At 70.7% G+C, this 53124-nt stretch carries 37 protein-coding genes, 1 pseudogene and 1 riboswitch; of the genes and pseudogenes, 28 read left to right on the top strand and 10 right to left on the bottom strand.

Translation table 11 applies throughout. The annotated features are described in order from the left end of the window. Positions 1–2094, bottom strand: a pseudogene (locus tag ACFYM0_RS36615) (hypothetical protein); the annotation flags it as partial. A 371-nt stretch (positions 2095–2465) separates the two neighbouring features. On the opposite strand from ACFYM0_RS36615, the gene ACFYM0_RS36610 reads away from it, so the two are divergent. Continuing rightward, positions 2466–9716 (top strand): polymorphic toxin-type HINT domain-containing protein, encoded by a 7251-nt coding sequence (locus ACFYM0_RS36610; protein WP_388509665.1) that lies wholly within the window; start codon positions 2466–2468, stop codon positions 9714–9716. Further along, positions 9707–9985: a hypothetical protein gene (locus ACFYM0_RS36605; RefSeq protein WP_388509662.1), complete on the top strand. Its 279-nt coding sequence runs from the start codon at positions 9707–9709 to the stop codon at positions 9983–9985. The genes ACFYM0_RS36610 and ACFYM0_RS36605 overlap by 10 nt, the downstream gene beginning before the upstream one ends. Before the next feature lie 90 nt (positions 9986–10075). Here the strand turns inward: ACFYM0_RS36605 and ACFYM0_RS36600 are convergent, their stop codons facing one another. The 5 genes from ACFYM0_RS36600 to gcvT form a co-directional block, all read right to left on the bottom strand. Further along, on the bottom strand, positions 10076–11458 hold the full coding sequence (locus ACFYM0_RS36600) for an L-serine ammonia-lyase (protein WP_388509660.1): 1383 nt from the start codon (positions 11456–11458) through the stop codon (positions 10076–10078). 163 nt (positions 11459–11621) lie between these two features. Continuing rightward, entirely contained in the window at positions 11622–13271 is a 1650-nt protein-coding gene (locus ACFYM0_RS36595; protein WP_388509657.1) for an APC family permease, read from the bottom strand. A gap of 168 nt (positions 13272–13439) precedes the next feature. Further along, positions 13440–14696, bottom strand: coding sequence for a serine hydroxymethyltransferase (gene glyA, locus ACFYM0_RS36590; RefSeq protein ID WP_266881241.1), 1257 nt, complete (start codon positions 14694–14696; stop codon positions 13440–13442). A 14-nt stretch (positions 14697–14710) separates the two neighbouring features. After that, positions 14711–15091, bottom strand: coding sequence for a glycine cleavage system protein GcvH (gcvH, locus tag ACFYM0_RS36585; RefSeq protein ID WP_327255054.1), 381 nt, complete (start codon positions 15089–15091; stop codon positions 14711–14713). 103 nt (positions 15092–15194) lie between these two features. After that, positions 15195–16310, bottom strand: coding sequence for a glycine cleavage system aminomethyltransferase GcvT (gene gcvT, locus ACFYM0_RS36580; protein WP_388509650.1), 1116 nt, complete (start codon positions 16308–16310; stop codon positions 15195–15197). A gap of 184 nt (positions 16311–16494) precedes the next feature. Next, a riboswitch (glycine riboswitch) is annotated at positions 16495–16598 on the bottom strand. A 202-nt stretch (positions 16599–16800) separates the two neighbouring features. On the opposite strand from gcvT, the gene ACFYM0_RS36575 reads away from it, so the two are divergent. The 11 genes from ACFYM0_RS36575 (at position 16801) to ACFYM0_RS36525 (ending at position 28803) form a co-directional block, all read left to right on the top strand. Further along, on the top strand, positions 16801–17487 hold the full coding sequence (locus ACFYM0_RS36575) for an AAA family ATPase (RefSeq protein ID WP_388509647.1): 687 nt from the start codon (positions 16801–16803) through the stop codon (positions 17485–17487). Between the two features lie 128 nt (positions 17488–17615). Then, on the top strand, positions 17616–18326 hold the full coding sequence (locus tag ACFYM0_RS36570; RefSeq protein WP_388509644.1) for an enhanced serine sensitivity protein SseB: 711 nt from the start codon (positions 17616–17618) through the stop codon (positions 18324–18326). A gap of 67 nt (positions 18327–18393) precedes the next feature. Next, positions 18394–19134 (top strand): enhanced serine sensitivity protein SseB C-terminal domain-containing protein, encoded by a 741-nt coding sequence (locus tag ACFYM0_RS36565; RefSeq protein WP_388509641.1) that lies wholly within the window; start codon positions 18394–18396, stop codon positions 19132–19134. Positions 19135–19587: 453 nt separating this feature from the next. Further along, complete coding sequence (locus tag ACFYM0_RS36560) at positions 19588–20583, top strand: ABC transporter permease (protein ID WP_388509638.1); 996 nt, start codon at positions 19588–19590, stop codon at positions 20581–20583. A gap of 102 nt (positions 20584–20685) precedes the next feature. Continuing rightward, positions 20686–22467 carry an ABC transporter substrate-binding protein gene (locus ACFYM0_RS36555; protein WP_388509635.1) on the top strand — a complete coding sequence of 594 codons (1782 nt, stop codon included), beginning with the start codon at positions 20686–20688 and terminating at the stop codon, positions 22465–22467. A 126-nt stretch (positions 22468–22593) separates the two neighbouring features. Continuing rightward, complete coding sequence (locus tag ACFYM0_RS36550; RefSeq protein WP_327255059.1) at positions 22594–23592, top strand: ABC transporter permease; 999 nt, start codon at positions 22594–22596, stop codon at positions 23590–23592. Beyond that, entirely contained in the window at positions 23589–24710 is a 1122-nt protein-coding gene (locus ACFYM0_RS36545) for an ABC transporter ATP-binding protein (protein WP_327255060.1), read from the top strand. The genes ACFYM0_RS36550 and ACFYM0_RS36545 overlap by 4 nt, the downstream gene beginning before the upstream one ends. Positions 24711–24715: 5 nt before the next feature. Further along, positions 24716–25825 carry an ABC transporter ATP-binding protein gene (locus ACFYM0_RS36540; RefSeq protein ID WP_388509632.1) on the top strand — a complete coding sequence of 370 codons (1110 nt, stop codon included), beginning with the start codon at positions 24716–24718 and terminating at the stop codon, positions 25823–25825. Between the two features lie 181 nt (positions 25826–26006). Beyond that, complete coding sequence (locus ACFYM0_RS36535) at positions 26007–26615, top strand: trimeric intracellular cation channel family protein (protein WP_388509668.1); 609 nt, start codon at positions 26007–26009, stop codon at positions 26613–26615. A gap of 61 nt (positions 26616–26676) precedes the next feature. Beyond that, positions 26677–27546: a thioesterase family protein gene (locus ACFYM0_RS36530; RefSeq protein ID WP_388509629.1), complete on the top strand. Its 870-nt coding sequence runs from the start codon at positions 26677–26679 to the stop codon at positions 27544–27546. Positions 27547–27639: 93 nt separating this feature from the next. Further along, the gene (locus ACFYM0_RS36525) at positions 27640–28803 is read left to right on the top strand and encodes a cysteine desulfurase family protein (RefSeq protein ID WP_388509627.1); all 1164 of its coding nucleotides are present in this window, start codon (positions 27640–27642) and stop codon (positions 28801–28803) included. A 51-nt stretch (positions 28804–28854) separates the two neighbouring features. On the opposite strand, the gene ACFYM0_RS36520 is transcribed toward ACFYM0_RS36525, so the two are convergent. Next, positions 28855–29538 (bottom strand): N-acetylmuramoyl-L-alanine amidase, encoded by a 684-nt coding sequence (locus tag ACFYM0_RS36520; protein ID WP_388509625.1) that lies wholly within the window; start codon positions 29536–29538, stop codon positions 28855–28857. Between the two features lie 70 nt (positions 29539–29608). On the opposite strand from ACFYM0_RS36520, the gene mnmA reads away from it, so the two are divergent. Both mnmA and ACFYM0_RS36510 read left to right on the top strand, forming a co-directional pair. Next, the gene (gene mnmA, locus ACFYM0_RS36515) at positions 29609–30754 is read left to right on the top strand and encodes a tRNA 2-thiouridine(34) synthase MnmA (RefSeq protein WP_388509622.1); all 1146 of its coding nucleotides are present in this window, start codon (positions 29609–29611) and stop codon (positions 30752–30754) included. A gap of 191 nt (positions 30755–30945) precedes the next feature. Further along, positions 30946–31843 (top strand): IS5 family transposase gene (locus ACFYM0_RS36510; RefSeq protein WP_388509619.1). Its coding sequence is split into 2 segments (ribosomal slippage): positions 30946–31296 and positions 31298–31843, totalling 897 coding nucleotides; the frame shifts between segments, so codons are not numbered across the junction. Between the two features lie 296 nt (positions 31844–32139). Here the strand turns inward: ACFYM0_RS36510 and ACFYM0_RS36505 are convergent. After that, entirely contained in the window at positions 32140–33072 is a 933-nt protein-coding gene (locus ACFYM0_RS36505) for an NADP-dependent oxidoreductase (protein ID WP_388509616.1), read from the bottom strand. Positions 33073–33198: 126 nt separating this feature from the next. On the opposite strand from ACFYM0_RS36505, the gene ACFYM0_RS36500 reads away from it, so the two are divergent. The 12 genes from ACFYM0_RS36500 to gatB all read left to right on the top strand — a co-directional run bounded on the left by ACFYM0_RS36500 (position 33199) and on the right by gatB (position 49179). Beyond that, on the top strand, positions 33199–34179 hold the full coding sequence (locus ACFYM0_RS36500) for a GlxA family transcriptional regulator (RefSeq protein ID WP_388509613.1): 981 nt from the start codon (positions 33199–33201) through the stop codon (positions 34177–34179). 61 nt (positions 34180–34240) lie between these two features. Continuing rightward, the gene (locus tag ACFYM0_RS36495; protein ID WP_388509610.1) at positions 34241–37657 is read left to right on the top strand and encodes a S8 family serine peptidase; all 3417 of its coding nucleotides are present in this window, start codon (positions 34241–34243) and stop codon (positions 37655–37657) included. Between the two features lie 136 nt (positions 37658–37793). After that, positions 37794–38138, top strand: coding sequence for a DUF1330 domain-containing protein (locus ACFYM0_RS36490; protein WP_388509606.1), 345 nt, complete (start codon positions 37794–37796; stop codon positions 38136–38138). Positions 38139–38191: 53 nt separating this feature from the next. Continuing rightward, positions 38192–38881, top strand: a complete 690-nt coding sequence (locus tag ACFYM0_RS36485) for an SDR family oxidoreductase (protein ID WP_388509603.1) — start codon at positions 38192–38194, stop codon at positions 38879–38881. Further along, positions 38878–39873, top strand: coding sequence for a methionine synthase (locus ACFYM0_RS36480; RefSeq protein WP_388509600.1), 996 nt, complete (start codon positions 38878–38880; stop codon positions 39871–39873). Before ACFYM0_RS36485 ends, ACFYM0_RS36480 begins: the two co-directional genes overlap by 4 nt. 31 nt (positions 39874–39904) lie before the next feature. Continuing rightward, the gene (ligA, locus tag ACFYM0_RS36475; protein WP_388509597.1) at positions 39905–42115 is read left to right on the top strand and encodes an NAD-dependent DNA ligase LigA; all 2211 of its coding nucleotides are present in this window, start codon (positions 39905–39907) and stop codon (positions 42113–42115) included. 389 nt (positions 42116–42504) lie between these two features. Then, complete coding sequence (locus tag ACFYM0_RS36470) at positions 42505–44715, top strand: putative bifunctional diguanylate cyclase/phosphodiesterase (protein ID WP_388509595.1); 2211 nt, start codon at positions 42505–42507, stop codon at positions 44713–44715. 5 nt (positions 44716–44720) lie between these two features. Then, a complete protein-coding gene (locus ACFYM0_RS36465; protein ID WP_388509592.1) occupies positions 44721–45182 on the top strand; it encodes a nucleoside 2-deoxyribosyltransferase domain-containing protein in 462 nt (153 codons plus the stop codon). A gap of 411 nt (positions 45183–45593) precedes the next feature. Then, complete coding sequence (gene gatC, locus ACFYM0_RS36460) at positions 45594–45890, top strand: Asp-tRNA(Asn)/Glu-tRNA(Gln) amidotransferase subunit GatC (protein WP_007266718.1); 297 nt, start codon at positions 45594–45596, stop codon at positions 45888–45890. 5 nt (positions 45891–45895) lie between these two features. Further along, on the top strand, positions 45896–47407 hold the full coding sequence (gene gatA, locus ACFYM0_RS36455) for an Asp-tRNA(Asn)/Glu-tRNA(Gln) amidotransferase subunit GatA (RefSeq protein WP_388509589.1): 1512 nt from the start codon (positions 45896–45898) through the stop codon (positions 47405–47407). Next, positions 47404–47655 (top strand): hypothetical protein, encoded by a 252-nt coding sequence (locus ACFYM0_RS36450; protein ID WP_266904189.1) that lies wholly within the window; start codon positions 47404–47406, stop codon positions 47653–47655. The genes gatA and ACFYM0_RS36450 overlap by 4 nt, the downstream gene beginning before the upstream one ends. Positions 47656–47670: 15 nt before the next feature. After that, positions 47671–49179: an Asp-tRNA(Asn)/Glu-tRNA(Gln) amidotransferase subunit GatB gene (gatB, locus tag ACFYM0_RS36445; RefSeq protein ID WP_327255077.1), complete on the top strand. Its 1509-nt coding sequence runs from the start codon at positions 47671–47673 to the stop codon at positions 49177–49179. An 86-nt stretch (positions 49180–49265) separates the two neighbouring features. Here gatB and ACFYM0_RS36440 read toward each other — a convergent pair whose 3' ends face one another. Then, complete coding sequence (locus tag ACFYM0_RS36440; RefSeq protein WP_388509585.1) at positions 49266–51242, bottom strand: protein kinase; 1977 nt, start codon at positions 51240–51242, stop codon at positions 49266–49268. Positions 51243–51401: 159 nt separating this feature from the next. On the opposite strand from ACFYM0_RS36440, the gene ACFYM0_RS36435 reads away from it, so the two are divergent. Further along, entirely contained in the window at positions 51402–52241 is an 840-nt protein-coding gene (locus ACFYM0_RS36435; protein WP_388509582.1) for an alpha/beta fold hydrolase, read from the top strand. A 37-nt stretch (positions 52242–52278) separates the two neighbouring features. Here ACFYM0_RS36435 and ACFYM0_RS36430 read toward each other — a convergent pair whose 3' ends face one another. Beyond that, positions 52279–52800, bottom strand: a complete 522-nt coding sequence (locus ACFYM0_RS36430) for a DinB family protein (RefSeq protein ID WP_266904183.1) — start codon at positions 52798–52800, stop codon at positions 52279–52281. Positions 52801–53124 lie beyond the last annotated feature (324 nt).

Raw genomic sequence — 53124 nt, 5'->3', positions numbered from 1 at the left:
CGGGTCGGTGGTCCAGCGGGCGCAGGCCAGGCCCGAGCTGCGGTTGGTACCGGTGGTCGGGGCGTTGTCCGCACCGGCGAGGGTGAAGGTGCCCGGCTCGTCGACACGCTTGGGGTGACCACCGGTGGTACCGGAGGCCGGGAAGTCGGTCGAGGTCACCGATGCGGAGGGGGCACTCCGGTCGACGAAGAAGTAGCACCGCTCACTGTCGGCGCTCCACAGGGTGTCGTCCTGCGTGTTCGAGAACCAGTAGTACTTGTGCCCGTCCTTCAGGGCCCCGAAGTGGGCGGTGACATCGCCGGAAGAGCTGTTCCAGCCGGTGTTGACGTACTGGGCGCTGCCGTTGTCGTCCTCGTCGACGAGCGCGAAGTTCGTCTGCAGCAGGCGCCCGGTGGGCGACTGGGTGAAGACCTTCACCGAGGTGTCGGAGTTGAGGCCGACCCACCCAGGGTTGTCCCAGGCGTTCACGGCGCCGGCGGTGCGGCAGGCGGCGTAGGTGCCGGTGGCGGCGAAACCGGGGGTGGGTTCGGTGCGCGGGTTGCTGATGGTCGGACGGATGTCGTACGTGACCGTGACGTGCGGGCTGTTGCTGAACCGCTGCCGGTAGTACATGTTGCCTTCGTCGTCCGGCGCGAAGCCGAACGTGAAGTGGGGCCACTTGTCGCGGGCGGCGTTGCGCATCTGGGTGGTGACGTCGTACTGGACGTCACCCGTTCCCGAGATGTTGATGCCGCCGATCTTGACGCAGTTGCCGCCCATGCGCGAGTTCTTGTCGCAGGGCTGGTTGTTCCACGTGGTCGGGTTGTTGATGGGACCGGTCTGGTACAGGCCCATCGGCGTGGCCGTGCTGGGGCTGGAGGAGGAGACGACGGTGGCGTGGAGCCGGGCGTCGATGACCTCGGTGTCGTAGATCGTCGAATTGATTCCGACCTGGAAGTAGGCGCGCTCGCGGCCCTTGCGGGTGCAGGTCGAGTATCCGCAGTAGCCGGCGGCGGGGGTGTTCTGACCGTCGGAGGTGCCGTTGAACTCGTTGGTGTCCGGGTACGCCTCCTGGACCTGCGACCAGGCACGCGTGGTGTTGTTCGCGGAGGGGTTGACGCCCGGGTCGATGTACCAGGGGCCGGTGCCCTGGCCGAGGAGCGAGGTGTCGGGGATCAGGTCGATGCCGGTGGCATCGGCCTTGACGCCGATGGGCTTGACGTTGGCGGTGTCGCCGGGGGCGTCCGCGCTGGAGGCGATGACCCGGTCGGCGGAGGCCGGCGCCGACGACGGGGCGTCCGATCCGCTCGAGCCGCTCGCGGCGGCGGACTTGCCGCTCTTGCTACCGCCCTGGGGGGCGGCCGCCTCGGGGGTGGCCTTCTTCGTGGAGTCCCACATGAAGGAGGTGGGGCTGGTGAAGCGGGCCTTGCCCTGGGCGTCGTTGAAGCTGATGTTGCCGGCTGCGTCGGCGGTGGTCTTCAGCCCGGGGGCGTCGACGCCGAGGCGGATCTTCTTCAGCGCCGGGTTCGCTGCGGCCTGCGCGGTGTGGACGATCAGGACCTGGCTCCAGCCACCGAGCCGGGTGGCGGTCAGACGCAGGTCGACGTCGGGCAGGACGTTCTCGTAGAGCGCGTCATTGCCCTCGAGGGTGGGCTTGGGCAGCTTGAAGGGCGTCTTGAAGGCCAGCTTCTTGCCGTCGGCCGTGCCCATCGTCGCCATCGGGCCGCTACCGCCACCGGAGATGCGGAGCGGAGAGGGAACGACCGCCGGGGATATGGTCCCGTCGGCGTTCACCCGGAGCGTGGTGTCGATCGCCTTCCACGACCCGTTCGCCTGCTTCACCCGCTCCGGAGTGGCCGTGGCATCCGTGGTGAGCGTGCCGCCGGGGTTGGCGAACGTCTGGGAGTCGGCAGTGGTCAGAACCTCGATCGCCACCGCCTTTCCGGTGCGCTTGGCTTGGGCCAACGCGGCTTCCACGGCCTTCTGCTGGGCGGTCGGAGCAGCCTTGGGGGCGGGCTTCGGCGCGGGGCTCGGTGAGCCGGCCGCGAAGGCACTCGGAGCGGTGATCAGTCCGGCCCCGAGGGACAGCACAACGGCGCCGGCGAGGGGAAGCATCGCGGCTGTGGATGCCGGCCGACGTCGGAGGGCCCCGGGCCTGGGGTCCTGGGATGAAGAAGATGGCCTCACGGGCAGAGGTCCTCGCTATGCGCGTCGGTGAACGAAGGTCACGCGCACGTTCCTCGATGGCCGAAAGTCTGTCAAAAAATGCGCCAGCCAATATGTCGGGTTCGCGGGAATAAGGATCGCGTTGGCTGGCAAGTGACATTGATCATGTAAGGGAATGCTAAAGAAAATCTGTACGAAGGAATGCCCCTCTCCTTAGGGTGCCGCTGTCCGAACTGTGCCTGAAGCGGACCTTGTCATTCCTTTTTCATGGGGGGATTTTGTTGTCTCGTCAGGGTGGTTTGCATTCGCGCGTGCGCGCGATGCGACCACGTGTTGCGATGGTCGCCGTGCTTGCGGTGTTCATCTCCGGCCTGGGCTTGCCCGCGGTCGAAGCGGTGGCGAAGCCGCCGAAGGTGTGGGTGCCGCCGAATACGGCGCTCCCGCAGACCAAGCCCGTCAAGGGCTCGAATGCCAAGCCCGTCAACGCCAAGGCGCCGGCCGGCAAGGCGTGGAAGCCGGATGCGAAGGCGAAGGCCCCGTCCGGTTCCGCGACCGTTCCGCTCAATGCGGCGGGGACGTCGGCGACCGCGGGCGGCGGCAAGTCGGTCCAGGCCGGCTCTTTGCCCGTGTGGGTTGCTCCTGCCAAGGGTCCGAACCGTTCCGCGAAACTGTCGGAACTCGCCACCTCCGGTTCCGGTTCTGGTGAGGGTTCGCTTCGGGTGGAGGTGAAGGACGAGGCGAAGACGCGTGCGGCGGGTGTCGGGGGTGTCCTCGTCGCTCTGACCGATGCGGCGGGCAGCGCTGCTTCGGGCAAGGTCCAGGTCGGTTTCGACGTCGCGGCGTTGGCGAAGACGACTGGCGCGAACTGGGCGGACCGTGCGCGTGTGGTGCGTCTTCCCGACTGCGCGCTGACGACTCCGGGCGCGAAGGGCTGCACGGCCCGGACCCCGGTCGCTTCCCGCAAGGACGCCTCGGGCCGTCTGGTCGCGGAGATCGACGCACCCAAGACGAAGACCGGTACGTTCAAGTCGGCGTCGGCGGATGCCCCGCAGATGCTGTCGACGCAGGCGGTCGCGCTTGCGGTGGAGGCGGGTCCGTCGGGTGCGAGCGGTGACTTCACCGCGACCCCGATCGCGCCGTCGATGTCGTGGCAGGCCGGATCGAATGCCGCGAACTTCACCTACGGCTACACCGTCGAGGTCCCCTCATCCATCGCGGGCCCGGGACCGGACATGGGTCTGGCATACGACTCGTCTTCGATCGACGGCCGTACGGCGTCGACGAACGCGCAGACGTCGGGTTTCGGTGAGGGCTGGGACTGGAGTCCGGGCTCGATCTCGCGTTCTTACAAGGGCTGCAAGGACGCGGGGATAGCCGAGTCGGGTGACGAGTGCTGGGCTGGAGACATCCTGTCCCTGAACCTGTCCGGCCACTCGGGCCAGATCGTCCGCGACGACACGTCGTGTGAGTATCACCTCCAGGGTGAGGACGGCACGAAGATCGAGCGTCTGACCGGGCAGCGCAACGCCGCCTGGAAGGGTGAGGGCTTCAAGGTCACCACGACCGACGGAACCCAGTACTACTTCGGCTCCAACCGCCTCCCGGGCGGGGACGGCACCGACCCCGAGGCCAAATCCGTCTCCACGGTCCCCGTCTACTTCAACAGTGGTCAGGACAAGTGCCTGGGCGCGACGACTCCCGCGAACGGTACGTGGCAGCAGCTGGGCTGGCAGTGGAACCTCGACTACGTCGTGGACCCGCACCAGAACCTGGTCTCCTACCGCTACGAGCAGGAGGACAACTACTACGGGCGTGGCGGTGGCCAGAACGGCGGCACCGGCACCAACACGAAGTACCAGCGCGGTAGCTACCCGACCTGGATCGGCTACGGCCAGCGCCTGCCCGAGCAGATCGCGGCGAAGGGCGCCGCGAAGCCGGCTGCCCAGATCACCATCAAGAACGCTGAACGCTGCGTCGTGATCGGGGCCGTCACCTGCACGGACACCGCCCAGCGCGTCAAGGCGAACGCGAAGTCGTGGCCGGACACTCCGATCGACCAGGAGTGCGCGGCCACCGGTCAGTGCCTGAACCTGTCCCCGACGTACTTCACGACGAAGAAGCACCCGCAGATCTACACCGAGGTGTGGACGGGCACGGCGTGGCGCACGGTCGACACCTACGACCTGACGCAGTCCTTCCAGGACCCGGGTGACGGCACGTCGCCGACGCTGTGGATCGACAAGATCGAGCGGACCGGTTCGAACGGCAAGACCGCGATCAAGCTTCCCGCGGTGTCGTTCCAGGCGACGCAGTTCCCCAACCGTGTCGACGGTGTGGTCCGCCGCCCGGACGGTACGGACGCCTCGGCTCCGAGCTACCGTCGCCCGCGGATCCAGACGATCACCACCGAGACCGGTGGCCAGATCAACGTCGCGTACAAGGCCCCGGAGTGCTCGCGCCTCAACGGCACGATGCCGTCCTCCGAGGACGGCAACACGATGGCCTGCATGCCGGTCAAGTGGTACCTGCCCGGCCAGTCCTTCGCGGACCCGGTCAACGACTGGTTCAACAAGGTCATCGTCCAGTCCGTGACCCAGCAGGACAAGGTCGGCGGCCAGGTCTCCACCGTCACCGACTACGAGTACGGCGGCGGCATCGCCTGGCACCGCAACGACTCCGAGTTCACCGACCCCAAGACCCGCACCTGGGACCAGTTCCGCGGCTACGCCACCGTCACCACCCGCACCGGTAACGGCAACGCGAGCGAAGCCCCGCGCACCAAGAGCGTGGCGACGTATCTGCGCGGCATGGACGGCGACGTCCTCGCCAACGGCACCAAGCGCAGCATCAGCATCCCTGACGCGCAGGGCGGGACGATCAAGGACGAAGAAGTCCTGTCCGGCTTCGTCCGCCAGACCCAGACCTACGACCGCGACGGCGGCGTCGTAGTCTCCGACGAGGTCACCACTCCGTGGATCGGCCCGGTCACCGCGACCCGCAACCAGTCCGCCGGCATGCCGCCGATCACCGCTCAGGCAGTGAACACCGCCAAGGTCACCTCGCGTGCAAAGCTCGCCGGTGGTAACTGGCGCACCAGCGAGCGGACGTCGAAGTACGACGGGACGTCGGTGACGCGCCCGACCGAAATCGACGACAACAGCGACACATCGCGCACCGATCAGCGTCTGTGCACCACCTTCGAGTACCCGACCGGCCCGGGCGGTGCGGTCACCGAGGTGGCTTCCCGCACCCTGGTCGTCTCGGGCGTCTGTGGTCAGACGCCGACCGCGGCCAACACGGTCGGTGACACCCGCTCGTACTTCGACGGGCTGCCCTACGGCCAGGTCGGCGCGACCGCGGACGGCACGGGCACGGAGGTCCTGGAGAAGTACGACACGGCCGGCAAGCCGGTCTACCGTCGCAACTCCACCTCCACCTACGACGCCTACGGCCGCGTCACCAGCAACACCAACAAGGTCCGCACCGACGCCACCCACCCCGGCGGCGCGGTCACCACGACCGAGTACTCCCCGGCCACCGGGGTGCTTCCCAACAGCGTCACGCACACCAACCCGCTGGGCTGGAAGTCCACCACCACCCTCGACATCGGCCGCTCGCAGCCGCTGAAGAGCACCGACGAGAACAACCACGTCGCAGAACGCGCATATGACGCGCTCGGGCGGGTCGTCTCGATCTGGCAGCCGGGCCAGGAACGCGCCAACAACGCACTCCCGGTGCGCAAGTACTCGTACACGATGAACGGCACCAACGCGCCGTCGGCCGTTCTGAGCCAGGCGCTCATGAACGACAACAGCTACACCTCCACATACTCGATCTACGACGGCCTCGGCCGGGTCCGCCAGACCCAGGCCACCGCACCTTCCGGTGTCGCCGGCCGGATGATCACGGACGCGCTGTTCGACTCCCACGGCTGGCAGACCAAGACCAGCTCGGCCTACTACACCGACCAGGGCGCGCCGTCCGCAGCCGTGTTCCTGCCCAACGGCGGGGTCCAGCCCGACAGCAAGATCCCGTTCCAGAGTGTCCAGGTCTTCGACGGCCTCGGCCGGGTCACCGCATCCATCTCCCAGTCGTTCGGCGTGGAGCAGTCCCGCACCAAGACCGAGTACCCGGGCGCGGACGAGACCCGTCAGATCCCGCCGGCCGGCGGTTTCGCCACGGCGACGATCACCAACGGCACCACCTCGATCCTGCGCCAGTACAAGGCCAGCACTCCGAGTGGTGCGTACGACGACACGACGTACGTGTCCAACAGCCAGGGCAAGGAGCTGTCGCGGAAGGACTCCGCCGGCAACGAGTGGACCTTCGCCTACGACCTCCTGGGCCGCGTGGTGAAGACCACCGACCCCGACTCGGGCACCAGCACCACCGTCTACGACGACAGCAAGAGCCTCGTCACCACGACCGACGCCCGACTCAAGAGCGCCACCACGGTCAGCGACCTCCTCGGTCGCCCGGTGGCGACGTACGAGGGCACGGCCGTCGACCCGGCCAAGCAGGTCGGCGAATTCACCTACGACGCCAAGAAGCTCGGCAAGCCCCACACCACCACCCGCTACGTGGGCGGCAAGACGGGCAGCGCCTACGTCACCGAGGTCACCGGCTACGACGGCGGCTACCGCACCCTCGGCACCAAGGTCACCATCCCCGTGGCGGAGAAGGAACTCGCCGGCACCTACGAAACGACCAACACCTACGACGCCTACGGGCAGCTGAAGACCACCGCCCTGCCGGGTATCTCCAAGGCCGGCCTCGGCGTCGAGACGCTGACGTACGGTACCGATGTCGCGGGCAACCTGACCTCGCTCGGCGGCAAGATCGGGCTCACCAGGACCCCGTACCTCGTGGACGTGCGCTACGACCCCTACGGGCGGGCCATCCGTTCCACGGTCGGTGACACCGGCATGCAGGTCGTTTCCACGATGGACTACGACGCGGGCAGTGCCCGTCCGGTCCGCTCGACCCTGGACAAGCAGACGGCCGCGACCGCGAGCGTGGACGTCCTGGACTACACCTACAACAAGGTCGGCCAGCTGACCTCGATCGGTGACACCCAGGACGGCACCGGCCGCGACCTCCAGTGCTTCAGCCACGACTACCTGGGACGGCTGACCCAGGCCTGGACCGACACCGGCACCCAGACCACGGCCCCCGCACCCAGCGTCCGCGGTATCGGCGGCTGCACCAACAGCTCCGGCCCGGCGGTCGACGGCACGGGCAAGCCCAGTGTCGGCGGTCCTGCTCCGTACTGGCAGCAGTACGAGTACGACGCGATGGGCAACCGCAAGAAGCTGGTGAAGAAGGACGTCACCGGCAACGCGGCCAAGGACGTCACCACTACCCAGACGTTCGGCACCGGGCCCAACACTCCGTCCTCCGACCCGAAGACGGGCGGAGGCACGGGCGGCCCGCACGCGCTGATGTCCTCGACCGAGACCGGCCCGTCCGGAACCAAGGTCACCTCCTACACCTACGACCAGTCCGGCAACACCGCCGGCATCACCAACACCGCCGGCACCAAGACCCTGACCTGGAACGGCCAGGGCAAGCTCGACAGGATCGTCGGTACCGGTGAGAGCGCCGGCACCAGGTACCTCTACGACACCGCGGGCAATCAGCTCATCCGCCGCGATCCCACCAGCACCACGCTGAACCTCGGCTCCGACCAGATCACCTTGGACACGGCCAGCGGCAAGGTATCCAACGTCCGCTCTTACGGCACGCCCGGCGGCCTGACGGTCACCCGCACCACCAGCACCACCAGCGGCTCCGCACTCACCTACCAGAGCTCGGACCACCACGGCACCGGCGGAGTCCAGCTCAAGGCCTCCGACCTCACCCACGTCCGCCGCGCCTCCGACCCGTTCGGCAACGAACGCGGCACCCAGCCCGCACCCGGCGCCTGGGCCGGAGACAAGGGATTCGTCGGCGGCACCAAGGAGAAGTCCACCGGATTCACCCTCCTCGGCGCCCGCGAATACGACCCCACCACCGGCCGCTTCATCAGTCCCGACCCGATCATCAACGCGGGTAATCCCCAGCAGTGGAACGCGTACGCGTACTCCGAGAACGATCCTGTCAACAAGTCCGACCCGACGGGCCTGGAGAGCTGTTTCGGAGCCGGCTACTGCTCGGGCAGCAACGGATCTGACCTCGGCTCCACATACGACCCGGACTGGTACGAAAAGCACCCTGGACAGGATGAAGAAGGACCCTCCGACACAGAGCTCAAGACGGCCACGAAGAAGGTCAACGAGGCCAAGAAGAAGCGCGACAAGCTGATCGACGAAGTCATCGACGTGGTCGGTGACCTGATCGGATACAACGACGCCCGGGACTGCTTCACCAAGGGCGACGTGATGGCCTGCATCAACACGGCCCTGAACTTCGTCCCCTGGGGCAAGCTCGTCAAGGCCGTCAAGGTCGGCATCAAGGCCTTCAAGATCTACAAGGAGATGAACAAGGCCTACGACGCCATCCACGAGGCCGAACGCGGAGCCTCAAAGGCAGCCGAGGCCTACAGCACCGCGAAGAAGGCATTCAAGGAAGCACGCGACGCCGAGGCCAAGGCAGCCCAAGCCGCATCGGAGAAGGCCGCCAAGGAATCCGCGAGTGACAGCGCGGGAACCCAGGCGAAATCAGTGGCCGACGAAGCCGACGCCGCGAAGAACACCGGCGGAGGCGACGCCCCGACGGCTTCGGGCAAGTGCAACAGTTTCCCCACCGGTGTGCAGGTCCTGATGGCCGACGGTACGGCCAAGTCCATCGAGGACGTCAAGGACGGCGACGTGGTCATGGCCACCGACCCGCAGACCGGCGAAACCCTTCCCAAGACCGTCACCACCACCATCACCACCCCCGACGACAAGGAATTCACCGACCTCACCCTCACCGACGAGGCAAGCCCCCGCGGCCCGCCCGCGAAGATCACCTCCACCTACCACCACCCCTACTGGAGCGAAACCCGCAACCAGTGGGTCGACGCCGGCGAACTCACCACCGGTGAACGGCTCCGTCAGCCGGGCGGCACCACCCTCACCGTCACGGCGACGCGTAACTACCCCCACGCCGTCACCACCCACAACCTCACCGTCAGCGACTTCCACACCTACTATGTGCTCGCAGGCGCCACCCCGGCCCTCGTCCACAACTGCCCGCTTTACGATGCGACGGACGCCGATCTCATAGCGGCGGCGCTCAAGCAGATTCCGCCGAAGAAGGGGAAGCCGTGGCAGAACGAATTCCACATGACCGAGGCCGGAAGGTCTCTGCAGAAGCACACCGACCCGATTAGTCGGACGCCCGACCACATCAAGAAGTATGCACCCTTCCTGCATGGCGCCAACCGGCAAAATGCTTATGCCGCTCTGAATAGAGGGGGAGAGGAACTCGTGGGCGAAATCGTGAACAGCCCGAACGCCGTCAGACAGCTTCTGCCCGCAGCGGCCCATTACGGTGGATTGCACTACGAGATCACGGATAGCGTAACGAAACGGGGCGCCCGCTGGAGCCTTCGCGGTGGCATAGTCCAATTCGAAGGATGGATATGAGATTCTTCTCCGTTCAAGATCGAAAATTCGTCGCTCTGATCGTCCTGAGTGACCACAACGAATTCGACGCAATGGAAGTTGCCGAGATTTTCGACGGCGGTTTGCGAGGTGAGCTCCTACTGGAGTTCAGGCTGGATTCCAATTCGGCTCGCCTGAGCACCATCGGTCCGGAGGTCGAGATCCCTCTGCTCAGGGCTTCTCTTGAGATCTTTCGGCAAGAGTTCCTCGCTCCGAGAGAGGCCGCAGGTCTTCCCTGCCCGCAGTGGTAGTGGCTGACGCTCGTCCGTAGAAACCCGATGGGGCGTGACTCGAAGAGTCACGCCCCATCGGCGTTGAGCAGGGTTACCCGGAATGCCGGATCAGCATTCGATGACGTTGACCGCCAGGCCGCCGCGGGCGGTTTCCTTGTACTTGACCTTCATGTCGGCGCCCGTCTCCTTCATGGTCTTGATGACCTTGTCGAGGGAGACCTTGTGGGTGCCGTCGCCGCGCATCGCCATCTTGGCCGCGGTGACGGCCTTGACCGCCGCCATGCCGTTGCGCTCGATGCAGGGGATCTGGACGAGGCCGCCGACCGGGTCGCAGGTCAGGCCGAGGTTGTGCTCCATGCCGATCTCGGCCGCGTTCTCGACCTGCTCCGGGGTGCCGCCCAGGACCTCGGCCAGCGCGCCGGCCGCCATCGAGCAGGCCGAGCCGACCTCGCCCTGGCAGCCGACCTCGGCGCCGGAGATCGAGGCGTTCTCCTTGAAGAGCATGCCGATCGCGCCCGCGGCCAGGAGGAAGCGGACCACGCCGTCCTCGTCCGCGCCCGGCACGAAGTTCATGTAGTAGTGCAGGACGGCGGGCAGGACCCCCGCTGCGCCGTTCGTCGGAGCGGTGACGACCCGGCCGCCGGCCGCGTTCTCCTCGTTGACCGCCATCGCGTAGATGGTGGCCCACTCGCTGCGGTGCATCATCGGGTCGCCCTCGGTGCGCAGCTGGCGCGCCGTGGAGGCGGCCCGGCGCTTGACCCGCAGGCCGCCGGGGAGGATGCCCTCGCGGGACATGCCGCGCGAGACGCAGGCCTGCATGACGCGCCAGATCTCCAGGAGGCCCTCGCGGATCTCGTCCTCGGTGCGCCAGGCCTTCTCGTTCTCCAGCATCATCGAGGAGATCGACAGGCCGGTCTCGTTCGCGAGGCGGAGCATCTCGTCACCACTGCGGAAGGGGTACTTCAGCGGGGTGTCGTCGAGCTTGATCCGGTCCTCGCCGACCGCGTCCTCGTCCACGACGAACCCGCCGCCGACCGAGTAGTAGGTCTTCTCCAGCAGCGGGGTGCCCGCCTCGTCGTACGCGAAGAGCGTCATGCCGTTCGCGTGGTACGGGAGCGAGCGCCGGCGGTGCAGGATCAGCTGGTTCGGCTCGTCGAAGGCGATCTCGTGGCCGTCACCTATTTCGGTGCCGAGCAGGCGCAGGCGGCCCGTCCGGCGGATGCGCTCGACTTCGGCGTCGGCGGTCTCCACGTTCACGGTGCGGGGGGAGTGGCCCTCCAGACCCAGCAGGACCGCCTTGGGGGTGCCGTGGCCGTGCCCGGTGGCGCCGAGCGAGCCGAAGAGCTCGGCGCGGACCGAGGCGGTCTGGGCGAGGACGCCGTCCTTCTTGAGCCGGGTCACGAACATGCGCGCGGCGCGCATCGGTCCGACGGTGTGGGAGGAAGAGGGACCGATGCCGATCGAGAAGAGATCGAAGACGGAGATGGCCACGGTTGCGGACTCCTATGTCTGCTCGTGGGTGGGAAGCGTGGGCAGGAGAGGCGGATCGGGAAGATCGGGTTGATCGGGGGCGATCTGCGGATTTTGTCCGGCAGCCGAGCTTAACGCGGTGAGGTGAACAGCTCGGCCGCCGGACGGGTCGGGGAGGGGGTGCTCAGGCGTGGCTCAGTTCGCGCTCCGGTGCGGCGGCCGCGTCGGCCTCCCCGGTGGGGGCGTTCAGGACCGGGTCCGGGCCCGGCAGGCCCGCGTAGTGGGCCTTGACCCCGGACCGTACGGCCCAGAAGTAGAAGCCCAGGGCGGAGACGGCCACGAGGGCGATGTCCACGCCGCCGGGGATGAGCCCGCTGCCGCCGAACTCGCTGCTGCCGAGTGCCGACAGCGTGCCCAGCCACAGCAGGAAGGCGATCATCCACCAGGCCGGGGCGAACTGCTTGGCCAGGTTCTTCTCGCCCTTGCGCTTGAGCACCACGGCCGCGATCGGGGCGGCGACCAGGGTGAGGAGCACCACCTTGCCGGTGTCCGGCCACTTGGACCAGTACAGGGCGCAGGCGGCGAAGGCGAAGGTGACCGGGCAAAGGATCTTGGCCGCGGGCAGGCGGAAGGGGCGCGGCAGCTCGGGCTTCGTCTTGCGGAAGACGCCGACCGCGATCGGGCCGATCAGGTACGAGACCACCATCGCGGCGGAGACCACGCTGGCCAGGGCCTCCCAGCTGTGGCCGACGGTGACCAGCAGCAGGATCGAGAAGCCGAGGTTCAGCCACATCGCGGGGCGCGCGGTGCCGTACTTCGGGTGGACCTCGCGGATCTTCTTCGGGAAGAAGCCGGTGTCCGCGAGGTTCTGCGCCATGTAGGAGGCCGATGCGACGTTGCCGATGTTGGCGCCGGACGGGGAGATGAAGGCACCGAACTGGAGCATCGTGACGACCCAGTGCAGCATCAGCATCTTGGCCAGGTCGGCGAACGGCGAGGAGAAGTTGATGCCGCTCCAGCCGCCGGCCTCGGCCAGTTTCTCCGGCGGGACACCGCCGATGAAGGCGATCTGCAGGGCCAGGTAGATGACCAGGCCGAGGGAGAGCGCGCCGACCAGCGCCAGCGGAATGGCGCGGCCGGGGTTCTTGGCGGCGCCGCCGAGGTTGACGACGGCCTGGAAGCCGTTGAAGGCGAAGACCACGCCGGAGGTGGTGACGGCGGTCATGACCGCGGACCAGCCGTTGGGCGCGAAGCCGCCGTGGTCGGTGAAGTTGCCGGCGTGGAAGCCGGAGGCGATCAGGGCGATCACGGCGAGTACCGGGATGGCGAACTTGACCAGGGTGAGGAGGTTGTTCGCCTTGGCGAGCAGCGCGACCGACCAGTAGCAGGCCAGCCACAGCGCGACCGTCAGGAACAGCGCCATCGCCATGCCGGAGGTGGTCAGGCCGCCGTTCTCGACGAGGCCCTTGGCCCAGCCGAAGTTCCAGGAGGACATGTACTGCGTACCGGCGATGGACTCGATCGGGATCAGTGCGGCGATGGCGATCCAGACCGCCCAGCCGGTGATGAAGCCCAGCACCGGCCCGTGCGAGATGGTGCCGAAGCGGGCCATCGAGCCGGGCAGCGGGTAGGCGGCGCCCACCTCCGCGTAGGACATGGCGATCATGCCGATGAAGACGGCGCCGATGACCCAGGCGATGATCGCCGCGGGCCCCGCGACCGCGGCGGCCTGGCCGGCCCCGAAGAGCCACCCCGATCCGAAGATCGAGCCGAGGCCGATCATGATCAGGGCGAAGAGACTGAGTCCCTTCTTGTTCGCTGCGCTCATGTCCATGGGGTGTGCTGTCCGTCCTGCCAGGGGGGTGCGGTCGTTCCTTTATCCGGAGCCTATTTGCCATTTTTTGGATGATTCAGTGGCAATGGGCCGCATCCGCCTGGGGCTTTGGTCATGAAAGGGGCCCGGCCCTGTGCACAACAAGACCGGGCCCTCTCAGGCCGGCGCCTAGAGCGTCGGGTACAGCGGGAACTTCGCGGCGAGCGCAGAGACGCGCGCCTTGAGGTCGTCCGCGTCGTAGGCGGGCTTCAGCGCCTGCGCGATGATCTCGGCGACCTCGGTGAAGGCCTCGGCGTCGAAACCGCGGGTGGCCAGCGCCGGCGTACCGATCCGCAGACCCGAGGTGACCATCGGCGGCCGCGGGTCGTTCGGGATGGCGTTGCGGTTGACCGTGATGCCGACCTCGTGGAGGCGGTCCTCGGCCTGCTGGCCGTCCAGCTCGGAGTTGCGCAGGTCGACCAGGACCAGGTGCACGTCGGTGCCGCCGGTGAGGACGTCCACGCCCACGGCCTTGACGTCGTCCTGGACCAGACGGGCGGCGAGGATCTTCGCACCCTCGAGGGTGCGCTCCTGGCGCTCCTTGAACTCGGGCGAGGCCGCCACGAGGAAGGAGACCGCCTTGGCCGCGATCACGTGCTCCAGCGGGCCGCCCTGCTGACCCGGGAAGACCGCGGAGTTGATCTTCTTGGCCAGCTCCTGCGTCGACAGGATGACACCGCCGCGCGGACCGCCGAGGGTCTTGTGCGTGGTGGTGGTCACGACGTGGGCGTGCGGCACCGGGTTCGGGTGCAGACCCGCGGCGACCAGGCCGGCGAAGTGCGCCATGTCGACCATCAGGTACGCGCCGACCTCGTCCGCGATGCGGCGGAAGGCGGCGAAGTCGAGCTGGCGCGGGTAGGCGGACCAGCCCGCGACGATCAGCTGCGGCTTGGACTCCTTGGCGAGGCGCTCGACCTCGGCCATGTCGACCTCGCCGGTCTCGTCGACGTGGTACGGGACCACGTTGTAGAGCTTGCCGGAGAAGTTGATCTTCATGCCGTGGGTCAGGTGCCCGCCGTGGGCCAGGTTCAGGCCCATGATCGTGTCGCCCGGCTTGATCAGCGCGAACATCGCGGCCGCGTTGGCCTGCGCACCCGAGTGGGGCTGCACGTTCGCGGCCTCGGCGCCGAAGAGCGCCTTGATGCGGTCGATCGCGATCTGCTCGACCACGTCGACGTGCTCACAGCCGCCGTAGTAGCGGCGGCCGGGGTAGCCCTCGGCGTACTTGTTGGTCAGGACCGAGCCCTGGGCCTCCATGACGGCGACCGGAGCGAAGTTCTCCGACGCGATCATTTCCAGGGTGGACTGCTGGCGCACGAGTTCGGCGTCGACGGCGGCGGCGACGTCCGGGTCGAGCTCGTGGAGGGGAGTGTTCAGTACAGACATCAGGGTTCCCTGGGTCAGTTGCCGGAGGTGAGCTTGGCGTACTCGTCGACGGAGAGCAGGTCGGCCGGCTCCTCCGTGACGCGCACCTTGAAGAGCCAGCCGCCCTCGAACGGGGCCGAGTTCACCAGGGCCGGGTCGTCGATGACGTCCTGGTTGGACTCGACGATCTCGCCGGTGACGGGGGAGTACAGGTCGCTGACCGACTTGGTCGACTCCAGCTCGCCGCAGGTCTCGCCCGCGGTCACCGTGTCGCCCACCTCGGGAAGCTGGGCGTAGACGACGTCACCGAGCGCGTTGGCCGCGAACTCCGTGATGCCGACCGTCGAGACGCCGTCGACGGCGTCCGACAGCCACTCGTGCTCCTTGCTGAAACGCAGCTGCTGGGGGTTGCTCATGACCTGATTCTCCTGGATGCGGGGGAGTGGATACGAACGGTGGTCGTGCGGACCGGCGCGAAGCGCCGTCCAGCGGTGCGACGCGGCGTGGTGCGGTACGGGGCTACTTCTGCCGCTTGTAGAACGGCAGGGCCACGACCTCGTACGCCTCATGCGTACCGCGAATGTCCACGCCGACACCGGAGGTGCCGGGCGCGGCGTGCGCCGCGTCGACATAGGCCATCGCGATCGGCTTGCCCAGCGTCGGGGACGGGGCGCCCGAGGTGACCTCGCCGACGACCTGGCCGTCGAAGGTCACGGAGAAGCCGGCGCGCGGAACGCGGCGGCCCTCGGCGATCAGGCCGACCAGCTTGCGCGGCGGGTTGGAGGCGGCGCGCTCGGCGGCGGCCTCCAGGGCGGCGCGGCCGACGAAGTCGCCCTCCTTCTCGAACTTCACGACCCGGCCCAGCCCCGCGTCGAACGGGGTGAGGGAGGTGGTCAGCTCGTGCCCGTACAGCGGCATGCCCGCTTCCAGGCGCAGGGTGTCGCGGCAGGACAGACCGGCCGGGACCAGGCCGACGCCCTCGCCCGCCTTGGTCAGCGCCTGCCACAGCTCCACGGCGTGCTCGGGGGCGACGAACAGCTCGAAGCCGTCCTCGCCGGTGTAGCCGGTGCGCGCGATCAGCGCGGGCACCCCGGCGACCGTGCCGGGCAGGCCGGCGTAGTACTTCAGCCCGTCCAGGTCGGCGTCGGTGAGCGAGGCGAGGATGCCGGGGGACTCCGGACCCTGCACCGCGAGCAGCGCGTACGCGTCGCGGTCGTCGCGGACCTCGGCGTCGAAGCCGGCGGCGCGCTCGGTGATCGCGTCCAGGACGACCTGGGCGTTGGAGGCGTTCGCGACGACCATGTACTCGGTCTCGCCCAGGCGGTAGACGATCAGGTCGTCGAGGATCCCGCCGTCCTCCTGGCAGATGTGCGTGTAGCGGGCGCGGCCGACGCCGACGGTGGAGATGTTGCCGACCAGGGCGTAGTCCAGGACCTTGACGGCCTCCGGGCCGGTCAGGGTGATCTCGCCCATGTGGGAGAGGTCGAAGAGACCGGCCTTGGTGCGGACGGCGTTGTGCTCGTCGCGCTCGCTGGCGTACCGCAGGGGCATGTCCCAGCCCGCGAAATCGGTCATGGTCGCACCGAGAGAACGGTGCAGCGCATCGAGGGCGGTCAGGCGGGGGGCAGTGCTCATGGGTGTGGCTCCCGGGTCCCAGGGCATGACATGACGAGGAGGAGTTCCTCCCCATCTGTCATCGGAACCTGAGAGGTTCGCCGAGAGTTCCCCGCTTCCAGGGGAAGGCCATCGACTTGCACCTTGGGTGGAACCGTCGCCGTGGCCCTTACGGGCGGTGGCGCGGCTCGCTTTTCAGATCTGCCTCATCCACGCGGTACGGGGCCTGAGAGATTCAAGGGAGGTACTTGCTCCTTCGGCGCCCGGGCACCGCCTTGCGGCGTGCCGGGACTCTCCCGCGCGGATTCAAGCGGCCGGTATGCAGTTAGGTGTCCAGATGGCGCACATCATTGCACGGCGTGCGGCCGAATGGGGGAGGGGGTCGCAAGCGGAGCGGACTCCGAGCGGAAACCGGAGCGGACCCGGAGCGGAACCGGTGGCACCGGATTACCGTCTCTTTACACTCAGGGGGACCGGGTCCAGGCGACCCGTCGCGGGGGAGGCGAGCACTGTGCGGAGATTCGGAGTACTGGCGGCGACGAACACCGGCACCGTCGAGAGCGCGGTGGCAGGAGTGCCGTCGCAGCGCGGCGCCGTGCGGGACCCCGCGGCGGCCGGAGCGGCGGGGGAGCCCGCAGCGGTACGGGACCTGCGCGGAGCCGAGGGCCCGCGGCGGCTGCGCTTCGCCGAGGGGGACGTCGTGGTGGTATCCGGCCTCCCCGGCGGCGGCAAGAGCACCCTGATCAAGCGGGCCGCCGAGGGCGGCGGCATCGACTCCCAGGACGCCCGCGAGCGCTGGGAGCGCCGGATGCCGGCCGCCCTGCCCTACGCGGTGTACCGGCCCGCGGTCCGGATCGCGCACTACTGGGGCCTGTGGCGGGTGCTCCGCTCCGGGGCCCCGGCCGTCGTCCACGACTGCGGTACGCAGAGCTGGGTACGGGCGCTGCTGGCCTCGGCGGCCCGCCGGCGCGGCCGCGCGCTGCACCTGGTGCTGCTGGACACCACCCCGGAGGAGGCCAGGGCCGGGCAGGCGGCGCGGGGCCGGGGCGTGTCGGCGTACGCCTTCGCCCGGCACCGGGGCGCGGTGGCCCGGCTGCTGCGCGAGGCCGAGGCGGGCCGCCCGCCCGCCGGCTGCGCGTCGGTGACCCTGCTGGACCGCCCGGCGGCGTCCCGGCTGACGTCGATCGGCTTCCACTAGCGGCGCCGGCCCCCGACGCGGGTGGCCCCCGACGCGGGTGGCCCCGGGCGCGGGCGGCCCCCGGTCGGTGTGTCGCGGGCGCCCGTTAATCTCGGGTCGATATCCAGGGCAAGCGAGCGGAGACGTACATGTGGCCGGGTAACGAGCTGGAGCAGGTGCTCGGGGCGGCGCTCGGACAGGCGGACGCCGGAGGGCGGATCCTCGAGGTCCTCGGACGGAGCCACCTGTGGATCCCGCTGCCCGGCGGGGTGAACAGCCTCAGCCTGCCCACCATGGACATCGACGGCGCCGCGTACGTGCCCGTCTACAGCTCCGAGGAGCAGTTCCGCGCCTGCGCCGGACCCGCCATGGACTTCGCCGTCGCCCCCGCCGTGGACTTCGCCCGGGGCCTGCCCCCGCAGCTCGGCCTCGCGGTCAACCCCGAGGGCTCCGTCGGCGTGCCCCTGCCCCCGCCGGCCGTCGCGGAGCTCTGCCGCACCGGCCGAGGCCCGCTCGACGGCCCCGCCACCGGCGGCCGGGTCCGGCTCTTCGAGCCCGACTGGCAGGAGGACCCGGTGGAGTTCCTGGCCGCCGCCGCGGAGGAGTTCCGGGCCACCGGAGTCGTCGCCTCCGCGCACCGCTGCCTCGCCAGCGTCGAGGGCGGCTCGCCGGAGCTCTACATCGGAGTCCACCTGGTGGGATGGGAGCCCGACATGCGAAACGCCCCGATGGACGCGCTGGGCCGCGCCCTGACCCGCGTACCGCCGCCCTGGCCTGTGCAGTTGATCCTGCTCGATGCCGCGGAAGACCCGGTGGTCGACTTCATCACCACGCGCGTACGCCCCTTCTACCTGCCGTAGTGACGCTTAAGCTGGTGGCCGACACGCGTGGACGACGGGCGGACGAACAGACGAAGAGGGGTACCGGGTGAGTGCGTCAGGCACGGCCGCGGTCGGGCAGGTCGAGCACATGCTGCGCCAGGTGACTCCCGGGCGCTACGAGAGCTACGAGTCCCTCCTGCACGCCCTGGCCGAGGGACGGCTGTGGATGCTCCTCTGGCAGGGGCAGCCCGGCTCCCCGGAGGCCCAGTACGGCGGCATGGAGGTCGAGGGCCTCGGGTACGCGCCCTGCGTGACCTCGCCGCAGGAGCTGGCCGCCAGCGGCTGGAACCGCGGGTACGAGGTGGTCACCGGCCGGGACATCGCCCGCGCCCTCTACCCCGACCGCTGGGGGCTGTGGCTCAATCCGCACGCCCAGGGCGGCGGCGTCGGCATTCCCTGGGCCGACCTGCGGCGGATCGCCACCGGGCTGGACCGGATGCCGGCCGGTCCGCTGCGGCTGTCCGAGCCCGCCATCGAGCTGCCGCAGTTCTACGGGCTGCTCACGCGGCACGCGCACCGCACGCCCGCCGTCCGCTCGCTGCGCCGCGCCTGGGTGCAGCCCGCGCTGGGGTCCCCGTACCTCGCCGTCGGGCTCGACCTGTACGACGCCTCCGCGCACGCGCTGGAATCCGTACGGGAAATGATGCGCCAGTCGGTCGGCGCGGTCCCCGAGGGAGTACCCGTCTGCACGGTCGCGCTGGCGGACGAACACGACCCCGTGGCGATGTGGCTGCGGGCGCAGACCCGCCCCTTCTACGACCGCGAGGGACAGGCGCCCGCCTACTGACAGGTCCCGCTCGCCGAGTCGTCCCGCTCGTTGAGACATGGGGACCAAGCCACACCAGGCCGCACGGAACAGTCGTTCCGTGCGGCCTTTGCGTTGTCCTGATTTCGACGTTGATGTACGCCCAATAGGCATGCTCGTAGGCCGAGTTGGGCGCCATGTCCGATTCCGTACCGAACGGGATGTCTTGGTCCGCTGAGATGACAGTGAAGTCCGGATAACGGGAACTCGACCCTCAGATCACGGTTGCGCATCCATTCACCTGCGGGTCTGGCGGCTGATCGAGCGCCCGATGAAGACTCCCCACCCAAGAGCGGGTCAGTCCTCCAAGGGCTGTTCCGCCGCAGGAAATCCGCGCACCCGTACCTCGCACTCCGAGCGCCACTCCGCACCAACGCCGCCACAGCGGCGGGCATGGGCCGGCCCACCCGTCGGCCGAGAGGGGTCCCCACCACGATGACGGCACCACTGCACGACATGAGCGCGGAGACACCCGCACCCGTGTCCGTAGCCGACGTCCCCGCCAAGGCCATCGAAGGCCGTTCGCCCGGCCGCATCGCCTGGATGCGGCTCAAGCGCGACAAGGTCGCGCTGGCCGGCGGTTTCGTCGTGCTCCTGCTGATCCTCGTCGCACTCTTCGCGCCGCTGATCGTCAGCGCGTTCGGCCACCCTCCCGAGGAGCTGCACGAAGACCTGCTGGACCCGCTGCTGGGCCTGCCGGCCGGCGACTACGGCGGCATGAGCGGCGACTTCCTGCTCGGCATCGAGCCGGTCAACGGCCGCGACGTGTTCAGCCGGATCGTCTACGGCGCCCGCATCTCGCTGCTGGTCGCCTTCCTGTCCGCCTTCGTGGCGGTCTCGATGGGCACCTTCTTCGGCATCGTCGCCGGCTACTTCGGCGGCTGGGTCGACGCGGCCATCAGCCGGGTCATGGACCTGCTGCTCGCCTTCCCGCAGCTGCTCTTCATCATCGCGCTGATCTCGGTCGTCCCCGGCAAGCTCTGGGGCTTCGAGGGATCGGGCCTGCGGATCGCCGTCCTGGTCCTGGTGATCGGGTTCTTCGGCTGGCCCTACATCGGCCGCATCGTCCGCGGACAGACCCTGTCGCTGCGCGAACGGGAGTACGTCGAAGCGGCGCGGAGCCTGGGCGCGGGCCGGATGTACATCCTCTTCCGCGAGCTGCTCCCGAACCTGGTGGCCCCGATCACCGTCTACGCGACGCTGATGATCCCCACCAACGTGCTGACCGAGGCCGCGCTCAGCTTCCTGGGCGTCGGCGTCAAGCCGCCCACGCCGTCCTGGGGCGAGACCCTCTCGACGGCCGTGCGGACCTATGAGGACGATCCGCTCTTCATGATCTTCCCCGGCGTGGCGATCTTCATCACCGTGCTGGCCTTCAACCTCTTCGGCGACGGCGTCCGCGACGCCCTCGACCCGAAGGGCTCCCGTTAGCCGTCCCCGCAGGTCATCCCGCAGGGCACCCGTAGGTCAGAACCGCAGGGCACACCGGAACCCGGCTTCGTACCGGAATCACAACGGAGGGTTGCGAGCATCGTGACTACCCATCGCATGTCCAAGCGCAGGCTCGTCGCCGGCACGGCCGTCGTGCTCGCGACGATGCTGGCCGCGACCGCCTGTGGCGGCGACGACGGCAAGACGAAGGACGAGGGGAAGCCGGCCGCCGCGGGCGGCTTCAACGCCGCCATCGGCAAGGTCGCCAACGCTTCCACCAAGAAGGGCGGCGAGCTGAAGTTCGTCGGTACCCAGGAAGCGGACTCGTGGGACCCGCAGCGCGGTTACTACGGCTTCATGTGGGACTTCTCCCGCTACTACGCCCGCCAGCTCGTCAGCTTCAAGGCGGAGCCGGGCACCAAGAGCACCGAGCTCGTCCCCGACCTGGCCACCGCGAACGCGGAGATCAGCGACGGCGGCAAGACCTACAAGTACACCCTCAAGGACAACGTGACCTGGGAGGACGGCACCCCCGTCACCGCCCAGGACGTCAAGTACGGCATCGAGCGCACCTGGGCCCAGGACGTCATCTCCGGCGGCCCGGTCTACCTGATGCAGGTCCTCGACCCGAAGACCGAGTACAAGGGTCCGTACAAGGACACCAGCCCGGACAAGCTCGGCCTCAAGGCGATCGAGACCCCGGACGCGAAGACCATCATCTTCAAGCTCCCCGCGCCCAACGGCGACTTCGAGCAGATGCTGGCCATGCCGGCCGCCAGCCCGGTCAAGCAGGACAAGGACACCGCGGCCAAGTACGGCCTCAAGCCCTTCTCCAACGGCCCGTACAAGATCGACTCGTACGAGCCCAACAAGAGCATGAAGCTCTCGCGCAACACGAACTGGAAGGCCGAGTCGGACACCATCCGCAAGGCGCTCCCGGACTCCATCTCCGTCACGTTCATGGCGAACGCGGACGACATGGACAAGCGCCTGATGAACGGCGAGTTCGACCTGGACATCAACGCGACCGGCATCGGCCAGGCGGCCCGCGCCACCGCGCTGAAGGACCACAAGGACAACCTGGACAACGGCCAGACCGGCTTCATCCGGTACGCCGTCATGCCGCAGACCGTCGCGCCGTTCGACAACATCGAGTGCCGCAAGGCCGTCATCTACGCGGCCGACCACAAGTCCCTGCAGACCGCCCGCGGCGGCCCGCAGGCCGGTGGTGACATCGCCCCCAACATGCTGCCGCTGGGCATCAAGGGCGCCGATGGCAAGTACGACCCGTACGGTGTCCTGACGAACGACGGCAAGCCGGACGTCACCAAGGCCAAGGCCGCTCTGAAGGCCTGTGGCAAGGAGACCGGCTTCAAGACCACGATCGCGGTCCGCAACAACAAGCCGGTCGAGGTCGCCACGGCCGTCTCCCTGCAGAACGCCCTGAAGCAGGTCGGCATCGAGGCCGACGTCGACCAGTTCGACGGCGCCCAGACCTCCGGCATCATCGGTTCGCCGAAGGTGGTCAAGGAGAAGGGCTACGGCATCATCATCATGGGCTGGGGCGCCGACTTCCCGACCGGTCAGGGCTTCTCCCAGCCGCTGGTCGACGGCCGCTTCATCCTGCAGAGCGGTAACAACAACTTCTCCGAGCTCAACGACCCGGCGATCAACAAGCTGTTCGACGACGCCATCGCGGAGACGGACCCGGTCAAGGCCGGCGACATCTACAAGCAGATGAACCAGAAGGTCTCCGAGGCCGCGGTCTACCTGCCCTTCGTCTACGACAAGACGATCTCCTGGCGCAGCAGCCGCCTGACCAACGTCTACACCTCCGACGCGTACAACGGCCGGTACGACTACGCCTCGCTCGGCGTCCAGTAGACAAACCGTCCGATTCAGTTCCAGTGCCACACCCGCTAGGCACGAAGGGCAGGTGATGGCCGCGGCGGCGGCTCGGGGGCGCTCTCCAGAAGAGGGCGTCCCCGGGCCGCGGCCAGGCCGAGCGCAGTGCTTGCATATCTCATCCGGCGGATCTTCGCCGTCATCGTCATGCTGTTGGTCATCTCGCTGGTGACCTTCGGAATCTTCTTCCTCTTCCCGAAGATGATCGGGACGGACCCGGCCCTGTACTTCGTCGGGAAGCAGTCCGACCCCGCCGCCATCGAGGGCATCCGGCAGAAGATGGGTCTCGCCGACCCGATCCTCGTCCAGTTCGGCAAGTTCGTCGTCGGGCTGGTGGCGGGTCGTACGTACGCCAACGGCAACGACGTCACGCACTGCGCCGCGCCCTGCTTCGGGTACTCCTTCAAGAGCGAGCAGGAGGTGTGGCCCCTGCTGACCGACTGGCTGCCCGTCACCCTCTCGCTCGCCGCCGGTGCCGTCGTGCTCTGGGTGATCGGCGGTGTCGCCGCAGGCGTCATCTCCGCCCTCAAGCGCGGTACGGTCCTGGACCGTTCGGCGATGGGCCTCGCCCTCGCCGGCGTCTCCCTCCCGATCTACTTCACGGGCATGCTCGCCATCGCCCTCTTCTCCGACCAGCTCGGCTGGTTCGGGCGGCCGGAGAAGACCTTCGCCGAGGATCCGGGAGCCTGGTTCAACGGCATGGTCCTGCCGTGGGTCTCGCTCGCCTTCCTCTACGCGGCGATGTACGCGCGGCTCACCCGCGCGACCATGCTCGAAGTGCTCAACGAGGACTACATCCGCACCGCGCGCGCCAAGGGGCTGACGGAACCCGTCGTCATCGGCAAGCATGCGATGCGCTCGACCATGACGCCGATCCTGACCGTCCTGGGTCTCGACCTGGGCGCGCTGATGGGCGGCGCGGTCCTCACCGAGTACACCTTCTCGCTGCACGGCCTCGGCTACAGCGCCGTCCGCGCCATCAGCGAGCACGACCTGCCGGTCATTCTCGGCATCACCTTGATCTCCGCCTTCTTCGTCGTCGCGGCCAACCTCGTCGTCGACCTCTTGTACGCGGTGATCGACCCCCGAGTGAGGCTGTCATGACCGATTCGACGGCGCCCGCCGTGACGGGCGCACTGAACGAGCCCGTCGCCCCCGGCGCACCCGGCACCGCGTTCCTCGACGTACGCGACCTGAAGGTGCACTTCCCCACGGAAGACGGCCTGGTCAAGTCCGTGGACGGACTCTCCTTCACGCTGGAGAAGGGCAAGACCCTCGGCATCGTCGGCGAGTCCGGCTCCGGCAAGTCGGTGACCTCACTGGGCATCATGGGCCTGCACCGCGTCGGCCAGTACGGCCGCCAGCGGGCCCGGATCTCCGGTGAGATCTGGCTCGACGGCAAGGAACTGCTCTCCAGCCCCGAGGAAGAGGTGCGCAAGCTGCGCGGCCGGGAGATCGCGATGATCTTCCAGGACCCGCTGTCGGCGATGCACCCGTACTTCACGGTCGGCAAGCAGATCGCCGAGGCGTACCGGGTCCACAACAAGGTCGACAAGAAGACCGCCCGCAAGCGGGCCGTCGACCTCCTGGACCGCGTCGGCATCCCCGAGCCCCACAAGCGGGTGGACAGCTACCCGCACGAGTTCTCCGGCGGCATGCGCCAGCGCGCGATGATCGCGATGGCGCTGGTCAACAACCCCGAACTGCTCATCGCGGACGAGCCCACCACGGCCCTGGACGTCACCGTCCAGGCGCAGATCCTCGACCTGATCCGGGACCTGCAGAAGGAGTTCGGTTCCGCGGTCATCATGATCACGCACGACCTCGGCGTGGTCGCCGAGATGGCCGACGACCTCCTCGTGATGTACGGCGGCCGGTGCGTGGAGCGGGGCAGCGCGGAGAAGGTGTTCTACGAACCCCGGCACCCGTACACCTGGGGCCTCCTCGGCTCGATGCCGCGCATCGACCGCGAGCAGACCGAGCGCCTCATCCCGGTCAAGGGCTCGCCGCCCAGCCTGATCAACATCCCGAGCGGCTGCGCCTTCAACCCCCGGTGCCCGTACGCCGACCTGCCCAAGGACGACGTCACGCGGACCGTACGGCCCGAGCTGGCCCTGGTCGACACCGCCGCGGAGGGCGCCGGCCGGCACTGGGCCGCCTGTCACCTCTCCCCGGAGCAGCGGGACCGGATCTGGACCGAAGAGATTGCGCCGAAGCTGTGACCGACATGACTGCGCCCCACAACAGCAAGAGCGAGACGGCCGTCGTTCCGGCCCAGGCGGTGGACTCCCCGGAGCCGCTGCTCAGGGTGACCGGACTGGTCAAGCACTTCCCCATCTCCAAGGGGCTGCTGCGCCGCCAGGTCGGGGCCGTGAAGGCCGTCGACGGCATCGACTTCGAGGTCTACCCCGGTGAGACCCTCGGCATCGTCGGCGAGTCCGGCTGTGGCAAGTCGACCATGGGCCGGCTGATCACCCGGCTGCTCGAACCGACCGGCGGCAAGGTCGAGTTCGAGGGCAAGGACATCACGCACCTGAGCGTGTCCGGCATGCGCCCGATGCGCCGCGACGTGCAGATGATCTTCCAGGACCCCTATGGCTCGCTGAACCCGCGGCACACGGTGGGCACCATCGTCAGCGCCCCGTTCAAGCTCCAGGGCGTCGAGCCCGAGGGCGGCCTCAAGGCGGAGGTCCAGCGCCTCCTCTCCCTGGTGGGCCTCAACCCGGAGCACTACAACCGCTACCCGCACGAGTTCTCCGGCGGCCAGCGCCAGCGCATCGGCATCGCCCGTGCACTGGCCCTGAAGCCGAAGCTGGTCGTGGCGGACGAGCCGGTCTCGGCCCTGGACGTCTCCATCCAGGCCCAGGTGGTCAACCTGCTGGACGACCTCCAGGAGGAGCTCGGCCTCACGTACGTGATCATCGCGCACGATCTGTCGGTCATCCGGCACGTCTCGGACCGCATCGCGGTCATGTACCTCGGCAAGATCGTCGAGCTCGCGGACAACAAGTCCCTGTACACGGCGCCCATGCATCCGTACACGACGGCCCTGATGTCGGCCGTCCCGGTGCCGGACCCGCGCCGGCGCGGAGTCAAGAGCGGCCGCATCCTGCTCAAGGGGGACGTGCCCTCGCCGATCTCCCCGCCGAGCGGCTGCCGCTTCCACACCCGGTGCTGGAAGGCGACCCAGGTCTGCACCACGCAGGAGCCCCCGCTCATCGCGCTGAAGACCGGGCACCAGGTGGCCTGCCACCACCCGGAGAACGCCCCCGACCAGGCCCCGGGCGACCCGGCCCTGCCGGGCGCGGCGGACGCCGTGACCGGGCCGACGGTCTGACGGACGCGACCCGGCGCCGGCGGGGCGGGATCGGCCCCGCCGGCGTTCGAGGTGCGGGCCCGCCGCCCCGCGGCCCCCGGGGCCGCGCCGCACCCGTCCGAGCGCGCCGCCGGGCGACCGGCAGAATGTTCCCGTGATCCACGATCTCTTCCCGCCCGGAGTCCAGCACACCCTGGACCTCATGGGCATCTTCGTCTTCGCCACGGCCGGCTCCCTGCTCGCCGTACGCAAGAACTTCGACGTCTTCGGCATCGTCGTCCTCGCGCTCGTCACCGCCCTCGGCGGCGGCCTGTTCCGCGACATCGTCATCGGTGCCACCCCCGCCGCCGCCTTCAGCGACCTCGGGTTCTTCGTCACACCGCTGGTCGCCGCGGCGATCGTCTTCTTCCTGCACCCCGAGGTCCAGCGCATCAACCGCGCCATCAACGTCTTCGACGCGGCCGGCCTCGGGCTGTTCTGCGTGACGGGCACGACCAAGGCGTACGAGTACGGCCTGGGCCTCACCGCGTCAGCCGCGCTCGGCCTGGCGACCGCCGTCGGCGGGGGCGTGCTGCGCGACGTCCTCGTCAACGAGGTGCCCTCGCTGCTGCGCGACCGCGAGATGTACGCCGTGCCGGCCGTCATCGGCGCCTCGATGGTGGCGCTCTTCATCAGCTTCGACCACCTGAACGCCATCACGACGGGCCTGGCGATCGTCACCACCTTCGTGCTGCGGCTGCTGGCCATCCGCTACCACTGGCGGGCGCCCCTCGCGTGGAACCGCCGCTCGTCGGTGGCGGAGGAGCCGTAGGCGCGCAGGGCCACACCAAGGAAAGCTACCGCTTAGTAGGGGTCGGGTGTACGGTCGTTCCATGTCACACGCAGCTGCCAAGGCGTCCATCGGCGACAGCGAGTTCGACCGCGACACCACCATCACCGCCCGTGCGGGCGAGCCCGGGGTGTACGACGCGAACCTCTCCGCCGGGTGGACGATCATCACCGCCGTCAACGGCGGTTACCTCCTGGCCCTCGTCGGCCGCGCCCTGTCGTCGGCCCTGCCGCACCCGGACCCCTTCACGGTCTCCGCGCACTACCTGACCTCGTCGGTTCCCGGCCCCGCCGTGATCCGCACCGAGGTCGTACGGGTCGGCCGCACCCTCTCCACCGGGCAGGCCTCCCTGTTCCAGTTCGACGAGAGCGGCGCCGAGATCGAGCGGATCCGCGTCCTGGCCTCCTACGGGGACCTCGCCGCGCTCCCGGACTCCGTCCACACCACCGCCCTCCCGCCCGTGATCCCCGCCTACGAGGACTGCCTCGGCCCCGAGGCCGGACCGGCCCCGATCCCCGGCAGCTCGGCGATCGTGGACCGGCTCCGGCTGCGCCTGGACCCGGCGACCGCCGGCTGGGCCATCGGCCGGCCCTCGGGCAAGGGCGAGATGCGCGCCTGGTTCGAGCTCGCGGACGGCCGCGACGCGGACCCCTTCTCCCTGCTCCTCGCGGTGGACGCGCTCCCGCCGACCTCCTTCGACCTCGGCCTGCTCGGCTGGACCCCCACGGTCGAACTCACCACCCACATCCGCCACCGCCCCGCGCCCGGTCCGCTCCGGGTGTCGATCACCACGCGGAACCTGGCGGGCGGCTTCCTGGAAGAGGACGCGGAGGTCTGGGACTCGGCGGACCGGCTGGTGGCCCAGTCCCGCCAGCTGGCGAGCGCTCCGCGCGTGGCGCCGAAGGCCTCCTGAGGCACCCTGCGGAGCGCCCGCCGGCCCCGGCGGGCGGTTCCCTGGCCCCGGCGGGGGATCGGGGGTGCGGGGGACTCGTAGAATCGGGGGATCATGGCCTACCTCGACCACGCCGCCACCACCCCGATGCTGCCGGAGGCCGCTGCGGCGATGACCGCGCAGTTCGCCGTCACGGGCAACGCGTCCTCCCTGCACGCCGCCGGCCGCCGCGCCCGCCGCACCGTCGAGGAGGCCCGTGAGGCCCTCGCCGACGCGCTCGGGGCCCGTCCGAGCGAGGTGGTCTTCACCGCCGGTGGCACGGAGGCCGACAACCTCGCCGTCAAGGGGCTCTACTGGGCCCGCCGCGACGCCGATCCCGCCCGGACCCGTGTCCTCGCCAGTCCCGTGGAGCACCACGCCGTCCTCGACGCCGTGCACTGGCTCGCCGAGCACGAGGGCGCGCAGGTCGAGTACCTGCCGGTCGACCGCTACGGGCGCGTGCACCCGGAGGCCTTCCGCGAGGCGGTCGAGCGGAACCCCGACGACATCGCCCTCGCCACCGTCATGTGGGCCAACAACGAGATCGGCACCGTCATGCCGATCGCCGAACTGGCCGCCGTCGCCCGCGAGTCCGGCATCCCGCTGCATTCCGACGCCGTCCAGGCCTTCGGCCAGCTCGACGTCCGTTTCGGCGACAGCGGGCTCGCCGCCATGACCGTGAGCGGCCACAAGGTCGGCGGACCGTACGGGATCGGCGCGCTGCTGCTCGGCCGCGACCAGAGCCCCGTACCCGTCCTGCACGGCGGGGGCCAGGAGCGGCACGTGCGCTCCGGCACCCTCGACGTCCCGGCCATCGCCGCCTTCGCGGTGGCCGCCGTCCTCGCCGCCGAGCGGCGCGAACGCTTCGCCGCCGAGATCGGAGCCCTGCGAGACCGGCTCGTCGCCGCCGTGCTCCGCGAGGTCCCCGACGCCGTCCTCGGCGGAGACCCGGACGGCCGGCTCCCCGCCAACGCCCACTTCAGCTTCCCCGGCTGCGAGGGGGACTCCCTGCTGCTCCTGCTCGACGCCCAGGGCATCGAGTGCTCCACCGGCTCCGCCTGCACGGCCGGAGTGGCCCAGCCCAGCCACGTGCTGCTGGCCACCGGCACCGACCCGCGCCTGGCCCGGGGGACCCTGCGCTTCTCCCTCGGCCACACCTCCACGCAGGCCGACGTGGACGCGGTCGCCGCCGCCATCGGCCCGGCCGTGGCCCGCGCCCGCACGGCGGGGCTGAGCTAGGGGTGTGACCGCACCAGGCCGGGTGTCCCGGCCTGATCGGCACGACACCCCTCAGGCGGCCTTGGCACCCGCGGCGCCGGCCTCGTTGACCATGCGGAGGTAGCGGTCCCAGTCCCAGTGGCGGCCGGGGTCCGTGTGGTCGGCGCCCGGCACCTCGGAGTGGCCGAGGAAGTGCTTGCGGTCGGCGGGTATCCCGTACCGCTTGCAGACGTCGGCGGCGAGCCGCGCCGAAGCTTCGTACATCGCGTCCGTAAAGTCCTTCGGCCGGTCCACGAACCCGACGTGCTCGATGCCGATGCTGCGCTCGTTCATGGAGCGGCTGCCCGAGTGGAAGGCGACGTCGAGCTCGCGCACCATCTGCTCGATGTGGCCGTCCTGGCCGACGATGTAGTGCGCCGACGCCCGGTGGAACGGATTCTTGAAGGCGTCCACCGAGGACTTGAAGCCGCCCTGCGTGACATGGACCACGATCCGGTCCACCCGGTAGTCGGCGGGCCGGTCCGCCAGCCGCCAGTTCGCCGGAGAGGCCGCCGTCCAGGACGCCCCCGCGTGGTCCAGCTCGCCCTCCTTCCGGGGCTTGGACACCCCGGGCACCAGCCACCAGGCCCGCCCGATCTCATCGCGCCCGGCGACCGCCGCGGCCGTCAGCACCCCGAGCCCGCCGAACAGCACCGCCCTGCGGGTCCGCCCGGGCCGTTTGCCCCCCGTACCGCCCTTGTCGCTCTTGCTCCCCATGGTGATCCACCCCCTGCCACCGAGAACGCGCTGTGACCCCGCGCGGTTCCCCCGTACCCTGGACGGTGCTATGACTGAGAACCTGCCGAGCGTCCCCCGCCCCCTCCGCGTCCTGGCCGCCATGTCCGGCGGTGTGGACTCCGCCGTCGCCGCCGCCCGCGCGGTCGAAGCCGGGCACGACGTGACCGGCGTCCACCTCGCCCTGTCCGCGAACCCGCAGTCCTTCAGGACCGGAGCCCGCGGCTGCTGCACGATCGAGGACTCCCGCGACGCCCGCCGCGCCGCCGACGTCATCGGCATCCCGTTCTACGTGTGGGACCTCGCCGAGCGCTTCCGCGAGGACGTCGTCGAGGACTTCATCTCCGAGTACGAGGCCGGGCGCACCCCGAACCCCTGCCTGCGCTGCAACGAGAAGATCAAGTTCGCCGCGCTGCTCGACAAGGCCCTCGCCCTCGGCTTCGACGCCGTCTGCACGGGCCACTACGCCACCGTCGTCCTGAACGAGGACGGCACGCGCGAGCTGCACCGCGCCTCCGACATGGCCAAGGACCAGTCCTACGTCCTCGGCGTGCTCGACGAGAAGCAGCTCGCCCACGCGCTCTTCCCGCTCGGCGACACCCTCACCACCAAGGAAGAGATCCGCGCCGAGGCCGAGGAGCGGGGGCTGGCCGTCGCGAAGAAGCCCGACAGCCACGACATCTGCTTCATCGCCGACGGCGACACCCAGGGCTTCCTGGCGAACCGTCTCGGCAAGGCCGAGGGCGACATCGTCGACGAGGTCACCGGCGAGAAGGTCGGCACCCACGAGGGCGCCTTCGGGTTCACCATCGGCCAGCGCAAGGGCCTGCGGATCGGCCACCCGGCCCCCGACGGCAAGCCGCGCTACGTCCTCGACATCTCCCCGGTGAACAACACCGTCACCGTCGGCCCCGTCGAGGCCCTCGACGTCACCGCCCTCACCGCGATCCGCCCCCGCTGGTGCGGCTCCACGGCCGCCGCCCCGGGCACCTACACCGCGCAGCTGCGCGCCCACGGCGGCGAGACCGAGGTCTTCGCCGAGCTGGTGGAGGGCGAACTGCGCGTCCGCTTCACCGAGCCCGTCCGCGGCGTGGCCCCCGGCCAGGCGATCGTCCTCTACGACGGCACCCGGGTGGTCGGCTCCGCCACGATCTCCACGACGACCCGGGCGAGCGCGGGCGCGGCCGCCTCGGCCTAGGCAGGCCTGGGCCCCGGCAGGCTTGGGCCCTGGGCGGACCGGGGCCCCGGCGGACAGGGGCCCGGCGACAGGGACCCAACAGACCGGGGCCCAACAGACGGGGGCCCAGCAGACCGGAGCCCAGCAGACGGGGCCCCGGCAGACCCGGGCCTAGAGCGTGTCTCTTTGATCGGTTGGTCAGTTGATCGGATATGCCCGTCCGATTAGTGATCACTGATGCGATGTGGGACCGGATCGAGCCGCTGATGCCGGCCGATCCAGTCCGCGGTCGGCGTTGGGCCGACCATCGCCGAACCCTGGAAGCCATCGCGTGGAAGTACCGCACGTGCTCACCCTGGCGTGACCTGCCGGACGAGCTCGGCTCGTTCCAGACCGCGCACAAGCGCCTGATCAGGTGGGCCGTGGACGGTACCTGGCATCGGATCTTCGCAGCCGTACTCGCCCAAGCGGACGCGGCGGACGAGGTGGAGTGGGCAGTATCCGTGGATTCCACTGTTTGCCGAGCCCACCAGCACGCGGCCGGGGCCAGGGCCAGGAAAGGAAGTAGGCAAAGCTGAACCTGCCGATCACGCACTCGGACGCTCCCGAGGCGGCCTGAGCACAAAAATTCACCTTGCCAGTGACGGCCAGGCACGGCCCCTCGCCCTCCATATCACCCCTGGTCAGGCTGGCGACGCGCCTGCTTTCGAGGCGGTCATGGCTCGCATCCGAGTCCCGCGCACCGGCCTGGGCAGGCCACGAACCCGCCCCGATTTCGTCCTTGCGGACCGGGCCTACTCGTCCCGGGCAATCCGTCGGCACCTTCGCCGCCGAGGCATTCGGGCTGTCATCCCGCAGCCCTCCGACCAGGTCGGGCACCGCCTCCGGCGAGGCCGGGCTGGCGGTCGTCCGCCCGGGTTCGACGCGGAGGCATACAAACAGCGCAACACCGTCGAGCGGTGCATCAACCGTCTCAAGCAGTGGCGCGGCCTGGCCATGCGAACAGACAAACTCGCCATCGCCTACGAGGGCGCACTCCACCTCGCTGCCATCTTGATCTGGACGCGCCTGCCCAGGGCTGAGGACGCCGACTCGCCAGGAAAGCCTTAGCTCAGGCCCCGGACGAGGCATCGACTGCCCTCACCCGGCAGTCCGAGCACGTCCCGGACCTCTTCGCGACGAACAGATGCCGGTAGACCGTCACCTGGCGTCGAGGAATGCCGCAGAGCGTCGCCTCGCCCGCCAGAGCGTGTTCCAGGGCCGTGCCACCTGTCTCCAGGCATGCCGTGAAGCTCGTTGGAGCGAGCCCGAACGCGAATCTGAAGGACCGGAGGCGGTGACCAAGCCGTGGCATGGCCACCACCCTTGCACGTGGCCCTATCAGCGTGAAGTCAAAGAGACAGGCTCTAGCCGGCCTGGGACACCGTCAGGACGATCTTGCCGGTGGTCCGGCCCCGCTCGCCGATCTCGTGGGCCTTCGCGGCCTCGGCCAGGGGAAGCACCGTGTCGACGACCGGCCGCAGCTTCCCCTCCTCCACCAGGGCCGCGACGGCCCTGAGGCCCGCGTGGTCGGGCTCGACCAGGGTCCAGCCGGTGCGGAAGCCCTCGGCGTCCGCCGGGACCTGGTCGGGGCTGGTCAGGGTGATCAGGTGCCCGCCGGGGCGCAGCACCTTCAGGGAACGCACCCCGTAGTCGCCGCCGATGCCGTCGATCACGACGTCGACGTCCGAGACCACGTCCTCGAAGGCGGTGGTCCGGTAGTCGATCACCTCGTCGGCCCCGAGGGAACGTACGAGCTCGTGCTTTGCGGCGCTCGCGGTGCCGATCACGTACGCGCCGAGCGCCTTGGCGATCTGGACGGCGAAGTGCCCGACACCGCCGGCCGCCGCGTGCACCAGGACCCGCTGCCCGGCCTTGAGGCCCGCGGTGTCGGTCAGCGCCTGCCAGGCGGTGAGCGAGGCCAGGGGGAGCGCGGCCGCCTGGACGTGGTCGATCGCGGCGGGCTTGCGGGTGAGGTGGCGGGCCGGGGCCGTGACGTACTCGGCGTACGCGCCCGCCTGGTGCGGGAAGCGCGGCATGCCGAAGACCTCGTCGCCCGGCTGGAACAGGGTCACCCCCGGGCCGACCGCCTCGACGGTGCCGGATACGTCCCAGCCGACGGCGGGGACCGGGCCCCACGCGATCAGGCCGCCGGTGGCGCGGGTCTTCCAGTCGACCGGGTTCACCCCGGCCGCGTGGACCCGTACCAGGACCTCCCCGAGGCCCGGCTCCGGCCGCTCGGTCTCGGTCTCGGTCAGTACCTCGGGTCCGCCCCACTGGCTGACGACGATGGCGCGCATGAATGTCTCCCTGATCGTGCTCGGTCTGCTGTCACCTGCCGGTTTCCCCGGCCGATGGCACCAGCTTGGCCCGGGGCCGGCCCGCATGGTGGTGACCGGATGGCCACCATGTGACAGAATCTGGCCATGCACCGCGTAGCCGTACTCGCCCTCGAGGGCGTCGCCCCCTTCGAGCTCGGCATGCCCTCGCGGGTCTTCGGGAACGCCCACGCCCCGGACGGGGGACCCCTCTACGAGGTCACCGTCTGCACGGCGGACGGCCGGCCCGTGGCGACCGACGCGGGATTCACCATCGGCGTCAGCGCCGGGCCCGAGGCCCTCGCGGCGGCCGACACCGTGATCGTCCCGCCCACCCACTCCCTGCCCGGGCTGCTGCGCGGAGAGCCGCTGTCGCAGCCCCTCGCCGACGCCCTCGCCCGGATCCGTCCCGGCACCCGCATCGTGTCGATCTGCACCGGTTCCGAGGTGCTCGCCGCCGCGGGGCTGCTCGACGGACGGCCCGCCACCACCCACTGGGTCCACGCGCCCGAATTCCGGCGCGCCTTCCCGCGGGTCCAGCTCGACGAGGACGTCCTCTTCGTCGACGACGGCGACGTCCTCACCTCGGCCGGGGTGGCCGCCGGCATCGACCTCCTGCTCTACCTCGTCCGCGCCGACCACGGCAGCGCCGTCGCCAACCTCACCGCGCGGCTGTGCGTGGTCCCGCCGTGGCGCGACGGCGGGCAGGCCCAGTACATCGTGCGGCCCGTCCCCGAACCCACCGTGGCCACCACCACCGCCACCCGGGCCTGGGCCCTGGAACGCCTCGGGGAGCCGATCGCCCTGGCCGAGCTGGCCGCCCACGCCCGGATGAGCCTGCGCACCTTCACCCGACGCTTCCGCGACGAGGTCGGCATGACCCCGGTGCAGTGGCTCACCGGCCAGCGCCTCGAAATGGCCCGCCAGTTGCTGGAGACCAGCGACCTCCCCGTCGACCTGGTGGCCCACCGCTCCGGCTTCGGCTCGGCGAACTCGCTGCGCCAGCACATGCGTTCCGCACTCGGTATCTCCCCGATTGCCTACCGGCGCACCTTCCAGCCCAACTCCTATGCTCCTGCGCACCATTGATGGACCGTCAGGACATCGGCATACTGCGTGGCCCTGCACTCTTCTTCTCAGGGGGAACCACGTGCGCAACCACCACACCAGGACGGGGGCGGCGGCCTCGATCGCGGCGGCCGCCGCCCTCGCGCTCGCGGCGGGGCTGACCACCCCGGCCGCCGCGGCACCCGGGACCGGCTTATCGGGCACACGCTCCGCGACCGCCCCGAGGGGCCCCGGGTCCGCGGGCACCGGGAACGGGGCGCCAGCCGCCGCCGGACGGGCCCCGACCACCCGCATCACCCTCGTCACCGGCGACCGCGTCGTCCTCGCCGCCGACGGCGGGCCCGTCTCCCTCGAACGCGCCGAGGGCCGCGCGCACATACCGTTCTCGGTGCACACCGAGAACGGCCGCACCAGCGTCGTGCCGTACGACGCCAGGCCGCTGATCCGTGCCGGAAAGCTCGACCCGCGCCTGTTCGACATCACCGAGCTGAGCCGCCCCGAGTACCTGGCCCGCCCCTCCGGCCGGCTCCAGCTGATCGTCGGCTACGAGGGCCCCGCCACCGCCGCCCGGTCCGCCCTGCGGGCCGCCGGCGGCGCGCAGGTCACCCGGAGCTACCCCACCCTCGACGCCGAGGCCGTCAGCGCGGCCCCCGGAGCCGCCGCCGCCCTCTGGGAAGCGCTCACCGACCCCCGGCAGGACGCCGGAGGCCGCGCCGCGGCCCCCGGCATCGCCAGGGTCTGGCTCGACGCCGAGCGCACCGCCACCCTGGACAAGAGCACCCGGCAGATCGGCGCCGACCGGGCCTGGGCCGCCGGATACGACGGCGCCGGTGTCAAGATCGCCGTGCTCGACACCGGCATCGACGCCACCCACGCCGACCTCGCCGGCCAGGTCGTCGCCGAGCAGAACTTCTCCCGCTCCGAGGACGCCGCGGACCGCTTCGGCCACGGCACGCACGTCGCCTCCATCGCCGCCGGCACGGGCGCCCGCTCGGCCGGCGCCTTCAAGGGCGTCGCGCCCGGCGCGAAACTGCTCAACGGCAAGGTCCTGGACGACCGCGGCTCCGGCAGCGACTCCGGGATCCTCGCCGGCATGGAATGGGCCGTCGCCCAGGGCGCCGACATCGTCAACCTCAGCCTCGGCGCGCCCGACACCCCGCAGCTCGACCCCGTCGAAGCGGCCGTGGACCGGCTCAGCGCCGAGAAGGGCGTGCTCTTCGCCGTCGCCGCCGGCAACAGCGGCCGCCGCGGCCCCGGCACCGTCCAGTCCCCGGGCAGCGCGAGCGCGGCACTCACCGTCGGCGCGGTCGACGACGCGGACGTGCTCGCCCCCTTCTCCAGCACGGGCCCGCGCCTCGGCGACGGCGCGGTCAAGCCGGACGTCACGGCGCCCGGCGTCGACATCACCGCGGCCGCCGCCCCCGGAAGCGTCATCGACCGCGAGAGCGGACAGGACCCGGCCGGCTACCTGACCATCTCCGGTACCTCCATGGCCACCCCGCACGTCGCCGGGGCCGCCGCCCTGCTCAAGCAGCAGCACCCGGACTGGAAGGGCGCCGAGCTCAAGGGCGCGCTGACCGGCTCCGCCAAGGGGGCCGCGTACACCCCGTACCAGCAGGGCGCCGGCCGGATCGCCGTCGACGGCGCGCTCGGCCAGAGCGTGATCGCCCAGGAGGCGGCGCTGGCCTTCGACATGCAGCGCTGGCCGCACGCGGACGACGTCCCGCAGACCCGGAAGATCACCTACCGCAACCTCGGCGCCGCGCCCGTCACCCTCGACCTCACCGTCGAGGGCAGCGGCCCCGGCGGCGCGCCCGCGCCCGAGGGCTTCTTCACCCTCGCCGACCGCCGTCTCACCGTCCCGGCCGGCGGCACCGCCGAGACCGCGCTGACCGTGGACACCCGCCTCGGCGGAACGGCGGACGGCACCTACAGCGCGTACACCACCGCGACGGCGACCGGCGGCGGCCAGCGCGTGCGTACGGCCGCCGTCGCCGAACGCGAGGCCGAGTCCTACGATCTGACGCTCCGCCACCTCGGACGCGACGGGAAACCGGCCACGGACCACGCCACCACCGTCCAGGGCGTCAGGGGCGGCGCGGCGGCCCGCCGCTTCGAGGCCCACGACCCCTCCGGCACCGTCACCCTGCGCGTCCCCAAGGGCGGCTACCTGCTCGACGCCGCCCTCGTCGTCGACCCGCTCGACCTCACCAAGGGCGCCGACTGGATCGTCCGGCCGCAGCTCGACATCACCGCCGACACCACGGTCACCCTCGACGCGCGCACCACCCGGCCGGTGGAGATCACGGTCCCTTCGAAGTCGGCGCAGGCCCAGTTCGTGATGCCCTCGTACACCCTGACCGAGGGCGGCGCACGCTACGGCTTCGGCTTCTGGCTCGACTCGCTCACCGGCTTCCGCACCCGCCAGGCAGGCCCGTCGCCCGCCGCAGGAACGCTCAGCCAGCAGTGGGACGTGCATTGGCAGGACGGCCCCTCGACGGAGTACCACGCGGTGCTGGGCGGCCCCGTACGGAGCCTCGCCACCGGCTACACCCGGCACCTGAAGTCCCGCGACCTGGCGGCCCTCGTGATCGGCCAGGGCGCCTCCGCCCCCGGCAAAGAGGGCTCTCCCGTCGCGATGGGCAGCCTCCCGGACAGCCGTTCCGGCAGCTCGATGTCCCTCCGGCGGCCCCTGCCGACCACGGCCACGCTCTACGTGTCCACCCTCGACAAGGTGACCTGGGACCTCTTCTACACCCAGAGCTCCGGACACGACGAGAACGGCTTCCCGCGGGAGGAGACGGCGTACGAGGCGCAGAGCGGGCGCAGCTTCACGGGCGGCCGCACCTACCACGAGCGCTTCAACGCGGCGGTATTCGGACCCCGGCTGGACGCCGAGCACGGGGTGTTCCGCGACGGCGGCTCGATCGGCGGCTCCGTCCCCCTGCTGGCGGACGGCGCGAACCACCTGGGCGGGTTCCACGAGGCTACCGGCAGCACCGTCCTGCGCCGTGACGGCGTCGAGGTGGGCCGCAGCGAGAGCCCGCTGGAGTCGAGCGACCCCTTCCCGGTCCCGCCGGGCGAGGCCGCGTACGAGCTCACTACGACGGCCCGGCTGAGCCCGGAGCTCTCGGCCACCTCCTCCGAGACCACGGCCACCTGGTGGTTCCGCTCGCGGGAGACGGCCGGACCGGCCCCGCTCCCGGTCTCGGTGGTCCGCTTCGACGCCCGCCCGGCCCTGGACGGCACCCTGCCGGCGGGCCGCACGGCGAACTTCCCGGTGACCGTCCAGGGCCCGGCGGCCACAGCCCCGGCCTCCCTCCGGGCGGAGGTCTCCTACGACGAGGGCCGCACCTGGCGCCCGCTCCACGTCCGGGGCGGCCGGATCGGCGTCCACACCCCCGCGAAGGGCGGCACGGTCTCCCTGCGCGGCACCGTCACGGACCGCTCGGGCAACACGTCGCAGGTGACGGTCCTGCGCGCCTACCTGGCGGGCTGAGGCCCCGCTCGCCCGCTCGCCCACCCTCCCGCTCGCCCGCCCGCCCAACGATGACCCCGGAGGTAATCGCCTCCGGGGCCACCGGCGGGCAGGATCGGACCAACAAGCCGATCCCGCAGGGAAGAAGAGGCCCGAGATGACCGCCTACGCCATCGCCCACATACGCCCCGAGACCATGAACGAGGACATCCTCCGCTACATCGAGGAGATCCAGGCCACCATGGACCCCTTCGAGGGCCGCTTCCTCGTCCACGGCCGGCAGGTCGAGGTCATGGAGGGCAGCTGGCCCGGCACGGTCGTGATGATCGGCTTCCCCGACCTCGAGCGTGCGCGGGGGTGGTACGCGTCGGAGGCCTACCAGGCGCTGATCCCGCTCCGCGCGGATCACATCGCGGGGGACGTCATCCTGGTCGACGGCGTCCCCGCGGACTACGACGCCTCGAAGACGGCGGCAGCCCTCCGCGAGACCGCCGGCCTCTGACGCGGCCCCGGGCGCGGCGTGGCCGGGGCGGGGCACCTGCGAGCATGGGAGGCATGGCCACTCACCTGATCACCGGCGCCGGCTCCGGCATCGGCAAAGCCGTCGCGGACCGCCTGCACGCCCGCGGCGACGACCTCGTCCTGCTCGCCCGCGACGCCGCCCGCGCCCGGCAGCTCACCGACCGGTACCCCGGCGCCGGCGCGCTCGTCGGGGACCTCGCCGACCCCGACCGGCTGTCGTGGGCCTTCTCCAAGCAGGCCATTCCGGAGCGGATCGACTCCCTCCTGCACATCGCCGGCATCGTGGACCTCGGCCCGGTGGGGGAGCTGCGCCCCAAGACCTGGCACCAGCAGCTCAACGTCAACCTCATCGCCCCCGCCGAGGTCACCCGGCTCCTGCTGCCGACCCTGCGCGCCTCCCACGCCACCGTCGTCTTCGTGAACTCCGGCGCGGGTCTCGCCGCCCACGCCGACTGGAGCGCGTACGCCGCCTCCAAGCACGGCCTGAAGGCCCTCGCCGACTCCCTCCGGGCGGAGGAGAAGGAGAACGGCATCCGCGTCACCTCCGTCTACCCCGGCCGCACCGCCACCCCCATGCAGATGAAGGTCCGCTCCCAGGAGGGCGAGGCCTACGACGCCGCCGACTGGATCGACGCCGAGTCCGTCGCGACCACCATCGTGATGGCCGTCGACCTGCCCCGCGACGCCGTGGTCAGCGACCTCACCGTCAGGCCCGGTCGATGAGCACGAGCCGCACCGGCGGAGCCACCGGAGTCGGCTCGCTGCCCGGCGGCGACGCCCGCGAGGCCGCCAAGACCGTCACCGGCTCCTTCGAGGAGTTCCCGTACCTCGCCGAGCTGCCCGCCCGCGGCCCCGGCTCGGACATGATCGGCCGGTCCCTCGGGCTGCTCGTGGACATGTACGCGCACGTCGAGCCCAGCGGCTGGCGCATCAGCGACCGCCCCGGCCGCGACAGCAAGCGGGCCCGCTCCTGGCTGGGCGAGGACCTGGACGCCCTGGAGGAGTTCACCCAGGGCTACCAGGGCAGGCTCAAGGTCCAGGCCGTCGGGCCGTGGACGCTGGCCTCCGCCCTGGAGCTGCACGGCGGCGAGGCCGTCCTCCAGGACCCGGGCGCCTGCCGGGACCTGGCCGGGTCGCTCGCGGAGGGCCTGCGCGAGCACCTGGCCGACGTGCGCAAGCGGATCCCCGGCGCCGAGATCGTCCTCCAGTACGACGAGCCCTCGCTCACCGCCGTCCTGCTCGGCCGGGTGCGCTCCGCCAGCGGCTACCGCACCTACCGTTCCGTCGACCGGCAGGTCGTCGAGGGGACCCTGCGCGAGCTGTTCGCCGTCCACGACGGGGAGGTCATCGTCCACTCCTGCGCCCCCGAGGTGCCCTTCGGACTGCTGCGGCGCGCCGGGGTCTCGGGCGTGTCGTTCGATTTCTCCTTGCTCACCGAGCGCGAGGATGACGCCATCGGGGAAGCGGTCGAAGCCGGTACGAAACTCTTCGCCGGAGTGGTGCCCGGGACCGACGGCCCGTTGTCGGACCCGGGCGGTAGCGTCATGGGTGTCAGGAAGCTTTGGCGCAGGCTGGGGCTGGCCCCGGGGACTCTGGCGGAGTCCGTCGTGGTCACCCCGACGTGCGGTCTGGCGGGCGCTTCGCCCGCCTACGCACGGGCGGTTCAGGCGCACTGCGTCAGGGCGGCGAGGTCGCTCGCCGACAACCCTGAGTGATGGATCGAGACGGGTCACGGGAGGACACGGCATGGCAGCCGAACAGAAGCAGGGCAGCGAATCGGCCGTACCGGCGGAACTGCGCGAGCAGCACGCGCTGATCGCCGAGCAGGTCGAGGAGCACCGCTTCCGGTACTACGTGAACGACCAGCCGGTCGTCAGCGACGCCGAGTTCGACAAGCTGCTGCGCTCGCTGGAAGCCCTGGAGGGGCAGTACCCGGAGCTGCGCACGCCCGATTCGCCCACCCAGAAGGTGGCCGGGGCGTACGAGACGGACTTCGCCTCCGTGGTGCACCGCGAGCGGATGCTCTCCCTCGACAACGCCTTCGACGACGAGGAACTGGCGGCCTGGGCCGAGCGCGTGGCCCGGGACGCCAACACCTCCGACTACCACTACCTGTGCGAGCTGAAGGTGGACGGCCTCGCCGTCAACCTCACCTACGAGAACGGCCGCCTGACCCGGGCCGCCACCCGCGGCGACGGCCGCACGGGCGAGGACATCACGCCCAACGTCCGCACCATCGCCGACATCCCCGACCGGCTGAAGGGCGACCGGATCCCCGCCCTGGTCGAGATCCGCGGCGAGGTCTACTTCCCGATGGAGAAGTTCGAGGAGCTCAACGCCCGGCTCGTCGAGGCCGAGGGCAAGCCCTTCGCCAACCCGCGCAACGCGGCGGCCGGTTCGCTGCGCCAGAAGGACCCCAAGGTCACCGCGAGCCGCCCGCTGCACATGGTCGTGCACGGCATCGGCGCCCGCGAGGGCTTCGAGATCGAGCGCCAGTCGCAGGCGTACGAGCTGCTGCACGAGTGGGGCATGCCCACCGCACAGCACAACAAGGTGGTCTCCACTCTCGCCGAGGTCCGGGAGTTCATCGCGAACTTCGGCGAGAACCGGCACTCCGTGGAGCACGAGATCGACGGCGTCGTCGTCAAGCTCGACGAGATCGCCCTCCAGGGCCGCCTAGGCTCCACCGCGCGCGCCCCGCGCTGGGCCATCGCCTGGAAGTACGCCCCCGAAGAGGTCAACACCAAGCTGATCGACATCAAGGTCGGCGTGGGCCGCACCGGGCGCGTGACCCCGTACGCCCAGGTGGAGCCGGTGACGGTGGCGGGCTCGGAGGTCGAGTTCGCGACCCTGCACAACCAGGAGGTCGTCAAGGCCAAGGGCGTGCTCATCGGGGACACCGTCGTCCTGCGCAAGGCCGGCGACGTCATCCCCGAGATCCTCGGGCCGGTGGTCGACCTGCGGGACGGCAGCGAGCGGGAGTTCGTCATGCCCGCCGAGTGCCCCGAGTGCGCGACGCCGCTGCGGCCCATGAAGGAAGGGGACATCGACGTCCGGTGCCCCAACGCGCAGTCCTGCCCGGCCCAGTTGCGCGAGCGCGTCGGCTACCTGGCCGGACGCGACAGCCTGGACATCGAGAACTTCGGCATGGTCGCGGCGGCGGCGCTGACCGGCCCGCTGGAGCCGGCCGACCCGCCGCTCCTCGACGAGGGCGACCTCTTCGACCTGACCATCGAGCAGCTGCTGCCGATCAAGGCGTACGTCCTCGACCCGGACAGCGGGCTGCCCAAGCGGGACCCGAAGACGGGCGAGGAGAAGATCGTCACGGTCTTCGCCAACCAGAAGGGCGAGCCGAAGAAGAACGCCCTGGCGATGCTGGAGAACATCGCCGCCGCCAAGGACCGCCCGCTCGCCCGCATCATCAACGGCCTGTCGATCCGTCACGTCGGTCCGGTCGCGGCGGAGGCCCTCGCCCGCCAGTTCCGGTCGATCGACGCGATCCGCAGCGCCACCGAAGAGGAACTGACCTCGGCCGAGGGCGTCGGCGCCATCATCGCCACCTCCCTCAAGGAGTGGTTCGCCGAGCCGTGGCACGAGGAGATCCTGCGCAAGTGGCGGGCCGCCGGCGTCCGGATGGAGGAGGAAGGTTCCGGCGAGGACGAGGGGCCCCGCCCGCTGGAGGGGCTGACCGTCGTCGTCACCGGCACTTTGCAGAGCCACACGCGGGACGGCGCGAAGGAGGCCCTGCAGAGCCGCGGCGCCAAGGTGACCGGGTCCGTCTCGAAGAAGACCTCCTTCGTCGTGGTCGGTGACAACCCCGGCTCCAAGTACGACAAGGCCGTGCAGTTGAAGCTGTCGATCCTCGACGACGCCGGCTTCGCCGTCCTGCTCGAAGAGGGCCCGGACGCGGCGCGAGAGGCCGCGCTCCCGGTGGACGGCGACGCCGCGGCGGAGTAGCGAAGGCGAACGGATGCGTGGCGTGCGGCCGTACGAGCGGGCGCGCGCCGGGCGCGGCCGGCGGTGGCACCCGCGGGGGGCGCGGCCGGTACCGGGCCCCCGTGAGGCCGGTACAAGGCTGGTGACAGGCCCGTGACCTGTCGGATCATCGGACGGGCGGTCGGAGGGTCCTGGTCCAAACTCACCCGTTCGGCGGATACCGTACTGATGAGGATGGCTGGGTCGTATTCGGGCAACCGCCGCCGACCGCTGCCCCTGGGCGCCTCCCGCGTCCTACTGTTGAGGGGTGCGCCTGTCGTGCACGGCTGCTTGACGCGATTCCAGCCGTGATGGCATGACATCGGGGCCATCGCGTGGCATCGGCATCGCCGGCTGTGAGAGGGACGGGCATGAAACCCACCGAAAGCGCCGACCCGTCACCAGATTTCGGCGGGGATTTCCCGTCCATGCGGACGGGCCGGCTCGGTGTCCTGGGTTCCAGGACGCCGCTAGCGCGACCGCTCGACACCGGAGCGGGCACGGGCCCCGCGGGCCGCGGGGCCGCGCTGCCCTCCCTCATCGTGGGTCTCGCCGCCGTCGTCCTCGGCATCGGCGTCATCACCGCCCTGACCAGCCGTCACGCCCTGTTCCCCGGCGGCCCGGTCGGCTGGGCGCTCGCCCTGCTCACCGGCATCATCGTCGGCCACCTCGTCGCCCTCGGCCGCGACCGCTGGTGGGGCGGCACCGGATCCGGCGCGGCCCTCACCCTCGGCGTCCTCATCCTCTACGGATGGGTCCCCGCCGGGCTGGTCTCCCTCGCCGTGGTCTCCCTCGTCGGCGCCGCCCGCAGGCACCGCTGGCGCCAGGGCCTGCTCCACGGGGCCACCGACATCCTCGGCATCGGCGCGGGCGCCCTCGTCCTCGCCGCGTTCGGCGAGTCGCCCTCCGTCGAAGCCCCGTGGCTGCCCACCGGCTGGGGGGTCGACGCGATCCCCGAGGTCATCCTGGTCGCCCTCGCCTACCTGCTCGTCACCCGCGTCCTGCTGTGGATCGCCCTCGCCCCGAGCGGCGGAGGACTGCCAACGGTCGCCCGTACGGCGCTGCTGCGCCAGGCCCTGGTCGCCGTCGCCCTCCTCGGCATCGCCCCGCTGATCTGCGTGGTCGCCGAATCGCAGCCGGTACTGCTGCCGCTGTTCGCCGTACCGCTGATCGCCCTGGACTCCACGCTGTGGATCGCCCGCGCCCGCGCCGAGGAGCAGTTGCGCGACCCGCTCACCGGACTGCCCAACCGCCAGTGGCTGCTGGAGCGCGCCTGGAGCGCCCTCGACCAGGCCGAACGGTCGGGCACCCGCGCGGCGCTGGTGCTGATCGACCTGGACCGCTTCCGCGCGGTCAACGACACCCTCGGCCACCTCGCCGGCGACCGGCTGCTCCTGCAGATCGCGGACCGGCTGCGCCAGGCCCTGCCCCCGGACGCCGAGGCGGCCCGGCTCGGCGGCGACGAGTTCGCCGTCCTCCTCCCCGTCGCCGACTCCACCACCAGCGCCCAGCGGATCGCCCGCAACCTCGTCGCCGAACTCAGCTCCCCCCTCGACCTGGACGGCCTGACCCTGGTCCTGGAAGCCAGCGCCGGCCTTGCCGTCTTCCCCGACCACGCGCTGGACGCGGAGGGCCTGCTGCGCCGCGCCGACGTCGCCATGTACCAGGCGAAGCGGGACCGGACCGGAGTCGAGGTCTACGAGTCCAAGCGCGACAGCAACACCCCCGACCGCCTCGGCCTGCTGGGCGACCTGCGCCGGGCACTGGACGCGGGCGAGGTGGAACTGCACTACCAGCCGAAGGTCCGGTTCGACGGCAAGGTCGCCGGGCTGGAAGCACTCGTGCGCTGGGTGCACCCGGAACGCGGGCGGGTCTCGCCGGACGAGTTCATCGCGATCGCCGAGACCTCCGGCCTGATGCCCCACCTGACCGAGTACGTACTGGAGACCGCGCTCGCGCAAGTCGCCCGGTGGCGGGCCCAGGGCCTGAAGGTCCCCGTCGCCGTCAACGTGTCGCCGCGCGACGTCCACACCCCCGGCTTCGCCGGCGCCGTGGCCGCGCGCCTCGCCCGGCACGGGGTTCCCGCGAGCGGGCTCCAGCTGGAAATAACCGAACACGTCCTGCTCGAGGACCCGCAGCGGGCCGCCGACACCATGGCCGGACTGACCGGCCACGGCGTGAAGATGTCCCTCGACGACTTCGGCACGGGCTACTCCTCCCTCGTCCACCTGCGGCGGCTGCCGGTCAGCGAACTGAAGATCGACCGGTCCTTCGTGGCGCGGCTCGCGGTGGACGCCCAGGACGCGGAGATCGTCCGCTGCACCGTGGACCTCGCCCACTCGCTGGGCCTGCTGGTCGTCGCGGAGGGCGTCGAGGACGACGAGACGTGGGAGCGGCTGCGCGACCTGGGCTGCGACGCCGTCCAGGGCTGGCTGGTCGCCGCCGCGATGCCTCCGCAGGAGGCGACGGCCTGGCTGCTGGCCCGCGGCGAGCGCGGCTGGCGGCGGCCGGCGGACATCACGGCGGAGCTGGCGGCGGAGGCGGCGGCGCAGACCGCGGCCGCGGCGGCGCAGTCCCAGTGAGGTACGTGGAAGCACCGGCGGTGCACCGGCCCGCGCCCGGGGATCCGCCGTCGGTCTTCCTCGCGGGCGGGATCACGCACTGCCCGCCGTGGCAGTCACGGGCGGCGGCCGCGCTGGCCGAGTTCGTCGTGCTCAACCCACGGCGGACGGATTTCGACGTGTCCGATCCGTCCCAGACGGACGTCCAGATCGCGTGGGAGTACCGGCATCTGCAGCTGGCCGATCTGACGCTGTTCTGGTTCCCGGCGTGCGATGCGTTGCTCACGGTCCAGCCGATCACCCTGTACGAGCTCGGCGCGGCCGCCGCGACCCCCGGACGCCGCCTGGTGGTCGGGGCCGACCCCGGCTATCCCCGGCGGGCGGACGTGGTCACGCAGCTGTCCCTCGCCAGGCCGGACCTCAGGGTCCACGCGACCCTGCCCGAAACGCTGGCCGCGGCCCGCACCCACCTGACCACCCCGACCTGACCCCCTCCGCGGCCCTGCGGGGCGAGGTCCCCTACCCGCCCTTCCCCCGTTCCCCGGGCTCCGCCCGGACCCGTTGCCGCGTGCGGCGCCGCTGCCGGGGACCAGCCCCAGGGGGTCCGGGGCGCAGCCCCGGGGAACGGTGGAAGGGCGGGTAGGGGACTTCCCCCCCCGCGCAGCGGCACACCCGCGGCCGGGGCCGGGGTGACCCCGCAAGGCCGGCTGCGGCACGCGACGGCAGGGGCCCGGCACGGGCTCCGCGGAAGCCGCCTCAGGAGCCCCCGCGGCGGGAGGAAACGGGGCCGCGCGAAGGCCCCGTACCGCCCCCGGGGGAAACCGGGGCGCTGGGCATGGGCCGGGCCCCATAGGATTGGGGCCGAAACCTACACACCCGAACCCCCAGAGGATCGCTGCATGCCTGGCATCACGCGCGAGGAGGTCGCCCACCTCGCTCGGCTGGCACGTCTGGAGCTGAAGAGCGAAGAGCTCGACCACTTCGCTGGACAGCTCGACGACATCATCGGCGCGGTCGCCCGCGTTTCCGAGGTCGCCGACCAAGACGTCCCGCCGACCTCCCACCCGCTGCCGCTGACGAACGTCATGCGCGCGGACGAGGTCCGTCCGTCGCTCACCCCCGAGCAGGCGCTTTCCGGCGCTCCCGCCCAGGAGCAGCAGCGTTTCAAGGTGCCGCAGATCCTGGGGGAGGACTAATCACCATGGCTGACATCAACAGCAGCATCGACATCATCCGGCTCACGGCCGCACAGACCGCCGAGAAGATCGCCTCCGGCGAGCTCACGGCCGTCGAGGTCACCGAGGCCCACCTGGCCCGTATCGAGGCGACCGACGAGAAGGTCCACGCCTTCCTGCACGTCGACCGCGAGGGCGCGCTGGCCCAGGCGGCCGCCGTCGACGCCAAGCGCGAGCGCGGCGAGGAGCTCGGCCCGCTGGCCGGCGTACCGCTCGCCCTCAAGGACATCTTCACCACCGTGGGGATCCCCACCACCGTCGGTTCGAAGATCCTCGAAGGCTGGATCCCGCCGTACGACGCCACCCTGACGCGCAAGCTGAAGGAAGCCGACGTCGTCATCCTCGGCAAGACCAACATGGACGAGTTCGCCATGGGGTCCTCCACCGAGAACAGCGCCTACGGGCCCACCGGCAACCCCTGGGACCTCACCCGGGTCCCCGGCGGCTCCGGCGGCGGCTCCGCGGCCGCGCTGGCCGCCTTCCAGGCACCGCTGGCCATCGGCACGGACACCGGCGGTTCCATCCGCCAGCCCGCCGCCCTGACCGCCACCGTCGGCGTGAAGCCCACCTACGGCGGCGTCTCCCGCTACGGCATGGTGGCCTTCTCCTCCTCCCTCGACCAGGGCGGCCCCTGCGCCCGTACGGTCCTGGACGCGGCCCTCCTCCACGAGGTCATCGCCGGGCACGACCCGATGGACTCGACCTCCATCGACGCCCCGGTCCCGCCGGTCGTCGAGGCGGCCCGCAACGGCTCCGTCGCCGGCATGCGCGTCGGTGTCGTCAAGCAGTTCGCCGGTGAGGGCTACCAGGCAGGCGTCGTCCAGCGGTTCAACGAGTCCGTCGCCCTCCTCAAGGAGCTCGGCGCCGAGATCGTCGAGCTGGACTGCCCGTCCTTCGACCTCGCGATGGCCGCGTACTACCTGATCGCGCCGTCCGAGTGCTCCTCGAACCTGGCTCGCTTCGACGCCATGCGCTACGGCCTGCGCGTCGGCGACGACGGCACCAAGTCCGCCGAGGACGTCACCGCCCTGACCCGCGAAGCCGGTTTCGGCGACGAGGTCAAGCGCCGCGTCATCCTCGGTACGTACGCGCTTAGCTCCGGCTACTACGACGCGTACTACGGCTCGGCCCAGAAGGTCCGCACGCTCATCACGCGGGACTTCGAGAAGGCCTTCGAGCAGGTCGACGTGATCGTCTCCCCGACCACGCCCACCACCGCCTTCCCCATCGGCGAGCGCTCGGACGACCCGCTCGCGATGTACCTCGCGGACCTGTGCACCATCCCGACCAACCTGGCCGGCAACTCCGCCATGTCGCTGCCCTGCGGCCTGGCCCCGGAGGACGGTCTCCCGGTCGGGCTCCAGATCATCGCCCCGGCGATGAAGGACGACCGCCTGTACAAGGTGGGTGCCGCAGTCGAGGCCGCCTTCGTCGAGCGCTGGGGTCACCCGCTGCTTGAGGAGGCTCCGTCGCTGTGAGTTCCAACACGAGTGCGCTGTCCAAGGCCAAGGGCTTCAGGAAGTCCAAGTCCGGTACGTACCTGTCGATCGGCACCACCGCTTTCGGTGCCCTCAGCGTCGTCAAGCAGGCCAAGAAGGCCCGCACCGAGCACGACACGCTGAAGCTGATCGACGCCGTCGTGTCCGCCGCCGCCATCGTCACCGGCCTCGCGATCCTGTACCGCGAACTGAAGCGTCTCGGCGACGACGACGTCCTGCTGGGCTGAGAGGGAATTTCCACTGTGACTGCCATTGAACTGCTGTCGTACGAGGACGCCCTCGCGTCGTACGACCCCGTCATGGGCCTCGAGGTCCATGTCGAGCTCGGCACGAAGACCAAGATGTTCTGCGGCTGCTCGACCGAGCTGGGCGCCGAGCCCAACTCGCAGACCTGCCCGGTCTGCCTCGGCCTGCCCGGCGCGCTGCCGGTCGTCAACGAGATCGGCATCGAGTCCGCCATCAAGATCGGTCTCGCGCTGAACTGCGAGATCGCCGAGTGGTGCCGCTTCGCCCGGAAGAACTACTTCTACCCGGACATGCCGAAGAACTTCCAGACCTCCCAGTACGACGAGCCGATCGCCTTCAACGGCTTCCTCGACGTGCAGCTGGAGGACGGCGAGATCTTCCGCGTGGAGATCGAGCGCGCCCACATGGAGGAGGACACCGGCAAGTCGCTGCACGTCGGCGGCGCCACCGGCCGCATCCACGGCGCGTCCCACTCGCTGCTGGACTACAACCGTGCCGGCATCCCCCTCATCGAGATCGTCACCAAGCCGATCGAGGGCGCCGGCGAGCGCGCCCCCGAGGTGGCCAAGGCGTACGTCGCCGAGCTGCGCGAGGTCATCAAGGCGCTCGGCGTCTCCGAGGCCCGCATGGACAAGGGCCAGATGCGCTGCGACGTCAACCTGTCGCTGCGCCCCACCCCCGAGTCCGAGTTCGGCACCCGCAGCGAGACGAAGAACGTCAACTCGCTGCGCTCCGTCGAGCGCGCGGCCCGCTTCGAGATCCAGCGCCACGCGGCGGTGCTCTCCTCCGGCGGCTCGATCGTGCAGGAGACCCGGCACTTCCACGAGGAGGACGGCTCCACCACGGCCGGCCGCATCAAGGACAACGCCGAGGACTACCGGTACTTCCCGGAGCCCGACCTGGTCCCCATCGCCCCGGCCCGCACCTGGGTCGAGGAGCTGCGCTCCGGCCTGCCCGAGATGCCGCGCGTGCGCCGCAACCGCCTCCTCCAGGAGTGGGGCGTCACCGAGCACGACATGCAGTCGATCCTCAACGCGGGCGCGGTGGACTCCATCGTCGCCACCATCGAGGCCGGTGCCGACTCCACGGCCGCCCGCAAGTGGTGGATGGGCGAGCTCGCGCGCAACGCCAACGAGCAGGGCGTCGTCGTCGACGAGCTGCCCATCACCCCCGTCCAGGTCGCGCGCGTCGCGGCCCTGGTGGCGGCCGGCGAGCTCAACGACAAGCTGGCCCGTCAGGTCCTCGAAGGCGTACTCGCCGGCGAGGGCACCCCGGACGAGGTCGTCGAGAAGCGCGGCCTGAAGGTCGTCTCGGACGAGGGCGCGCTCGGCGCGGCCGTGGACGAGGCCATCGCGGGCAACGCGGGCATCGCCGACAAGATCCGCGGCGGCAAGATCGCCGCAGTCGGCGCACTGGTCGGAGCGGTCATGAAGACCACCCGCGGCCAGGCCGACGCGGCGCGCGTCAAGGAGCTCATCCTGGAGCGCCTGGGCGTCTCGGAGTAGTCGACGCAGTCACTCGCGTACGTACGAAGGCGGCCCCGCACCGGTACTCCGGTGCGGGGCCGCCTTCGTGGCCTTCGCCCGGCGGGTCAGCGTGACAACTGAGGGGTGGCGATGACCACCGTGCCGTTGTCGCAGCCCTTGTCCACCTTGATGCGCAGCCTCAGGGCGCCGCTCACGTCCACGGTGTGGGTGATCGGCTTGCCCAGTTCCACGAGCTCGGAGAAGGCGGCGGGCTGGCCGTCGAGGGAGAAGCTGACCCGGCCCTTCTCGTTGGTCGAGCCGTCGTCGATCCCCACGATGAAGTCCAGCTTCTTCCACTCGCGGTTGAGGTCGAACTCCGTGTACGTGTCGGTGTAGCAGCGGCGCTCCGCGACGAACGCCGCCCCGTACTGCTTGGTGTCGATCTTGGCGGGCCGCACCTCGAAGCCGCCCAGGTCCTTTACCGGGCTCATGACCGTCAGATCGGCGGCGTTGACTCCGGGCGCGACCCCCGAAGGGGGCTGGGAACCGGTCGCCGTGGGCTGAGCCGTCGGGCCGCCGGATGCGGATGCGGACGAGCTCGGCGTCGGGGTGGGAGCGGTTGCAGGGGGTGGGGACGGGCTTTCGGGGGCCGAGGAGGAGGCCGCCTTGTCCCCGCCGGACGCCGTGTTCGCGCCGTCCGCGTCCTTCTTGTCCCCGAGCAGCTTCACGCCGACCGCGGCGCCGCCCGCCACCACCAGGACGGCCAGTACCGCCGCGAGCACCAGCCCGGTCCGCCGCTTCTTGCGCGGGGACGGCGGAGGCGCCGCTTCCGTGGGGGACCCGGCCACGGGCGCGGGGCCGTACCCCTGCGGCACGCTCGCCCGGACGGGGGGCGGGGTGTACGCAGGCTGGACGGGGGGTGGGGCGTACGCCGGTTCGGTGGGCGGCGGGGCGTACCCGGGCTGCGCGGGCTGCGCGGGCGGCGGGGCGTGCACCGGCTGGGCCGGGGGACCGGCCGGGGCGCTCGCCGGGACGGCCGGGGCCGCCACCGGAGCCGCCGGTGACTGCGAGGACTGCTGGGGCTGCTGGGGTTGTTGGGGAGGGGCCGCCGGTTTCGGCGGGGCCGCGGCCGGGGCGGGGGGCACGGCCGGGGGACTCGCCGGGGGGAGCGGCACCGAGTCCCGGACCACCCGCTGGGAGGTGGACGTCGTGGTGGACACCACCACGCGGCGGACGTCCTTCATCCAGCCCGCCAGGTTCACCGGGCGCTTCAGCGGGTCGGCGGCGTAGATGGAGGCGATCCGCGCCCGCTGCTCCGCATCCAGTACGGCGAACTGCGGCAGCCGTACGAGGGCCTGGGCCAGCAGCTCGGGCGTCGCGGGCGGGGACTCCCCGCTCAGCAGGAAGTACGCGAGGGCCCCGAAGGCGTACCGGTCCGCGCCCGGGGTCCGCTTCCCCTCGAAGACCTCCGGCGCGGCGTAGCCCTGGGTGAACCACACCTCCGCCGTCTGGTGGTCGGCGGTCAGCTTGCTGAGGCCGAAGTCCACCAGGGTGGCCTGCCCGTGCGCGTCCACCATGACATTGCCGGGGGACAGGTCGCCGTGGATCACCTGACGCCCGGAGGGGGTGGCCTTCCCCGAGTGCAGCCAGTCCAGCACCTCGGCCAACTGCTCCAGCGTGCGCATCACTTCGCGCCGCTCGGCGGCCGTGGCGAGGGTCCGCTCGGCCCGCCAGTCGCGCAGGTCGAGCCCGTCGACGTGGTTCATGACCAGGACCAGGGCCCGTCCGGTCAGCGTCGAGGACTCCCCGGGCCGGTGGATCGGCGGCCCCTCGAAGTGCTCCCGTACGCCCACGACGCCGGGCCGGTGCACGAAGCGCAGCAGTTCCGCCTGCTCGTTCCACTTCTGGCTGATCCGGTCGAAGACGTCCGGGGTGATCGTGCTCTTGGAGTCGAGCACCTTCACGACGACGGGCTCGGATCCTCCCGCGAGCTCGATCTCCGCGAGGTAGAGCACGGCCTCCCCGCCGCGCCCGATGGACCGGAGCAAGCGGTAGCGGTCCGCCGCCGCGTCCGGCCCGATGTGCAGATTCCGGCTGGTCAATTTCCCCCCAGCGCTGGTTGTTTGAGTGGGAGTCAGCTTCTCGGCGCGGGAGGGCGCCGGTCAAGTTGTGGCCATGGGCAGATGTTCTGTAGCGATCGTTAGTTTAATCGGGTACGGTTCTTTCTGTAGTGATCGTTACTGAAGTCAGGGGAACCTCTCATGCATGCCACGCACGCCACACGCGCCACTCAGGCCGGCGCCTACGCCCGCACCGTCCGCAAGGAGAGCGGTGGGCCCGGACTCCTCCTCGCCCACGGTGGAGGCGGTTCGGTGGAGTCGAACTTCGGACCGGTGCTCGACGCCCTGGCCGCCGGCCACAGCGTCGTCGGCATCGACTACCCGGGAACGGGGGCCACCCCGCGCGCCACACGACCGCTGGAACTGGACGACCTCGCCGACCAGTTGGTGGCCGCCGCCGACGCCGAGGGGCTGGAGAGGTTCGCCGTGCTCGGCTACTCCCTCGGCGGGAACGTCGCCGTGCGCATCGCCGCCCGGTACCCGCGGCGGGTCACCGCCCTGGTGCTCACGGCGAGCTTCGCCCGCGCCGATCACCGGCTCGGCCTGATCGCCGGCCTCTGGGCCGAACTGGCCCGCCGCGGGGAGGGCGAGCTGCTGGCCCGGCTCCTCGTCCCGCTCACCCTCAGCCCGCAGGCGCTGGAGGGAATGACCGGTGAGCAGGTGGAGGAGGTCGTACGCGCCACCGCCGCTTCCTTCCCGCCCGGCGGCGGGGACCATGCCGCACTGGTGAAGGGAGCCGATCTGCGCGATGACCTCGCCCGGATCGACGTACCCGCGCTGGTCATCGCGACCACCGCGGACCTGCTCGCATCGCTGGAGGGTCAGCGGGAGCTGGCGGACCTGCTGCCGGGCGCCCGGTGGGCGGAACTGGCCACCGGGCACCTGCCGTTCGTCGAACGCCCGGGGGAGTGGGCGGAGCTGATCACCGGATTCCTGGCGGATGTGGAGGCGGAGGCGGAGGCGGAGGCGGGCCGGGGGTGAGGGGGCGGGGTTGGGTGGTTGGGGGGTCGGGTCCGCTTCAGGCGCCGGTGGCGCCGTCGACGGCCTCGCGGAGGAAGTCCGCGTGGCCGTTGTGGCGGGCGTACTCGTGGATCATGTGCAGCATGAGAAGGCGCAGCGAGGCGTCCTCCTCCCACTTCTCGACGCGCACCGTCACGTCGAGGGACTCGGCGGCCGCCTCCACCGTGCGGGCGTGCTCGACCTCCGCACGCCAGGCCGCGAATGCCTCGGCGCGGGTCGAGCCGGAGGCGTCGTAGGCGGCCTGGAAGTCGTGGGTGTCCGACCATAGATGGGGGACCTCCGCCCCGCCGAAGGTACGCCGGAACCAGTGCCGCTCCACCTCGGCCATGTGCCGTACCAGTCCGAGCAGGGACAGCGTGGAAGGCGGGGACGCCTGGCGGCGCAACTCCTCGTCGGTGAGGCCCTCGCACTTCCAGGCGAGGGTGGCCCGGTGGAAGTCGAGGTACGCGCGGAGCGTCTCGCGCTCGCCTCCAGCGAGGGGAGGGGCGACGCGGTGGGCGGATCCTGTTGTTGCTGCCATGGCTGAGATCTTGCCCCGTCGGCCCCGGGGCGTGAAGGCGTTCGCCCTACCTGTGGACCCGCCTTGGTTCCTAGAGTGAACATATCCCCTCGGTCATACTTGACTCACTCTTATCGCCCGTATCGCCTGGATCGCCCGTATCGCCGGTATGGCCCGTACGGCCGGCTGGCACGTAGGGGACCGAGTTGGCGGCGTAGGGAGGGGCTGGGGGTGTGGGGGTGGGCCGGCTTGTGCTGCGGGTGGGGTGGTGGCTTTGACAGGGGTTCGGGGGGCGTCCCGGTAGTCCAGTGTTCTTTCGGCGTGGGCCGGTCCCTCAAGGGCGCT

The organism is Streptomyces sp. NPDC006487, assembly GCF_042870555.1.
Lineage (GTDB): Bacteria > Actinomycetota > Actinomycetes > Streptomycetales > Streptomycetaceae > Streptomyces.
This window is presented reverse-complemented; position numbering and strand designations above follow the sequence as displayed.

Bases quoted from the DNA above. Each gene is read 5' to 3' on its own strand.
- gatC (WP_007266718.1), top strand. From the start codon at position 45,594: ATGCCTGGCATCACGCGCGAGGAGGTCGCCCACCTCGCTCGGCTGGCA.
- ACFYM0_RS36435 (WP_388509582.1), top strand. From the start codon at position 51,402: ATGCATGCCACGCACGCCACACGCGCCACTCAGGCCGGCGCCTACGCC.
- gcvT (WP_388509650.1), bottom strand. From the start codon at position 16,310: ATGAGCACTGCCCCCCGCCTGACCGCCCTCGATGCGCTGCACCGTTCT.
- gcvH (WP_327255054.1), bottom strand. From the start codon at position 15,091: ATGAGCAACCCCCAGCAGCTGCGTTTCAGCAAGGAGCACGAGTGGCTG.
- ACFYM0_RS36570 (WP_388509644.1), top strand. From the start codon at position 17,616: ATGTGGCCGGGTAACGAGCTGGAGCAGGTGCTCGGGGCGGCGCTCGGA.
- ACFYM0_RS36500 (WP_388509613.1), top strand. From the start codon at position 33,199: ATGCACCGCGTAGCCGTACTCGCCCTCGAGGGCGTCGCCCCCTTCGAG.
- ACFYM0_RS36545 (WP_327255060.1), top strand. From the start codon at position 23,589: ATGACCGATTCGACGGCGCCCGCCGTGACGGGCGCACTGAACGAGCCC.
- ACFYM0_RS36485 (WP_388509603.1), top strand. From the start codon at position 38,192: ATGGCCACTCACCTGATCACCGGCGCCGGCTCCGGCATCGGCAAAGCC.
- ACFYM0_RS36430 (WP_266904183.1), bottom strand. From the start codon at position 52,800: ATGGCAGCAACAACAGGATCCGCCCACCGCGTCGCCCCTCCCCTCGCT.
- gatA (WP_388509589.1), top strand. From the start codon at position 45,896: ATGGCTGACATCAACAGCAGCATCGACATCATCCGGCTCACGGCCGCA.
- ACFYM0_RS36490 (WP_388509606.1), top strand. From the start codon at position 37,794: ATGACCGCCTACGCCATCGCCCACATACGCCCCGAGACCATGAACGAG.
- ACFYM0_RS36530 (WP_388509629.1), top strand. From the start codon at position 26,677: ATGTCACACGCAGCTGCCAAGGCGTCCATCGGCGACAGCGAGTTCGAC.
- ACFYM0_RS36505 (WP_388509616.1), bottom strand. From the start codon at position 33,072: ATGCGCGCCATCGTCGTCAGCCAGTGGGGCGGACCCGAGGTACTGACC.
- ACFYM0_RS36560 (WP_388509638.1), top strand. From the start codon at position 19,588: ATGACGGCACCACTGCACGACATGAGCGCGGAGACACCCGCACCCGTG.
- ACFYM0_RS36525 (WP_388509627.1), top strand. From the start codon at position 27,640: ATGGCCTACCTCGACCACGCCGCCACCACCCCGATGCTGCCGGAGGCC.
- ACFYM0_RS36610 (WP_388509665.1), top strand. From the start codon at position 2,466: ATGCGACCACGTGTTGCGATGGTCGCCGTGCTTGCGGTGTTCATCTCC.
- ACFYM0_RS36535 (WP_388509668.1), top strand. From the start codon at position 26,007: ATGGGCATCTTCGTCTTCGCCACGGCCGGCTCCCTGCTCGCCGTACGC.
- ACFYM0_RS36520 (WP_388509625.1), bottom strand. From the start codon at position 29,538: ATGGGGAGCAAGAGCGACAAGGGCGGTACGGGGGGCAAACGGCCCGGG.
- ACFYM0_RS36470 (WP_388509595.1), top strand. From the start codon at position 42,505: ATGAAACCCACCGAAAGCGCCGACCCGTCACCAGATTTCGGCGGGGAT.
- glyA (WP_266881241.1), bottom strand. From the start codon at position 14,696: ATGTCTGTACTGAACACTCCCCTCCACGAGCTCGACCCGGACGTCGCC.
- ACFYM0_RS36595 (WP_388509657.1), bottom strand. From the start codon at position 13,271: ATGGACATGAGCGCAGCGAACAAGAAGGGACTCAGTCTCTTCGCCCTG.
- mnmA (WP_388509622.1), top strand. From the start codon at position 29,609: ATGACTGAGAACCTGCCGAGCGTCCCCCGCCCCCTCCGCGTCCTGGCC.
- ACFYM0_RS36480 (WP_388509600.1), top strand. From the start codon at position 38,878: ATGAGCACGAGCCGCACCGGCGGAGCCACCGGAGTCGGCTCGCTGCCC.
- ligA (WP_388509597.1), top strand. From the start codon at position 39,905: ATGGCAGCCGAACAGAAGCAGGGCAGCGAATCGGCCGTACCGGCGGAA.
- ACFYM0_RS36605 (WP_388509662.1), top strand. From the start codon at position 9,707: ATGGATATGAGATTCTTCTCCGTTCAAGATCGAAAATTCGTCGCTCTG.
- ACFYM0_RS36540 (WP_388509632.1), top strand. From the start codon at position 24,716: ATGACTGCGCCCCACAACAGCAAGAGCGAGACGGCCGTCGTTCCGGCC.